This is a genomic window from Corynebacterium sp. HMSC064E07, from assembly GCF_001815745.1.
Lineage (GTDB): Bacteria > Actinomycetota > Actinomycetes > Mycobacteriales > Mycobacteriaceae > Corynebacterium > Corynebacterium jeikeium_D.
Genome location: NZ_KV821802.1, coordinates 1 through 46325 on the forward strand (window position 1 = coordinate 1; position 46325 = coordinate 46325).

Consider the following 46325-nt stretch of genomic DNA (forward strand, 5'->3'; position numbering starts at 1 on the left):
TGGCACTTGACAAAAACATAGGGACACCCCCCCCAACTGCTAGATTGTCTCCATGCAGCAGATTCCACGCTTTGACCCCTGGATTGTTCGAGGAACAATCATCGCCCCGTGCGTTCTGGCGATTGCACAGCTTCTGTGGGTAATTGCCATTTCCGACCGACTACCGGAGCAGTTAGCAACGCATTGGAGCGGTAGCGGCACTCCCAACGGTTTCATGCCGCCAATTCAAAGCACATTGATTATGGCCATCATCGTCATCGCATGTGCGCAGATCGGTTGGCTCGGTGCAAAGACCAGCACGCCGCTTGTCGTGCGCAAGCCAATTGCAATAACCAACCTCGCCCTCTGCGGCTTCTTAATCGGCATTGAATTCGCGATTATCATCCCGCAGATCGGCACGACGGACCCTACGACCGCCCGAATCGGCTGGATCTATGCAATAGCCGGCGTCATCATCGGCCTAGTAGCGGCCCTGCTCGTGACGCGCCGCCTCAAGGACTACTCCTCGCTTACCGACGCCACGGTCACCGAGCCGACATCGCCACAGTTGCCCCATCGAGAAGGAGCCCCGACTCCCATCGATGTCAGTGTGACCATCTCTAAGGGGGTCAAGGTCACCCTCGCAGTCTGGTGCGTGGTGTCTGTAGCGCTCGCAGTGTTCCTGCCAAGCCTCGGCATTGTTTTTCTGCTGTGCACGCCGCTATTCCTCATCGCATATGAAACCGGCATGACACTAGACACGGACCCGAAGACAGATTCCATTACCGTTTTTAACGGCTGTGGACCGCTGAAGATGAAACACCCCATTGAGCTTCGAACCATCAAATATGCGAAGCCGGCCACTTATAACTGGGCCGACGGTGGCGGTATTGGGCTTCGACTTGGCAATGATGGCCGCATCACCGTGGCGGCACGGTCAGGCGAGGCAGTCAAGATTGAGACCTCGGGGTCCGATTACACCATCGTCGTACCGGATGGAATGGCTGCGGCTGTCGCGGGTGAGATCAACAGCCGCATCGACGCTATGCGCCAATAGGCTATGCGCTAATAAATCAAGCGCTAACAGATCAGGAGCTAAAAGCCTGCCCTGCGCAGCGCGTCGGCCATGGAACCGCCCTGCTTCTTGTTCTGGGAACCGCGCTTGCGCCCCTTGCCGCGACCATCACCACGACCATCACGGCGACCGCCGTCACGCTTTGGCTTGGCATCCGAGGCGTCGTCGTCAAGCCTGAGCGATAGACCGATGCGGTTGCGTTCGACGTCAACGTCGAGAACCTTCACCTTGACCACCTCGCCCGAGCGGACGACCTCGTGCGGGTCGGAGACGAAACCGCGGGCCATGTTGGAGACGTGGACGAGGCCGTCCTGGTGGACTCCGACGTCGACGAAGGCGCCGAAGGCCGCGACGTTGGTGACGGTGCCCTCGAGAATCATGCCGGGCTGAAGATCGGAGACCTTCTCCACGCCTTCCTTGAAGGTGGCGGTGACGAACTCGGGACGCGGATCGCGGCCGGGCTTGTCCAGCTCGGTCAAGATGTCCTGGACGGTGGGCAGGCCGATACCTGCGGACTCGTCGACGAAGTCTGCAGCACGCACCTTGGACAGGACACGGGAGTTGCCGATGAGCTCCTGGACACTAACGCCGGTCGAAGCGGCGATGGCATCGACGACGCGGTAGGACTCCGGGTGCACGGCGGAGGCATCCAGCGGGTTGTTAGCGCCGTGGATGCGAAGGAAGCCGGCGCACTGCTCGAAGGCCTTCGGGCCAAGACGCGGAACCTTCAGCAGCTCCTTGCGGGAGGTGAAAGCGCCGTTTTCGTCTCGGTAAGCGACGATGTTGTCCGCAACAGTCGAGGACACGCCAGCAACGCGACCGAGCAGCGGCGCAGAGGCGGTGTTGACCTCCACGCCGACAGCGTTGACGGCATCCTCGACCACGGCATCGAGAGAGTGCTCGAGCTTGGTCTGGGAAACGTCGTGCTGGTACTGGCCGACACCGATGGACTTCGGATCGATTTTGACGAGCTCAGCAAGCGGGTCCTGCAGGCGGCGGGCAATCGATACGGCACCGCGGAGAGATACATCCATGTCCGGGAACTCAGCTGCTGCCAGGGACGATGCGGAGTAGACGGAAGCACCGGCCTCAGAAACCACCACAGGGGTCGGCTTTTTGCCGCCGGCCTGAGCTATCAGGTCAGCGATTTCGCGGGCCAGGGTTTCGGTCTCGCGGGAAGCGGTGCCGTTGCCGATGGCCATGAGCTCCACGCGGTGCGTGGCGCAGAGAGTGGCCAGTTGCTCCTTGGCGCCGGACCAGTCATTGCGCGGCTGGTGCGGGTAGACGATGGCAGTGTCGAGCACCTTGCCAGTGGAGTCGACAACGGCGCACTTAACACCATTGCGGTATCCCGGGTCCAGGCCGAGAGTGGCGCGCTGGCCAGCCGGTGCGGCCAGCAGCAGGTCACGCAGGTTACGGGCGAAGACATCCACGGCTTCGGCCTCGGCGCGCTCCTTCAGTCGAGTGCGGGCATCGAGGGCAGCGGACACCTCCAACTTGGTGCGCCAACCGAAACGAACGGCCTGGTCAATCCACTTGGAGGTACCGCCGTCGGGAAGCTCAAAGGCCTCACGGATCATGTGCTCGTAGGTCTCATCCTCACCCGCATCGATGTTGAGCGTCAGGATGCCCTCGGCCTCACCGCGCAGCACGGCCAACACGCGGTGGCTAGGCATGGTGTCCAGAGGTTCGTTGTGCTCGAAGTAGTCACGGTACTTCGCACCCGCAGTCTCCTTGCCCTCCACCACGGCAGCGGCGGCGGAACCGGAGGACCACACCTGCTCACGGACAGAGCCAACCAAATCAGCATCGGTAGCGAAGCGATCGACCAAGATGGCACGGGCACCGGTCAGAGCGTCCTTCGCATCCTTACCAGCTGCCTCGCCGTACTTAGTGGCCAGAGTCTCGGGGTCCGCGGCTGGGTCGGCCAGCAGCTCCTCCACCAGCGGTTCGTACCCGGCCTCACGTGCAATATCGGCCTTGGTCTTGCGCTTCTTCTTGTACGGCAGGTAGAGATCCTCCAACCGCGCCTTAGTGTCGCAGGCGAGGATGGCGGCCTTCAGGTCGTCGTTAAGCTTTCCCTGCTCTTCGATAGCGGCGAGAATCGTTTGCTTGCGATCTTCTAGTTCGCGCAGGTAGACGACGCGTTCCTCGATGAAACGCAGCTGTGTGTCATCGAGTCCGCCGGTTACTTCCTTGCGATAGCGGGCGATGAAAGGCACGGTGTTGCCTTCGTCGAGAAGCTTGATAGCGGCGGCGACGGCACTTTCGGCAACGTCCGCACCAGTGGCGGCGAGTTCTCGGGCAATTACTGATGAAATCACCCGGGCAACTTTACTATCGTGGAAGTACCAATTGGCGAACGCCCCACAGAAGGCTCGCAGTAATCACCGGAAAAGGAGCCCCATGAAGCAGAAACTCTGTGCCGAATACCTGCGCATTTCCGATGAGGAGGCAGCGCGGTTAGTTGAGGTCGCAGCACCTGCGGCGACCAGCGACGGCGGCACGGCGGGGCTTGTTACCGACGGCGCGGAGAAGATTATCCTGCAGCACTTCGTCGACGTTCCGGACGAAGATGCCCTGGACATCGACACGGACTGGGAGTCCCTGCTGCGCACGTTGACCGGCAATCCCATCGACGGCCAGGCACTCGGCGACCCGCTGGCGGAGGCCATCCTCGGTGCCGACCGCGTCTGCCGCAAGCCGCTGTCTGCAGTCATCCGCGCCGATCGCGTCGGCGACGTGCACCAGACGCTGGCAAGCATCGATCTTGCCGCCCGCATCACGGACAATGGTTCGCTTATCGACGAAGCCACTGCGACACAGCGGTACCGCGAACTCGTGGCCTTCTACGAGGAGACTAAGGCAGCGCGTAGCGCCGTGCTCGTGGCCATCTCCTAAGAACTAGCAGCGCAACTGCTAAGCCGATAACTCCGGCGATGAGGCCGCCGATAACATCGGTGAGCCAGTGCGCCCCGACCCACACGCGCGACAGTGCCACAGCGCCGATAAGCGCGATGATGGCCAGGTCGAGCAGCTTGCGGGCTGTGCGGCGCAATACGGGGATGGCAAGCTGCATCGCGGCCATGCCACTGGAGGTAACCGCTGCCACATGTGCAGAAGGAAACGCCGCATCGTGCAGGTTGACCAGTGAGAACTCCTCTCCCGGTCGGTCGCGGTCCAAAAACCACTTCATGGCATAAGTCACCGCAATTGACGAACCGAATGACGCCGGCAGTAGCAACGCCCACGCACGGAAGCGGAACCACAGGAGTGCCGCAGCAACAAGCGTGACCGGCGCGATGTAAATCGGCCGGATAATCTCGCTCAAAGCCAGCATCACACTATCGACGCGGCCATCCCGCGCCCCATGCAGGTCACTGACCCAGCCCGCAAACGACTGATCCACGCTCCCCGCCAGCTGCGTCTGAGTGAACCACGCCAGTGCACCTAGGACAGCTAGCCAACCAATGACGTGCCGAGGTCGCGCAATTCGAACACGTGCCACTAGCAGTTCTCCTCGGTTACTTCCCCAATGACTCCCTGGATTATTTCCCGGTCACGGGCGCTGAGGTCGACGTCGGCAAGCAAATCGGGACGACGTTCGGCCGTGCGGATGAGCGATTGGTCGCGCCGCCAACGGTCCACCAGCGCGTGATTGCCGCTGAGGAGAACGTCCGGCACTGTCAGTCCACGCCACTCGCGCGGCTTGGTGTAGGACGGCCCTTCGAGCAGACCGTCAGAGAAAGAGTCCTCCTCGTGGCTTTTGCGATTGCCCAACACACCCGGGATCAACCGCACGACGGACTCCGCAATCCCCAGCACCGCCACTTCCCCGCCGATCAGCACATAGTCCCCAATAGAGACCTCACGCACGCGGTAACGATTAGCGGCATCATCAATAACTCGCTGGTCGATGCCCTCGTAGCGCCCGCACGCGAACACAATGTGCTCCTCGTGTGAGAACTCCTGCGCCATCTGCTGCGTAAACGGCTCGCCCGCCGGGGTCGGGACGATCAGCAGGGGCTTCGCTGAATCTTCTTCGCTTAACGACGGCACTTCCGCTGCAGCATAGGAAGATTCCTCGACCAAGCCCAGTTTCTGATCATGGCGGACATTGTCCAAATGTGGCACCGCGGACGTGAGCGACTGCTCCGCTTTCAGCGTCGCCACCTCGTCGAGGGCGGGGCCCCAGACATCCGGCTTCATAACCATGCCGGGGCCACCGCCGTAGGGCGAGTCATCCACGGCTTGATGTACACCTGGCGCCCAGTCGCGCAGGTTGTGCACTCCGACACTCAAAATGCCCTGCTCAATTGCCTTGCCCAGCAGCGCATGACGCAGTGGCTCGAGGTACTCCGGGAAGATTGTGACTACATCGAGACGTAAGCTCACAGCTCCAACAGTCCTTCCGGCGGGGTGATGGTGACAGTAGAATTCTCAAGGTCAACTTCCGGAACGATGTCCTCTACCAGAGGGATGAGTACCTCCCGGGCCCCGTCGTCAAGCGTGACTTCAAGGAGACGATGAGCGGGCGCGCGGACGATAGAAGTGACCTCGCCTATATCGGTGCCGTTATGGACTACGCGCAGGCCTTCAAGTTCAAAGTCATAAAAGTCCTCGTCTTCGAAGACGGGCTCGGCATAAAACTTCATACCCCGATGACGCTCGGCCTCATTGCGGCCCGGAATCTCCTCGAAGCGAATCAGCAAACGCCCCTGGTGCGGGCGTGCCGTTTTCACAGTCAGCTGTTCCTCACGGCCGGCCTGTACACCCAACAGCGTGGCCCCGACTGCGAAACGCCCTTCCGGATCATCCGTTGTCGCATCGACGACGACTTCCCCGCGCACACCGTGGGGCTTGATCACTCGGCCAATAAGCACCATGTCAGCTACCGACACGCGCACACTCCCTCTCTTATAAAGGCTCTGTAAAACACCCTGCGTAAAGCAAAAAGGCGCCACCCAACACTTCGTCTTGAAGTATAAGGTAGCGCCCGGATTAGCTAAGCGGCGTACTCAGCGTCCTTATTACTCGGCGTCCTCGGAAGCCTCGGACTCAGCAGCCTCAGCCTCGGCAGCCTTTGCGGCCTCCTCAGCTTCCTTAGCAGCCTTAGCTGCTTCCTTGGCCTCGCGGCGCTTAGCGGTGATGGCCTCAGCGGACGGGCCATTGTTGGCCTCTTCCAGAGCCTTGTTGAACAGCTCGAGCTTGGTCGGCTTCGGCTCAGCAACCTTCAGAGTGCCCTCTGCACCCTCGAGGCCCTTGAACTTCTGCCAGTCGCCGGTGACCTTCAGCAGAGCCAGAACCGGCTCGGTCGGCTGTGCACCGACGCCCAGCCAGTACTGAACGCGCTCGGAGTCAATCTTGATGATCGACGGCTCTTCCTTCGGCTGGTAGATGCCCAGGTTCTCAATGACCGCACCGTTGCGACGGGTACGAGCATCAGCAACGACGACGCGGTACTGAGCAGTACGAATCTTACCCAGGCGCTGCAGCTTAATCTTGACTGCCATGAGGAGTTCCTCTTTCTTCTATGTCACTGGACAATACTTATGCATCCGAGCTCACGAGTAATTACTAACGAAGTGCCTCGGACCGGTTTTGCCCTTGGGATATTTACACTGCGCGTGACCACCGGGCGGCCGTGGCCGGATCCGATGAATTCGCAGTCGTGCCTCAGCTGAGGATTCTCATTGAGACAACTCGAGGTATGTTACCAGCAGTTTTTGGAAATTAACAAAACTGCGCACTCGAAACGCTGCATACCCACTAATGCTGAACGTCGTTGACAGTGCGGTAACGTAACATTCTATGAAAACCACCGGCACCCAATATAGGTATGACTTGGACGGACTACGGGGCATTTCGATTGCCCTCGTAGTCCTTTTCCACGTTTACGTCGGCCGCGTTTCCGGTGGTGTGGACGTATTCCTCTTGCTCTCCGGGTTTTTCTTCTTCGGCGCGCAGTACCGCAATGCCATCAATCCCCGGCAGTCCATCAATCCATGGTGGAGCATCTGGCGCACGCTGCGTCGCCTAATCCCGACACTAGTGCTGGTCCTCTTTGCGACAACCCTGTTTGTCATTTACTTCATTCCATCGCTTCGCACGATCGACATTGCCCAGCAACTCCGCGCCAGCCTGCTCTACTACCAAAATTATGAACTGGCACTCCAGGGCTCGGACTACGCAGCCGCAGAGAGCGAAACCTCCCCACTGCAGCACCTGTGGTCAATGTCGGTACAGGGCCAGTTTTATCTCGGCTCCATTTTGCTCATCTCCCTACTCGCCTGGATGACGCGCTCACCCCAGATTGTCGGCGCGGTTACCTCACCGGTGGAGGCGAAGCGCACCGACGCTACCGGCGGTAAACTCCGCCGAATCCTCACCCCTTTGCTGGCAGTTATCACTCTCGGCTCGCTTGCCTATGCCTTCTATATGCACTCCGAAAACCAGGGCTGGAACTACTACTCCACTGTCAGCCGCCTCTGGGAACTCTGCCTCGGCGCACTACTCGGACTGATTCTTGTCCGGGGCTCCATCCCCATGCCCAAGCCACTTCGAGTGCTGTTAGCCAGCATCGGCCTCGCACTGGTAGTCTCCACCGGTTTCATCTTCGACGGCGCCGCACAGTTCCCAGGCCCTTGGACCCTATGGCCCCTCGGTGGTGCTGCGCTGATTATTATCGCCGGCCCTGAGGCGGGCTGGATCTCCAAGTTCCTGGCCAGCCGCCCAATGCGCGAAGTAGGCCAGAGCGCCTACGCGCTCTACCTGTGGCACTGGCCTCTTCTCATCCTGGCCATAAACTACCTCAACCGCGATACTCCGGGGCTGAAACTTGGCACCACAGTGATCGTCGTTTCCTTTATTTTGGCCAAACTCACCAACAAGTATGTCGAGCTGCCGCTGGCTCAATCGACTCGCCGACCGACCCGGACTCAGCCCGTCGTTGGCGATGCAATCCACGCAATGAAGCATCGTCGCCCGGCTCGTCGTCTAGCGGCAGTCGGCACTGTTGTCGTCATTGCGTTGGTCGGCATGTCCAGCCTTGTCAACGTGCAACAGGTGCGCGTCGATCGCGCCTCCGCCACCAGCCTAGATCCAGAGGTCTATCCAGGTGCACTCGCGCTTACCGACGGGTACGAGGTCCCCAAGGCAGCCACAAAGCCGAATACCGATTTCATCACGGACCTTTGGCCGGAACCTGCCCTCGATGGCTGCCTTGCGACAGGCGGTGAGGACGTCGGATACTTCCCGCCGAATCGCCGTTGGCGCGATGAGACCCAGCCGTGTGTCTACGGTGATGCAGATGCTAGTGAATCGATTGTCATCGTCGGCGGCTCGCACATGGAACATTGGTTTGCCCCGATTGATGCCTACGGCAAAAACAACGGGTACCGAGTGGTGGTTCTTCTCCGACAAGGCTGTCCAGCGACCTTAGAACCGATCCACGGAGTCGGCGATATCTGCGTGGCCTGGACTTTCGAGGCTCTGCAGAAAATTGACGAGATTCAGCCAGAGATGGTTTTCACCACTGCAACCAGACCCTTGTTCCAGGCGGACCCACCGCAGCCCGGCGACTACACACCGGATGGTTACGTTTCGTTTTTCGCTGCTCTGCAAGAACGCGGAATTGATTTCTTCGCCATCCGCGATAACCCATGGGCGCTACGGGAGGACTTGGACCAATTCTCCCCCAGCGTATGCGAAGAAGCGGAAGAAGACTGCACTATCCACCGCAAAACTGCCCTAAATGCAGAAAATCCCGCTGAGGAGATTCTTGCGAACTTCCCCAACGGGCACAGTCTAGATTTCTCCGACATCTTCTGCGGTCCGACCACCTGCCGTAAAGTTATTGGCAATATCTACGTCTACCGCGACAGCAATCACATCACCGATGAACTAGCGGCCACTTTCAGTCCTGAAATGGACCGCCAGATTCAGAAGGCTCTGCGGGACTAGCTACTTCTAGTCCCCGCTACTTCTTGCCCTGTCCGAAGTCGAGATTGTTGAGGTCAAAGTCCTCCATACCTTCTGGCAGCTGATTACCCATCTGCTTCTGCAGCTTCTGCAGTTCAGCCATGCTAGGCATACCCGGCATGCCCTGCATACCTGGCATTCCAGGCATACCGGGCATTCCGCCACCGCGCATTGCCTTCGGCGGCGTTGGACCACGGTTAGCGCCCTTGCGCTTATTCTTGCCCTTGCCCTTTCGACCACGCTTGGCCTTGCGGTTCGATGGGCGACCACCGCCCATACCAAATCGGCCGGCCATCTGCGCCATCATCTTCCGCGCCTCATTGAAACGCTCGATGAGCTGGTTAACCTCTGAAACGGACACACCGGAACCGTTGGCGATACGACGACGTCGTGAAGCATTCAAAATCTTCGGATTCTCGCGCTCTTCCGGAGTCATACCGCGGATAATCGCCTCGATGCGGTCAAGCTGCTTTTCGTCGACCATTTCCGCGGCCTTGGACATTTCCGCGCCGCCGGGGAGCATCTTGAGGATGTTGCCGATTGGGCCCATCTTGCGGACCATCATCATCTGCTCGAGGAAGTCCTCGAGAGTCAGCTCGCCGGAACCAATCTTCTGGGCGGACTTGGCAGCCTGCTCATGATCGATTTCCTTGGAAGCGACCTCAACCAACGTCTTCAGGTCACCCATGCCCAGGATGCGGCTGGCCATACGGTCTGGGTGGAAGACGTCAAAGTCCTCCAACTTCTCGCCCGTGGAGGCGAACAGAATCGGCTTACCGGTGACCTCACGGATAGACAGTGCAGCGCCACCGCGCGCGTCGCCATCGAGCTTGGTCAGTACAACGCCGGTGAAGTCAACGCCGTCTCGGAAGGCCTTGGCGGTCTCTACCGCATCCTGACCAATCATGGAGTCGATGACAAACAGAACTTCATGCGGGTTGATGGCATCGCGAATGTCGCGAGCCTGCTTCATCAGAACCTCATCGATACCCAGGCGACCTGCGGTATCGATAATCACCACATCGTGGCGATGCTGGCGAGCATAAGCGAGGCCACGGAACGCGGCGTCAACTGGGTTGTCCTCGCTGGTGCCCATTTCATGGGTGGAATCGAGGCTGGTGCCCGGGAACGGTGCGAAGCACGGCACGCCTGCACGCTCAGCGACAATTTCCAGCTGCTGCACCGCACCTGGACGCTGCAGGTCACAGGCGACGAGGACCGGGGTGTGCCCCTGATCCGTGAGGTACCTGGCCAATTTACCGGCCAAGGTGGTCTTACCAGCGCCCTGCAGACCGGCCAGCATGATAACTGTTGGTGGCTGCTTCGACATATTCAGCCGTCGAGTCTCGCCACCGAGGATGTTAATCAGTTCCTCATTGACGACCTCAATAATCTGGTTTGCCGGGTTGACAGTCTGGCTGCCAATAATTTCGTTAGCGCGTTCCTTGATGCGCTTGATGAAGGTACGGACAACCTCGAGGGAGACATCGGCTTCCAGAAGAGCCAGCCGAATCTCGCGGGCGGTGGCGTTAATATCCGCCTCAGTCAGGCGGCCCTTCCCGCCCAGCCCCCGCAGGGCACCCGTCAAACGATCGGAAAGAGACTCAAACAAGTTTCCAGCTCCCCTTTTGCCTTGTTTTTTCTTAACTGTTCTACCGTACCCGCTGGATACTCCATTTGGCACATATCTACAGCTTCGCCTATCGACAACGATTGCAGCCCACCCACCCTAAATGCCCCGATTCGGGTGTAACCAATAGGAAGTAAAAAATAGCAATAGGACGAAGCTCTTTTATTCTCAAGGACGTTAGATTACTGTTCGTTATTTTAACGTGACAATTAAACGAGCCTCCAGATATGAATGCCCTACTGCATAAAGAACGTTTATCCAACCCAGTTACCACCAGCTAGGTAACAGAAAGATAACGCCAGTGGCTAGCTTTTGCTAAGGCCACCCTTAGTAAGACCCCCCCCGGAATGGTGTAAGCCAAATAGCAAACCGGCGGCATTGCAGCAGGTCAAAGCACGCCACTGCGCACCTGATGTTATTCCTATAACTACCTCCAATACCGTTCATATATCAACCAGTTTATGGTTAATCATGAACCTAGTTAACCGCAGTTGGCCTGGTTTTATTTTCCGCCGTGCACGATGAGGGATGAACGGCGAAATCATATTCATTGGTCTCTGACCGTTTGACTCCTTGAGAGGTTTTCATGAAGAAGTTCACCACGGCTATCGCCGCCGCTGCCTTCTCCGCCAGCATGATTGCAAGCGCAGGCACCGCTACTGCACAGATTCCGGACTCAATGCCGACCGAGTGCCCCGCCGGCCAGCACTTTGAAAACGTCGGAGGCACCTTCCAGTGCGTCGCAGACCAGCCTGAGCAGGATTCCACTGACGGAATTCCGGCCCCAATGCCGGACAAGTGCCCAGACGGGCAGCACTTTGAGAACGTCGGCGGAACCTTCCAGTGCGTCGCGGACCAGGAAGCTCCTAAGCCCGAAACACCGGGCGACAATGAGTCCCAGCCGGGCGACCTGGGAAACCCAGGCATTTCTGATAAGCAGTGCCCGGAGGGCGAGCACTTCGACATGAGCAAGCCAGTCCCAGGCAACCCGAACGTCTTCGGTGTCTGCGTCAAGGACGAGGCGAAGCCGGACACTGACAAACCAGGCACGGACAAGCCGGACACCGAGAAGCCAGGCAAGGACGGCAAGGACGGTAAGCCGGGCAAGGACGGCAAGGACGGTAAGGACGGTAAGGACGGTAAGCCAGGTAAGGACGGCAAGGATGTCAAGGTAAACGTTGACATCAAGATCTCTGCTGAGTGCAAGAACGAAAACAAGTGCACGAAGGAAGAGAAGAAGGCCAAGGAAAAGGCCGAGATGAAGGCTTCCGAGTCCAAGAAGACGACCTCTTCCGAGAACGTAAAGAAGGTTTCGGACTCCAAGAAGTCTGAGCAGAATACCTCTGAGTCCAAGAAGGCTTCTTCGACTCAGAGCACTGGCCTGGCAGCCACCGGCGTTGACGCCACCACCCTGGGTGGAGCCGCTCTGGTTCTCCTGGTCGGCGGTGTCGCCGCTACCCGCATCGCCCGCAAGAACCGCTAAGAAGCTTAGGGTTCTACCCCGGTAACGAAATATAAAATGCTCCTGATGCCTATTTAGCATCGGGAGCATTTTTGTGCGCCATACCTCCGAAAAGTCATAACTCCCATAGCTCGAAGCATAAACCCCACAGGCACCGATTTTTTACCGAACCTCTACGCCCCATCCGCCTTTCACCACCCGACACGATCAGGTACCACGCTTCGCTAGCGAAGACAGGAAAATCTCCTGCTGAGTAAACAGTGGCGAGTTCTAAAGATGCTCCAACCACAACGGGTGTACACACTCAGCGTTGTAAATATAAGTTCCTACTTCCCCTTGCTGGGGTTTGGACAAGTCAACAATTTCTCTTTACCCCCTCCCCAAACCCATACCACCAAAGACTGTAATTAGTTATTAGAATCAAAAGTGTGAACAGTGTTCCCCCTTAAGTCCTTTGATTGCAGGGCTTTCCTATAGACATTGTGAGGTTTCCAAATGAAGAAGCTCTCTTCGACCATGGTGGCCGCTGCCGCTTCAGCCGGCATGCTCATCGGCGTTGGCGCTGCCACCGCACAGATTCCTGACCCCGCCCCGTCGGAATGCCCCGCCGGTCAACATTTTGAAAATGTTGACGGTACTTTCCAGTGTGTAGATGACGCTGCAAACCCGGATCCAGGAGGTTCATCTAACGATGGCATCCCACCGGGCGTTGAGGACACCCAGACCTGTCCCGACGGTTCCCCGCGTGACATGAGCAAGATTGACCCGGCAACCGGAGCTTACGGCGCTTGTGGCACTTCAGATGATTCCGGCCCAACTCCGGAGCCCGATGAAGATGCCCCAGAGAATGACGGAATTCCGCCGGGAGTCGATGACACCGCAACGTGCCCCGACGGTTCCCCGCGTGATATGAGCAAGATCGACCCGGCAACCGGAGTCTACGGCTACTGTCCGACCTCCGATGACGAAACTCCGGGCGACGATGAGAACCCAGGCGATGACACTCCGGGCGACGATGAAAACCCAGGTGACGAACAGCCCGGGGAGGACGAGAATCCTGGGGAGGAAAATCCAGGCGACAAGCCCGACAACCCTAAGAATTACGGTAAGAAAACCGGGACCAAGAACACTGGTCTAGCAGTCACTGGTGTTCAGGCGACTGCCCTCGGCGGTGCCGCTCTTGCACTCCTGGTCGGTGGCGTGGCAGCTACCCGCCTCGCACGCAAGAATTCAAAGGATTCCTAGCACAACTCTCCGCTAGATTCCTAGCACCTCAACACTAAAGGCCCCGGAGCCCCGCGTATCCTCTACAGAAATCTACGCGGTGGCTCCGAGGCCTTTATTTTTGCCGGGGGCAACGGGCGACGCTGTACTCACCAATCGATGGAAAATTCACTCATCGATGTTAGTTACTATTTGCGGCCGCCGAGCAGTGCGTCTACGAAGCTCTCCGGCTCAAACGGCGCCAGGTGGTCAGCACCTTCACCAAGGCCAACCAACTTCACCGGCACACCGAGCTCGTTTTGCACCTGGAATACAATGCCGCCCTTCGCGGTACCGTCCAGCTTGGTCAGGGCAACGCCGGTGATGTCTACTACATCCCGGAACGTACGAGCTTGCAGTAGACCATTTTGGCCAACCGTCGCGTCCAAAACCAGGATGACTTCGTCAACCTGAGCCTTCTTCTCCACCACGCGCTTAATCTTGTCCAGTTGGTCCATCAGACCGACCTTGGTGTGCAGGCGGCCGGCGGTGTCGATGAGCACCACATCAGCGCCGGACTCGATACCGTGAGCAACTGCCTCAAATGCAATAGAAGCAGGATCGGCGCCTTCAGCGCCGCGAACGGTCTCCGCGCCAACGCGTCGCCCCCAGGTTTCCAGCTGGTCGGCTGCAGCAGCACGGAAGGTATCCGCTGCGCCGAGAACAACACGGTGGCCACCGGCGACCAGTACACGAGCCAGCTTGCCCGTCGTCGTGGTCTTACCTGTGCCGTTGACACCGACTACCAGAATCACTGCGGGCTTGCCCTCGTGCGGAAGTGCGCGGATGGAGCGGTCCATCTCAGGCTTGCACTCCTCAATCAACACCTCACGCAGCAGGGCGCGCACTTGCTCTTCCGTGCTCACCTTCTGGCTGGCAATACGCTCGCGCAGCTTATCGACGACACGCTGCGTCGCAGCCGCACCGAGGTCAGCCATAACCAGGATGTCTTCAACCTCTTCCCACGCGTCCTCATCAAGGTCACCCGCGCCCAAGATGCCGAGCACAGACTGGCCAATTGCATTCTGCGACCGTGACAGACGACCGCGCAGGCGGCCCAGACGTCCCTCAGCCGGGTCGATGGAGTCAATCTGCTGTTCTGCTTCTGGCTCTGGCGTCGGCTTCGGCGCAGCTTCCGGCTCCGGCTCTGGCGTCGGTTCTGGTTCGGGAGTCGGCTCCGGCTCCAGCTCCGGTTCAGGAGCAGGAACTACCTCTACCTCAGGCTCTGCTTCGGGCTCTGGTTGTGGTTCCGGCTCGGGCTCTGATTCCTCTTCCCCGGCCGTTGGCAAATCGATTGGGATTTCCCGCATTACGCGGTCATAATCCCCCTCCATTTCGGTGGGGTTATCCGGAATAACCAGTCGACCTTCTGGTTTCAGCAGTGAACCGTCCGGCTGATCGGCAGGTATATCAGCCTGCTTTTCCTCTGGCTCCGGGGCCTGCTTTTCAATCGGCTTTTCCGCCGGTTTCGGCATCGGTTTTTCAACCGGCTGCTTCTCGCGGGTATCAGTCCCACCACCGGCCGGAGCGAAGTTAAAACCACTAGTGGCCTGGTAATTTCCAGACTTCTCCTGCTGGGTGAGTTCCTTAGTATCTTCCTTCGCAAAGGAAATGCGCTGGTTCTTCCTGCGGACATAGCCCACAACAAAGAGCAGCGCGATAATAACGACAATCGCGACGACAAGGAGTATCCACTGAGTTGGAGTCATAACTCTCATTATGCAGTATCAACGACTCTTCCTCACTTACTCCGCGCTTACTCCGCTCCTGTCGACGGAGTTGCGGATGCCGGTGACATTCGCTGCGAGATTACTCGAGTCACACCATCGCCCCGCATGGTCACGCCGTAGAGCACATTCGCAACGTCCATTGTTGGCTTCTGGTGCGTAATGACAATCAGCTGACTGGTCGCGCGGAGTTCCTCGAGCAGCGCAATAAGGCGACGCAGGTTAACGTCGTCAAGCGCGGCTTCCACCTCGTCGAGTACGTAAAAGGGACTCGGGCGCGCGCGGAAAATAGCGACGAGCATTGCCAGCGCCGTCAGCGACTTCTCGCCGCCGGAGAGCAACGACAGCCGCTTAACCTTTTTGCCCGGCGGGCGGGCTTCAACCTCGATACCTGTCGTGAGCAGGTTGTCCGGCTCGGTGAGAACCAGTCGTCCGTCGCCGCCCGGGAAAAGCGTTTGAAAGACTGCGGGGAATTCTGCCTCGAAATCGTTCCACGCGTCTGTGAAGAGCTGCAGGATCGTGGCATCGACTTCCTCGACAACATCGGTGAGGTCCTGGCGGGCCTTGAGGACATCATCGAGCTGCGTGGATAGGAAAGAGTAGCGCTCCTCCATCGCCTTATACTCCTCCAGCGCCAACGGGTTGACGCGGCCGAGCACACGCAGATCCTTCTCCGCCTGTTTGAGCTGCTTCGTCACGGCTGCGCGGTCGAAGTTCTCATCAGGAGCAAAGTCCGCGAGCAGGTCATCGACAGACAGCCCCAACTGGTCGACGATGCGCTCTGCAGCCTCGGTCACGCGGACCTGCGCCTGCGCACGGGCGATGTCGCCCTGGTGCGCGGAATCCGTTAGCTGTGCCAGCTCACGTTGCGCCGCATTTGCCTCCGTCCGGGCCGCTGATAGTGCCTGCGACACTGTCTTCTTCTGCGCCTCGGCATCGTCGCGATCGGCCTCTGCCCGCGCCAACGACACGTTGACCTTCGCATGCAAATCCTCAGCCAGCTCCGCGACAACTTCTGCCAATTCGCGCTGGGCAACCTTCGCCATCTGCGCCTGCTCATGGCGGGCCTTCGCTACGCGCTCCGATGCAGCCTGGCGACGGAGCCGCTCGGCCTTGCCTCGTACACTCGACAGTCGCTCCTCTGCCGTACGCAGCGACAGACGCGCCTCTGTTTCCATGGCGCGCACAGCCGTCAGCGCCTCCGAGGCACGGTCACGTTCGCTTGTCGACGGTTCCCCCTCCTCGGGGTCACGGTCAACGCGAGCTAAGCGGTCTGCGACCTCCGCCAACTCCTTCTGGAGCTTCGTTACTCGGTCCGCGGCTTCGGCTCCGCGCTGCTCAGCGCGTTCGGCATCATGCACCACGCCGGACAGCTGCGCTGTGGCCCGAGTTCGGGCATCCGTGAGGACCTTCATACGACTCTGGTGTTCACGCAGCGCAGCACGGGCGGCCGCCGCGTCCGTGCGGCGGTCCTCTTCTTCGGCCTGTGCACCGGAGAGCACACCACCGAGGTCACTCAAACGCACCTGTGCTTCTGCTAGTTCTTCGCGAGTCTTAGCAATGTCGGCGGCGATTTCCACACCTGATGCAGTGCCACCAGCACCGCCAGCTACCCAACCAGAGCCACGCAGCACACCATCGCGGTCAACAACGCGCAGTCGAGTATCCTGGGTCACCAGCTCACGGGCGACGTGCTCGTCGTCGCAGGCCACGACGTCAACGAGCAGAGAGGTCAACGAACCCGAAAGCTCCGCGGGCACTGTCACATGATCGAGCAGCCAGGATGCCTGTGCGGGCAGAGTGATGTCCAAGCGCCAAGAGTCGGATGCATCCGCAGAATTGATAACAACGGCACTGCCCTTGCCCGTGGCCACAAGCTCGTCGATAAGCGAATCTCCACTGCCCTCGCTGACCAGTGCTTCGGCGGCCGCGCCGAGGGCGGCAGTGAGCGCTTTTTCCCAGCCAGCGTCGACATCGATGACTTCAGAGAGAACGCCGAGTTCGTGTTTTTCACGTAGCCACGCGGTGCCGTCGTTGGCAGCGGCGGTGCGGGCGGTCTCCAGAGCTTCGATGCGGGCGGACAGACCTGAGACACTGCGTTCGAGGTCGCGCTCGTCAGCGCGGAGTTCTTTCAACCGTGTAGAGGCCAGCTCTGCTTCTCGGTTGGCCTGTTCATAAGCACTCTGCAGCTCGGGACCTTCGAATTCGGCCTCGGCTAGTTCCTGCGCGGCGTTTTCCACGGCTTCGGTGGCATCGGCACGGCGTTCGTCGGCCTCATTGGTTTGCTCGGCAAGGCGTGCAGCTTCGGCTTCGGCGGCTTCCAAGCGGGTGCGCAGAGATTCTTCTGCGGAAATGAGACGAACCACGCCTTCGCGACGGTCGGCGATTGCGCGAACGGCCGCGAGGTGCTCCGCTTCGGCTTCACGGAAAGTCTCCTCGGCGTCGAAGAGCGTTTCGCGGATTTCCTCCAGTTTTTCGCGGGCCTCTGCCTCAGCCTCAGCGAGCGTGGCTTCTTCGGTGGCGGCGTCGTCGGCCCTCTGCTCCAGGAAGTCCGGGTCTGGGCCTACCCACGGAGCGACGGAGTGGTCGGCCGCGCGATCGGCGGCGATGCGGGCCGTCGCTTGGATACGCTCACCGAGTGCGGAGAGACGAAACCACAAATCTCGGGCAGCATCGGCAGCTGGAGTGATGTCCTCCAGTTCGGCTTCGAGTTCTGCAGTGCGCTCAGCGGCAATCTCGGCTCGCTCCGTGGCGGCCTCCACCTTTTCCTCAATGAGCTTGGCTTGACCAGCAATGTCATTGAGGCTGTCCTGCAAATCCACGAAGTCCGCGGCAGCCAAACGCAACTTGGCGTCGCGCAGGTCTGCCTGCACAGTCTGGGCGCGAGAGGCGGCCTCAGCCTGACGCTTCAGCGGTTTGAGCTGACGGGAAAGCTCACCTGTCAGATCCTGCAGACGGTCGAGATTGGCCTGCATCGACTGCAGCTTGCGCTGCGCCTTTTCCTTGCGACGGCGGTGTTTGAGCACGCCTGCGGCTTCTTCGATAAACGCACGACGCTCCTCTGGCCGCGATTCCAGAATCTGCGAAAGCCGACCCTGGCCGACGATGATGTGCATCTCGCGGCCAATGCCGGTGTCGCTGAGGAGCTCTTGGACATCCATGAGGCGGACGCGAGAACCGTTGATTTCGTACTCACTTGCGCCGTCGCGGTACATGCGACGCGTGACAGAGACTTCCTTATATTGAATGGGAAGTGCCCCATCGGAATTGTCGATGGTAAGAGTGACCTCCGCGCGCCCCAAAGGCTTTCGCCCGGAGGTTCCCGCGAAGATGACATCTTCCATTTTGCCGCCACGGAGGGTCTTGGCGGAATGCTCACCCATAACCCACGCGAGGGCATCGACGACATTCGACTTACCAGATCCATTCGGGCCGACAACTGCGCAGATGCCGGGCTCGAATTTCATCGTCGTCGCCGAAGCGAAGGATTTAAAGCCCTTCAGAGTCAGCGATTTCAAATACATGGGGCAATATCTTACCCGTAGTTACGGTTTGGAGCTGAATTACCCCAAGCACGCACCCTGTTACACAAGATTGTTTACACAGCGTTGTTTACACCACTGCCTGCTTGGCCGACGTGTAGGCCGACTCACCGTGCTGAGCGACGTCGATACCAGAATGTTCCTGCTCGCCGTGGATACGCCAACCGACGGTTGCCTTCAGGACTCGGGCAATGATGTACGTCAGCACGCCCGAGAACACAGCTGCGATGACAGCAATAATGATCTGGATGGCAAACAACTTCAGCCCGTCGATGCCACCGCCGGTAAGCAATCCGCGATCGTTGGCCAGCAGGCCAACACCAATCGTTCCCCACATAGCTGCAACCAGATGTAGACCAACCACATCCAGGGTGTCATCGAAGTTGAACTTGTACTTTAAGCCAACGCCCCAGCAAGCCAGCGCACCGCCGATATAGCCCAGAATGATCGAGGTCACTGGGTTCATATCTCCTGCGGCCGGAGTAATAGTCACAAGCCCTGCGATGACACCCGAAGCGGCGCCCAGCGAGGTGGGATGTCCATCACGAATACGCTCGAGTGAAATCCAGCCGAGCATACCCACGCACGCTGCCACCGTCGTATTCAGCCATGCCAGACCAGCGACACCGTCGGCCGCAAATGCCGAACCGCCGTTGAAGCCGAACCAGCCGAACCACAGCAGTGCAGCACCCAGCATGACGAGTGGCAGATTGTGCGGGCGATGCTGGCTGCCATCGATGGACTTGCGCTTACCGACGATAATCGCCAGCACCAAAGCGGCAGTACCAGCAGCAATGTGCACAACCGTACCGCCAGCGAAGTCAATTGGAGCGATCAATGCTTCACCGTCAGCGGTACCGAACAGCTTTGCCGACAGCCCCTCTGCCGAGTGGCTCAGCAGGCCACCGCCCCAGACCATGAAGGCCATTGGGAAGTACACCAGCGTCGTCCAGAAGCCGACGAAGATCAACCAGGTGGAGAACTTCACACGTTCAGCCAGCGCACCGGAAATCAGCGCCACCGAGATAGAGCAGAACGTGAGCTGGAACCCGATGTCGATGATGTTCGGGTACCCGTTCGCACCTGCGATGTAGTTGCCGTCACCATCCGTAATCGAGTTACGCAGACCGAAGAACTCGAATGGGTTGGCAAAAACACCACCGATCGACTGCGATCCGTAGGACATCGACCAGCCCCACAGCACGTAAATGGCACCGACAACGCCGACCGCACCAAAACTCATCATCATCATGTTGAGCACCGACTTCTGTCGCGACATGCCGCCATAGAACAGCGCGAGCGCCGGTGTCATCAGCAAAACCAACGAAGCCGAAATCAGCATCCACGCTGAGTTTCCCGACTGTGCAATTACTTCTTCAGGCGTCATATGTGCCTCCCCTGTCTGTCAGTAGGTAGTTATTAACTTAAACCACCCGACTTCCGTATTTACGTATTCTTTTTCTCACTTGCGTAGTTGTTCAGCGCTCTAAGACCTCTTCAGCGTCCCAATCGACTACCTCAAGACACGAAAAATCCCCCGCTAACTGCGTAAAAACAATGGCGCAGAGCGAGGGATAGAACGTTTTCGAATTTTTCGGATTCCTACACCGACATGGGGGGGGGAGGAAGGCAGTTGGCACCCCTTAACGACGGTCAAACGTGCTCAATGCACCCTTCGGTTCCTGCCATAACGGCACCACTGCCGTCACATCGCCCGGAGTATTCGGCCCCTCAAGCCAAGCGAGCAAACTCTCACAGTCTGCCCGTGGCCCTTCAGCAACAACTAACACCCGACCATCCGGATAGTTCTGGGCATAACCGACCAACCCCAACTCCAGAGCCGTCGCGCGGGTGTACCAGCGAAAACCAACACCTTGAACACGACCGTGTACCCACGCGGTGAGGCGGACGTCGTTAAGCGACATCGGACTCACGCACTGTCATCGGATCGGAACCGTCCCAGCACTCGATCTTGTCGTGGCCGCGGACGTTAGGCAGATCATCGCGGTGGAATACCGGATTAAGCCCCTTGGACTTCTGCTCAGAGTAGTTCCGCAGAAGCGCGACGGCTACGCCGCCCAGCGGCAGAATAGCGATGATATTGATAGTGGCCATAAGGGCGGAGAAGGTGTCCGCAAGCGACCAGACCAGCGGCACGGAACCGACAGCTCCGCCAATAACGCACAGGATGACCAGCACGCGCACGGTATTCAGGACAGCCTTGCTCTTAGACAGGAATGGGATATTTGCTTCGGCGTAGTAGTAGTTACCCACCAGGGAGGAGAACGCCAGGAAGAAGATGATGACCGTAACCGCGTGGATTGCCCACGTGCCCACCTGCGCCGACAGCGCGGCCTGAGTCAGCGCGGTGCCCTCTGCATCGCCGCCGAAAGTAGGGTCGGACAGCAGGATGATCACTGCGGTGATGGTACAGACGACCCAGGTGTCGAAGTAGACACCCATCGTCTGGATGAGACCCTGCTTGACCGGGTGTGACACCGACGCCGTCGCCGCCGCATTCGGAGTGGAACCCATACCGGCTTCATTGGAGAACAGACCGCGGCGAATACCCTGCATCATGGCGGTACCGACGGCAGCACCAGCAATCTCACGGATACCGAAGGCGTGCTCAAAAATCAGCTTGATCATGCCCGGCACCTCGGTGATGTTGAGAGCCAAGACAATCAGGCCGAGGATAATGTAGGCCACGGCCATAATCGGCACGACGATCTGCGTCACCGCCGAAATACGCTGCACACCACCGAAGATGATGACGCCGGCCAAGATTGCCAGCACAATGCCGACACCGAACTTAAAGATCGGCGCGTCTTGACCGGTCGACTCCGCCACAGCCGCCGTAATCGAGTTGGACTGCACCGCGTTGAACACGAAACCGTAGGTCACCGTGATAGCGATGACGAACAGCGAGGCCATCCAGCGCCAGTTCTCCCCGAGCCCCTTGGTGATGTAGTAGGCCGGGCCGCCTCGGTAAGAGTCCTTATCCCGCACCTTGTACAGCTGTGCCAGCGTAGACTCCACGAAGCTGGTTGCGCCACCAATCGCGGCGAGCAGCCACATCCAAAACACGGCGCCAGGGCCACCGGTGGTGATCGCCACCGCCACACCTGCGACGTTTCCGGTACCCACGCGTGAGGCCGCCGAAATTGTGAAGGCCTTAAAGGCCGAGATGCCCTTGACACCTTCAGAGATATCAGAGGGCTTTTCAGTGATGGCCCTGAACATCTCCGGGATGTACCGGATCTGCACCATGATGGTCCGCCAACAGAAGTACAAACCTGTACCAACTAGCAGAACAATCATGAACAGCCAGTACTTGTCATTCCAAGCATTTACCCAGTCGGTTGCTTGCTCCATGAAACTCATAAGGAAATTCTAGCGTTGACAAGTGGGACACAGATAACTCGATCTATTCCCAAATGGCAGACGGACAATTTCGCGCCCACACCTCGGGCACGGCTCCCCCGCTTGGCCATAGGCGTTCAAGCTCCGCTCAAAATAGCCACTTTCGCCGTTGACATGCACATATAACGCATCGAAGCTCGTGCCACCGGCCGCTAGCGCCCGCTCGAGTACCGATTGCCCCTCGCGCAAAAGTTTCGCTAAACGACGGACCGAAAGGTCACACGCCGGCACGCGACCATCGACCTTCGCCGCCCAAAGCATTTCGTCGGCATAGATGTTGCCGATACCCGACACAATGTTCTGGTTGAGCAATACGGCCTTGATCGGTGAACGCGACTTCATCATGCGGTGTGCAAGTGCAACCACATCGACGGTGGGCTCCAATAGATCGGGCGCGATCTTGGCTGCGGGTTCCGGAACCACGCGTCCATGGGATTCGACCATTTCACAGGCCCAGACCCAACCAAAGGTGCGCTGATCGTTGAAGTTGATTAGGTGCCGAGCGCCGTCCGGCAGGGCGATGTCGAAAGCGGCTCGGGTGTGACGGCCAGGCAGCGTATCGGGAGTGTACGGAGCTTCCACGCGCAATTGGCCGCTCATGCCCAGGTGGATGGCGATTGCGGAGTCGTCGTCAAGCGTGAGCCACATGAACTTGCCACGACGATCCGTAGCGACAACCGTCCGCCCGCGCGTACGACCGATAAACTCCGCGGCGCCACCGAGTTGGCGCCGCACGGCACGAGCGTTGTAGACGAAGGAATCGTCGATGCGGCCACCGGCGACGTAAGTGTCGAGACCGCGGCGTACGGACTCGACTTCAGGAAGCTCGGGCATTAGGCCAGTGCGGTATGCGCCTGATGCGCGGCGTGCATTTCGGCTTCCTTCTTCGTGGCGCCGGTACCGCTGCCCTTAACCACGCCGTCAACCAGCACGTCGACGTAGAAAGTTAGGTCATGGTCGGGGCCGGTGGTGCGCACGGTGTACTCGGCAGCCGGTAGTTGCTTGACCGCCAGGCGCTCCTGCAACAGCGTCTTCCAGTCACGACCGCGAGACTCAGTCGGGGCATCGTCAATCATCTGGTTAAACAGGCGAAGCACGGTCTCGCGGGCAACCTCGAAGCCATGCTGCAGGTAAATAGCACCCAGCAGCGCCTCGGTGGTGTCAGCGAGAATCGAGTGCTTATCCGCGCCACCGGTGGCCTTCTCACCGCGGCCGAGGAGAATGTGCTCTCCCAGCCCGATACTGCGGGCCAGGTCAGCCAGCGCGTACATGTTCACGACACCTGCACGCATCTTGGAAATATCCTGCTCAGCGCGGTCCGGGAAGCGACGGTAGAGTTCTTCAGCAACGCACATGCCCAGCACGGCGTCGCCCAGGAACTCTAGCCGCTCGTTATTGGTCAGCATGCCATTTTCATTCGCGAAACTGCGGTGGGTCAAAGCGAGCTTCAGGGACTCCTCTGGTAGCTCAACACCGAGTTTTTCCAGCAGCGGGGCGTGATCGACGGCCTCGAAAGCCGCCTTTCTAGCCGCCTCACCGGTTAGCCGACGCTTGCGGCTCATCCGTTATATCTCCTTTAAAGTCTTCGTCTAAGTCGTCGTCGATTACTTCTCGTCGCCGAGCGAGCCAAACTTTTCCGCCAGGCCAGCCCAACGCGGATCAATGCGCTCCTCTTCACCCGAGATGCCGTCTGGCTCCGGCACTTCTGAGTCCGACTCAGCACAGCTGGAATCGAAATCCAGACAGGTCGGATTGAAGGGCAGATTCAAGCCCGCCTCATCGATGACGGCTTGAGTGATATCCACCGTATTGTCGACGATCTGGCCAACTTCGTCCTCGAGGTCTTCTTCCTCGGCATCGTCGCCTGTGATGAAGTCCTCGTTGTTGGAAAAGACAGCCGAAATGTGGAAGCTGAGCTCCGGATTCAGCGGGGCTAGGCAGCGCACGCACTCGCCGGTGGCCTTGGCAGTCACAGTCGCGTCAACCATGACACCGCTGCCGAGGTTCGTGACAATGCCGTCAACGACAACCTCCTCGCCAGCGGCGATGCCAATCATCTCGACACCAACGCGGACAGGGCTATCGCCTACCTTGCGGAACTGCTCGGGCATGCCGCCCTGCAGACATGTCGAAACGTCCAGAACAAATGGGGATGAGTCAGTCATGATAGACCTCAGTCTACCCCGAAGATGCGCTAACGCTCGTACCGGCGGCGTTCCTGTCCCTCGGAGAAGGAAGACGGCGCGTTCTGAGCCCCTGCACCACCGCCGACGGCACCGGCTCCCGAACGCAGTACCGAGCGATTGCGACCGACATTGCGCAGGGTCTCCTGGAGAGTCTGTTCAAACTCGGCGAGCTTGGAATCGACGTAGCGGTCACACTCTTCGCGGAGGCGAGAGGAATCCGCGTGCGCGTCAGAAAGCAGACGATTCGCCTCGTCATTGGCTTCGCGGACGACCGTCGACTCAGCGACCAGGCGAGCCTGCTCCTCACGGCCTTCCGCAACGGAACGCTCGTAGGATTCGTTACCAGCGTGAATCAGGCGATCGGACTCGGCAGAAGCACGATCCACAATGCTGTCGTACTCGTGCTGAGCATCCTCGCGGAGGCGACGGGCGTCGTCCTCAGCGGCCGCGACGGTGCCAGCTGCGTGGGCATTGGCATCCTCGACGGTGTGGTTAGCGCGGGCCTCGGCCTCGTCGACAATGCGATGGGCTTCTTCATCCGCAGTCGAAATGGTGTTGTTCGCCCGGGCTTCAGCATCGTTGATAATCTCATCCCGCTGGTCCAAGACATCCTGCGCGTCATCGAGCTCAGCCGGGAAAGCATCCCTCAGCTCATCGAGCAACTCGAGAACACGCTGACGCGGAACCATACAATTGGCCGACAGTGGCACGCCGTGTGCCTCTTCTAGGATCTGGACCAGTTCATCAAGAGATTCGAAGACGCGAAACATGACTTACATGCTACTTCAGTCGGCGCTGCAGGGCGTGCAAGACAGGCTCAGGAACTAGCCCTTCCACCGAACCGCCGTAGCGAACAACTTCCTTCATCAGTGTCGACGACACATGACCGTACTTCGGATCAGCTTCCACAAAGAGAGTCTCAATGCCCGTCATGCGCCGATTCATCTGCGCCATGGGAGCCTCGTACTCGTAGTCCGCCGCCGAGCGCAGCCCCTTGACCAGGCAGGAGATGCCCTGCGCGGAGGTGTAGTCAACCAACAGCTTCGACCAGGAGTCCACCTGCACATTGTCCAAGTGCTGCGTGCACTGCCGAATGAGGTCCATGCGCTCTTCGACATTGAACATGCCCTGCTTATTCGGGTTGTGGGTAACCAGCACGGTCACCTGATCGAATTGGCGCGCGGCACGCTCAATCACATCGAGGTGACCAGAGGTCATGGGATCGTAGGAACCGGGGCAGCATGCGTGAGTCATAGAGGTCAAACCACCTTTGGCCGTCGTAAAGCGTAAAGAAGAACGTTAAGCGTTGTAGATAGCGGTGTCGAAGCGCGCCAAACCGTGAATGCGACGCTTCAGCTTCTGCTGGAGCTGTTCGTAGCCCTCGGGCCACTGCGTCTCCTCGTCATCGCGGTGACGCTCCACAGTCACGACCGCGCCCGGCGCGAGGAAGCTACGCAGCGCCTCGAGCATCTCTGTAACGGCCTCCCCCACCAACTCATAGGGCGGATCCGCGATGACGCGGTCAAAAGGCTCGCCCGGCGCGCCCGCAAGGTACGACGACACTTTCATCGGAGACAGGGCCACATCGGGATGCCCCACGGTGCGAATGTTCTTTTCAATAGCGGCAATGGCGTTCGGATCGTTTTCCACCAACACGACGGAACGCGCGCCGCGAGAAGCCGCTTCCAAACCGAGCGCACCCGAGCCAGCAAACAGGTCGAGAACGCGAGTTCCCTCTAGCCCAAAGCGTGTGGACCAGGAGGAAAAGATGGCTTCCTTCGCGCGGTCACTAGTTGGCCGAGTGGTCTCTCCCTTAGGCGCGACTAGCCTACGACCGCGTGCCTCACCTGCAATAATGCGGGTCATCTACTTCCCTTCGTGCGATGTGTTCTCGTTGCCGTTGTGCTGTGCCGTGGCGCTGTGAGTTGCTGGCGTGATTCGTGCCAGCAGCTGACCGCCTTCGACATCCACAAATTGATCTGCCGCCACCTCCGCGACCGTGCCCGGGCAGGGCGCTAAAACCGGCGCTTCTAGCTTGACGGCCTCCACGACCGCAATGACCTGACCGGTCGTCACCGAGTCTTTCTCGGCGACCTCCCAGCGGACTACTCCTGCAAAAGGTGCACAGACATTTACCATGCCCAACAGTCTACTTTGGTCTTACTAGGAGCGGTCCAAGTAGTTCGACTGCTCTTCATCGATATCGGAGATAAGCTCTCCCACAAGCCTTTCATCACTGTCGAGGAGAGCCGTGGCATCGTGTCGGGTGCGCTCGATGATCTCGCCGTCGGTGGTGAGGTCCACCAGGCCGAGGCCTGTTGCCAGTCCCGATTGGTCATCGCCGAGCAGATCGCCGAAACTACGCGTGGCCAGGTCCAACTCCGCCAGTTGAATGCCGTCGGTGGTGGCGGCAATGCGATCTAGCCGGGTGCGCTCTGGTGTCTGTGAATGCGTGTGTGTACACAGGAAGCACAGTCCACCCCGGTCACCACGGCCGACACGACCGCGCAGCTGGTGAATCTGCGAGATGCCGTAGCTCTCGGCGCGGCGAATCATCATGATCGTGGCCTCTGGTACATCCACGCCGACTTCGATAACTGTCGTGGACACCAGTACATCGAGCTGTCCTGTGGCAAAGGCCTGCATCACGCGGTCTTTGTCCTCCGGTGCCATATTGCCGTGCAACTGACTGATACGTACACCGGGAAGTTTCTTCCTCGCTCGGTCGAACACCGCCTCCACGGACTCGTCGAGGAACTGTTCCTCGTCGCGGGTAATGCGGGGACAGACAATGAAGGCGCGGTTGCCCTTGGCCACTTCTTCCCCAATGCGTTCCCAGGTTCGTGCCTCCCAGCGCGGCTTTTCCAGCGTCGGTACGACAAAAGATTGGATCTCCTGACGTCCCCGTGGCAATTCCGTCAACTGCGAAACTGCGAGGTCGCCAAAAATGGTCATCGCTACCGTGCGCGGAATCGGGGTTGCCGACATCACCAACAGATGCGGTGTCATTCCACCCCGTCCCCTGCTTCGCAGCTGATCGCGCTGGCGCACACCAAAGCGGTGCTGCTCATCGACGACCACCAGCCCGAGATCGAAGAACTCCACGCCCTCACTGAGCAGGGCATGCGTGCCGACGACAATGTCAGCCTCCCCGTTGACTGCCTCCAACAGGGTTGCCCGGCGCTCCTTCGTCGACATCGATCCCGTCAACAGTCGTACAGTCACTGCTACTCCGGCTTGCTCCAGCATCGCTGTCAGCGATCGGTAGTGCTGTTGGGCCAGGACTTCCGTCGGCGCCAGCATCGCGCACTGCCTGCTGGAATCGACTGCTTGCAGCATTCCCAGTAGGGCCACCACGGTCTTACCCGAGCCGACTTCACCTGCTAGCAGGCGGTTCATCGGGTTAGACCTCGCTATATCCTGCGCGATATCGGCTGCGACCGCGACCTGACCGTCGGTAAGCGAAAACGGCAACCCCCGGCGTAGCTCGTCGCGAAGTCCCCCGGCGACTTCCATGCAGGCCGGAGCGGTGAGACTCGCTTGAGTACGCTTGCGTGCACCAACGGCGAGCTGGAGCTCAAGCGCTTCGTCGTACTTCAGTCGGGCAAGCGCGATGTCGGGGCCCGCGATGGAGGGAAAGTGTGCGCCACGCAGTGCGGAGTCGAAATCGGTAAGTCCCTCCGGCGTGGCGGGCAATGGGTCTGGCTGCAGCGGTAACCATTCGAGGATGCGCTGCATGTACAGAGCCAGGTGAATACCCGCTACTCCTTTACGGCCACGGTAAATGGGCAGATAGGGGCGCGTGAGCAGCCGCTGCATCTCCGCAATCCCCTTGGCTGTCTTCGTCAGTGTGGCCAGCTTGCCAGTGGCTGCGCCTACCGAACCATCGGCTTTAAGCACCATGCAATCAACATTTTTCAGCTGTAGCTCATTGCGGAACTCGCTGAGCGTGCCAACAATGAGTAGACGCACACCGGGGTGCAGCATATTGCGCAGCCATTCGGCACCGAAAATCGCGGCCGGAAGAATGCGCACGCCGTCGCTGACATAGATTTTCAGTGGCTTGCGTCGGTCGGCGAAGGCGGGCGCTGGCGAAATGCTGTGCACCTCCACGACTGTGGTGATGGTGTCGCCAATGTCGGAAAATGACACATCTAAGCTCTTACCCTGCGCCACGTAGCGCTTCGGGAAATTCGTCAGCGCATCCGAGACGGTCTCCATACCAAAAGCCGTATGCAGCTTTTTTGCAGTCTTTGGCCCCACCACGATATTCAGGGGCGTGCGCGCATAATCCGAGCCGAGCCATCCGAGCATCGCGCTACTCGATTCCTACCTGCACCAGCTCATCGATGCCGGTCGCATCATAGGCTACGACCTCCACAGGCTTGTCCAGCCGCGCCCGCACTTGCGCTATGTCCACGCCCTCAGCTCCGCGCCCGAGCAGCAGAGTCACTAGTTCCCCGCCGCCAGCCAACAGGTCTGAGATGGTCTCTGTGAGCGCGTCAGTCAGGGGCTTATCGACGTCCGCAGCGACTACAGCCGTTCGCGTGCCATTGGCAGCCTCTCCCATCGCATACGCAGCAACCGCCAGCGGCAGCTCAGCCGAATGCACGGCCAAGGCAGCAAGGCCAGCCGGAATGGAGTCTGTGGACACTACCGCGAGAGTCGGATTAGCCGCAGCAGCAGCGAATTCGATATCCGCCAATTCCTGGTCGCTGACCAGCCCATTTGGCAGCAGGATAACCTCGTCCGCGCCCCTCATGGCAGTCAGTGCCTTGGTGACCACATTGTCAGCGAACTCCTGGTCGGCGATGGCTGCGCGATCTGTGGGAGTGGATGTGGGAGTCGGAGCGGGGGTCGGGCTGATAGCAATCGCCCCAGAGGAGGTGATGAGATCATTCAGCGGACCATCCGGCACTACCGCAATGAGGATGCGAGTGGAGTCAGGTGTTGTCTCCGGCTCATCGAGCACCTCGATACGGATGCGTTCCGGACGACCGAAGTCAAGTGCTGCCTCGATAACCGCGCCCGGCTCCACTGTGTGGATATGCACCATGTACTGCGCGGTCTCCGCATTACCAGCATCACCTGCGATGATGAGCGAATTGCCCAGCGGGTTCAACCGCTCTCGCAGCGCTTCCACCGCCTGGGTATCCGCCAAGGAAATCAGGTACATGACCTCCATCTCAACGGTGGCTACGTGTGGCGCGTCGACATGCAAATCGACCGGTGCGGCTGCGCGGCCGCTGACTTCGTCGGCAAGCGCGTCGAGCAGAATGACCAACCCCGCGCCGCCGGCGTCGACCACGCCCGCCTGCTGCAGTGCCGGGAGCTGGCTGGGGGTTTTCGCCAGCGCATCGCGAGCGGCATCCGCGATCGTGTCGGCGAGCTCCTCAATCGAGTCGCCCTCAAATTCCTCCGCGGCAATCGCGGCGTGCCGCAGGACTGTCAGAATCGTGCCCTCCACCGGATTGGCAATCGCTTGGGAAACATGTTGCACAGCTAGCTTTAGCGAGTGTTGTACCGACTCAACGCCAATGCCACTACCGGAGGCAGCCTCAGCCACCGCGCGAAAAACCTGCGAGAGCACAGTGCCCGAATTACCGCGGGCGCCGCGCACTGCACCGGCAGCTAGGGCCGCGGTGACTGCGCGAACATCGGAAGCGTCAGCCTTTTGCGCTTCCTCATAGGCCGAACTCAACGTCGCGAGCATATTCGACCCGGTATCGGAATCCGGTACTGGGAAGACATTGAGACTGTTGATCTCATCGCGGCGGGATTGAAGCGCGTCAATCCCCCGGGCAACCCAGCCGACAATGGCGGCAGAACCAATCTGCAAAGACATGAATTCCTATTCTAGCGTCCAGTCGATAGGGGTAGCTCCCTGACGAATCAGCGACTCATTGGCCCGGCTGAACGGACGCGACCCGAAGAACCCACGGGATGCCGACAGCGGTGACGGGTGCGGCGAACAGATGCAGTCCACGCCGGGGAGCCAACGCTGCAAACTCTGCGCGTCGCGTCCCCACAGAATGGCCACGAGAGGCTGATCACGGGCGACCAATGCTTTGATGGCATGCTCCGTGATTGCCTCCCAGCCCTTACCGCGGTGCGAGGCAGCAGCACCCGGGCGCACGGTCAGTACACGGTTGAACAGGGCCACGCCCTGCCTACTCCACGGAGTGAGGTCACCGTTGGAGGGAGTCGGGAGCCCCAGGTCGGAGGAGTACTCCTTAAAAATATTCGCCAACGACCGCGGTACCGGCTTCACATCCGGCTGGACCGAGAAGCTAAGCCCCATCGCATGCCCCGGGGTCGGGTACGGGTCCTGACCGATAATGAGCACCTTGACCTCATCGAATGGATAAGTAAAGGCGCGCAGCACATCGGTGCCCGCGGGCAGGTAACCGTAGCCGGCCGCGTTCTCCTCGCGCAGGAACTGCCCCATCCGGTGGATGTCATCGGCCACTGGCTCCAGCGCCTTCTGCCACCCTTCTTCGACCGGCAACGGATCCATGTCATGCAGCCTTTCTTCTCAAAACCTCTTCGAACTCTTAAAAGGAAACCCAACCGGCATCGCGGGCAGGAGGTTTGCCGTCGATAAGCACCGAATCGAACTTTTCCTTCGACACCGTACCGATAGCGCGGAACCCCGTCGGAGGCTCCCCCGGCGTCGAACCGATCAGTGTATGGTCCTCCCCTCCGGTGAGCACCCACTCCCACGGGTCGATGCCCAGGTATTCACCAGCGGCAATCTGCAACTCATCGGGCGCAATAGCACTGCTGTCAACTTCCAAAGTAACCCTGGAGGCCTGCGCAATAGCGCGGAGATCCACCACCAGTCCATCGGAATTGTCCGTCAGTGAACGCACACCTGTGGCTCGCGCCGTGGCACCCCTGCGATATTCAAATTCGGGCGTACAGTGTGCTGCCACCAGCTGCGCAAACTCGCTTGGAACCTTTGCCGGGCTTCCGCAGTGCTGAAGCAGCGCAAGGCCCGCAGCAGAGTAGCCGATGCGTCCCGACGCAATCACCGTATCCCCCGCGCGTGCTGCTGAGCGCAGCAGCGGCCGCCCAAGCCCACCGAGTTCGCCCATCGCACTGATGGAAATCACCAGAGAATCTCCGCTGACCATGTCACCACCGACGAGTTCCGCCGGACATTGCTTGCCTTCCTGCCACAATCCCTCGGCGATACCGGTGACCACACTCACCGGAGTATGCAACGGTGCTGAGATGGCGAAAAGCATGGCCGTTGGACGCGCACCCATCGATTCGATATCGGCGAAATTCTGTACTGCGGCCTTAGCTCCAACTTGCTGAGGTGTCGACCAGTCCAGGCGGAAGTGGCGCCCTTCCACCAACATGTCGGTGGAAGTGACAAAACGGGCGTTGGGGGTTGTCTGCGTCAAGACGGCGGCATCGTCGCCATTGCGTGCCGACGGGGCGATAGCCCGGATGGCCTCAATGACCCCAAACTCGCCAATATCGCCAATGGTCAATTCAGTCACAGTGTCGAGTCACATTCCTAATAGTCGATGGTTAACCGTTAATAGCGGAACCCGTCTCGGTATTGCCCCCAACCAATTGGAGTTGGTACCGGACAACGTAGAATCAGGCCCATGGTAGACGCACCCCCATCGGGAGAAACAGTTCAGTCCAAGGGTAGCCGGACACGCGCGGGCATCGCACTCGCTATCGCCATTATCGCTATCCTCGGCATTATTTTTGCCGCAAAGATTTACCAGGATAATCAGGCGACAAAGCCAGTCGCGATTTCCAATCCGGAGCTTCCCGCCAATGACTCGCCCGAGTGTGCGGAACTGCTCGACCGACTGCCAGATCGCGCCGCAGGTCTGGTTCGCGCCGACATTGCAGAGCCGGCTCCAGAAGGCGCCGCTGTGTACCGAAACTTGGAACAAGACCGCATCACGCTGCGCTGTGGCGCGAACGTACCTAGCCAGTACAACGAACTGGCTAAGACCGAAGAGGTCAAGGGCATTTCGTGGCTGCGCGTGGTCGACAGTACCGACGAGTCTTTGGCGACTTGGTTCACCGTCGGGCGCGAACCGGTTGTTGCGATTACCGCCGAAGGAAATGCAGAGGCGGAGGATGCCCTGAGTGACCTCGCCGAGGCGCTGCGCCCGGACTCCGAGTACAAGAACAAGCCGGAGCGCGGCGGCGTCCCACTGGTAGAACTGGCAGCTCCGGAAGCTGATAAGCGCTGCAGCGGCTTGGAGGCTGCCCTCCCCCGCGAGCTTGGCAACCGTCACCGTCTGAGCGCAGAGGAAATGCCGGCTGACATGCCGAAGGACATGGTCATTTGGGGCGGCACCCCAGCAGATCCGGTGGTGCTGCGCTGTGGTGTCGACGAGCCGGCTGGCTATAGCACCACCACGCAGCAGCTGACGCAGGTTGGCGACATTGTCTGGTTCAACGAACCAACGCTTTCCTCCGGTACCTCCGCCACCTGGTACGCCATGGGCCGGGAGCGCTTCGTCGCCGTTGAAATGCCGATGTCGGAGGCCAGCTCACTAATGCCGGTGCTCTCCTCGGTCATCGCGGACAACCTGGAGAACATCTCGCCGAGCGAAGAAAAGTAAGAACCAACTTCTATCGACGAGCTACCAGCGCCCGCTCAATCAGGGCGCTGAGCAGCTCCTCGTAGGCAACACCGGAAGCCGCAAACATCTGCGGGTACATCGAAATCGGGGTAAAGCCCGGCATGGTGTTGACCTCATTGATAATCGGGCCATTATCCGTGACAAAAAAGTCCACGCGAGTCAGCCCATCAGAGCCTAGTGCCCTGAACGCCCGACGAGCATCCGTGTCCAGTGCCTTCAAAACATCCTCCGGCAGCTCAGCCGGGATCTGCGCCGAGACGACATCATCCAAGTACTTGGTCTCAAAACCGTAGAAGCCCTCGTCGGAGTCCTCCGTGCCACGCAGCAGGGACGGGACAGAGACCTGAAGGCTGCCGTCAGCGCGCTGCAGCACGCCAATCTCCACCTCGGCGCCGTCTACACCGGCCTCTACAATGACCTTCCAGTCGTGCTCTCGGGCCAGCTCTACCGCCGCATCCAGATTCGCCCAATCATCCACGCGGGAAATGCCAATCGACGATCCACCACGGGCAGGTTTAACGAACACCGGCAGGCCAAGGGTCTCCTTGTCCTCGTCGGAAAGCGACTCGCCAACATGCAAAACAACCTGCTTGCCAATAGGAAGCCCCGCTGCCTGCAAGAGATTCTTCGTGCGTTCCTTATCCATTCCCGCAGCGGAAGCGAGCACGCCCGGGCCGACATAAGCAATGCCGGAAAGCTCAAAGAGCCCCTGAATCGTGCCGTCCTCGCCGTGCGGACCGTGGAGGACCGGGAAGATAACGTCGACGGTGTCGAAAACCTCGCCGGCGCGATCACCGGTGACGAAGCGGAATTCACCGCGGCGTGACGGCGAGGTGCTCAGCGCAACCTCCTCGCCCGGGATGACCTCAGGCATCGTACGCCCCTGCGTGCGCAGCGTATCCGTCTCACGCGTCCCGACGGTCCAGACACCATCCTTGGTAATACCAATGGGAACCACTCGGAAGCGGTCCTCATCCAGGTGATCCATAATTGCGCCGGCCGAGACACAGGAGACGCTGTGCTCAGGGCTTGCGCCACCGTAGATGACGGCGACGGAAATGCGATCTGCAGACGAGCTATTCGACGAAGTCATGGTGACTTAGTTTAGCCCCGACCTCGTTGAAGTGGTTACTCCGACTTGCGGCTTCGCCCCATCAGCTTGCGAATTGTCTCATCGACCTTCGCGCCTTCGTGGCAGACGGCGTAAACGGCCTCAGTAATTGGCATTTCCACGCCATTGCGACGAGCGAGGTCACGGACCGAGATTGAAGAAATCACACCCTCAGCCACCTGACCGCGCGTAGCGTGCTGCGCCTGCTCCATCGTGTCACCGCGACCGAGACGGTCACCGAAGGTGCGGTTACGCGACAGCGGCGAGGAACAAGTGGCCACCAAGTCACCGAGGCCCGCCAATCCCGCGAAAGTCTTATCTTCTGCACCAACCGCGTCGCCCAGACGCGTGATTTCCGCCAAGCCACGGGTGATAATGGTTGCCAGCGTGTTCTCACCCAATCCTTGACCAGCGGCCATACCGCAGGCCAACGCAATGACGTTCTTGCAGGCACCGCCGATTTCGCAGCCGATCACATCGGTGTTGGTGTACGGGCGGAAGTAATTAGTGGCAACTGCCGCCTGAATCATCTTGGCGTTGTTCTCATCGGCGCAAGCAATCACCGTTGCCGCTGGCTGCTCCATCGCAACTTCGCGGGCGAGGTTCGGGCCGGACAGCACCGCAATACGCTCTGCTGGCAGGTCTGTGACCTCCGCAATGACCTCACTCATGCGCAGATGTGTCTCGCGCTCCACACCCTTGGCCAGGCTGAGCAGAATCGTCTCCGGCCCGATGAAGTCCTTCCAGACCTTGAGGTTGTCACGCAGAGTCTGCGAGGGCACGCCCAGCACCACCACATCCGCGCCCTTCAGCGCGGCCTCTGCATCCGAGGTGGCTTCGATGTTGCGCGGCAGCCCCAGACCAGGCAGGTAGTCGTGGTTTTCGCGGCTGATCTGAATACGCTGTGCCTGCTCCGCACGTCGCGACCACAGCCGTACAGGATTGCCCGCATCAGCAAAAACCTTGGCGAGCGTCGTGCCCCACGAGCCCGCACCCATCACTGAAACCTGCACCATCGCCGCGACCTTCCTCCGTTAGTCTCTAATCTCCAACAAGTCTAGCGAGACGTTCTCACACTGCGATACTAAACTAGGTCGGCGACAAAGGATTGAAAGGGAATTCACGATGATGCACGAAGAGGACAAGGACCTCAAGGGCGATACCTCCGTGACCGGTCGCCTGCGCCAGATTCCAACGAAGCCAGGTCAGGATGTCACCAAGCCGACCTTCGCGGCCGGCGCGGTTCTATGGCGCGGCGATGTCCACAACCCTGAAATCTGCGTGATTCACCGTCCCTCCTACGACGACTGGTCGCTGCCGAAAGGCAAGCTCGACGCCGGCGAGAACCTCATTGCCACCGCCGTCCGCGAAATCTGGGAAGAGACCGGTTACCGCATCCGTCTGGGCAAGCTCGTCGGCAACGTCTCTTACCCTGTCGCCGGACGCACGAAGCTGGTCTGGTACTGGACCGCTGAGGTTCTCGACGGCGAATTCGAGCAGAACTCCGAGGTCAACGAGCTTCGTTGGGTCTCCTGGGACGAAGCCGAGGAGCTGCTGTCCTACGACCTCGACCGCGACGTGCTGGTCAAGGCCCGCAAGCGCATGAACAAGGAACCGGACACCCGTCTCATTCTGGTTCGCCATGGGCGTGCGCACCGTCGCACCAACTGGAACGGCAATGATGCACTGCGGCCACTGGATAAGAAGGGACGTCGTCAAGCGGAACTGCTCGTCTCTGCCCTGGAAGGCTTCCGCCCCGAGCGGATCTACTCCGCCGAGCCCGTGCGTTGCCAGGACACCGTCGCGCCACTCGCCGCAGAGCTGGGAATGCAGGTCACAGTCGACGAACGGCTTGGCGACGAGCACTGGATTGCCAACCAGGTTGAGTCCAAGAAGGCATTCGAAGACATTGTCGCGCTAGGCGGAGTCAGCGTCATCTGCTCTCAGGGCATCACCATCCCAGACCTGCTTGCCGCCTGGTCCGCTGAGGGCACCTTGCCCTTCGACGAGGAAATCCTGTGCAAGAAGGGCTCTGCCTGGGTGCTGGGCTTCAACGACGGTGTGATGACCACGGCTGATTACTACGCCTCGGCGCTGCCGGTGAAGTAGTTTGTGAGGATTTTGACCTACAGCGTCTTAGGCTTGTGGGCCGGACGACTCTCCTCGTAGGCCACAATGTCCGCTTCGTTGCGCAGGGTCAGGGAGACGTCGTCAAGCCCTTCCATCAGACGCCAGCGGGTGTAGTCGTCGACCTCGAACGGGAAGACCTGCTCACCGGCCTCGACGGTGCGGGTCTCCAGGTTGACGGTGAGCTCCATGCCAGGGTTAGCCTCCAGCAGCTTCCACAGCAGCTCGACATCGGACTGCTGCATCTGTGCGGCGAGCAGCCCCGCCTTGCCGGCATTGCCACGGAAGATATCGGCGAAGCGGGAGGAGATGACGACGCGGAAACCGTAGTCCATCAGGGCCCACACGGCGTGCTCGCGGGAAGAACCGGTACCGAAGTCCGGCCCTGCTACGAGGACGGAGCCCTTTGCGTATTCCGGACGGTTGAGCACGAAGTCGGACTCGTTGTTGCGCCAGTTGCTGAACAGGCCATCCTCGAATCCGGTGCGGGTGACGCGCTTTAGGTAGACAGCCGGGATGATCTGGTCAGTGTCGACGTTGGATCGCTGCAGGGGAACGCCGACGCCGGTGTGAGTATCAAACTTTTCCATAGTGAAAGGTCCTTAGAAGTTCTGCTTGGGTCTGTTGTACAAAGATCGGCAGTGAGAGTCAGTTAGAGATCAGCCGGTGCTGCGAAGTGACCGGCGACGGCAGTGGCTGCGGCGACAGCCGGGCTGACCAGGTGGGTACGACCACCCTTGCCCTGACGGCCCTCGAAGTTGCGGTTGGAGGTCGAAGCGCAACGCTGGCCCGGGGTCAGCTGATCCGGGTTCATGCCCAGGCACATGGAGCAGCCCGGCATACGCCATTCGGCGCCTGCCTCTTCGAAGATCTTGCCCAGTCCCTCTTCCTCAGCCTGCGCACGGACCTTTGCGGAGCCCGGCACGATGAGCATCTGGACGCCGTCGGCAACCTTGCGGTCCTTCAGCACGTCGGCGACGGCGCGCATGTCCTCGATGCGGCCGTTGGTGCAGGAACCTACGAAGACCACGTCGACCTTGACGTCGCGCATCGGGGTGCCCGGCTTCAGATCCATGTACTCCAGTGCGCGTTCGGCCGCGATGCGGTCGGAGTCCTCAGCGATGAACTCCGGATCTGGCACGGTCTCCCCCAGCGGCACGCCCTGGCCAGGGTTAGTACCCCAGGTAACGAATGGAGTCAGCGCGGAACCGTCGATTTCAACGACCTTGTCGAACTTCGCGTCCTCGTCAGTAACCAGGGACTTCCAGTATTCGACTGCCTCGTCCCACTGCTCGCCCTGCGGCGCGTGCGGGCGGTCCTTCAGGTATTCGAAGGTGGTCTCGTCCGGAGCAATCATGCCGGCACGGGCACCGGCTTCGATGGACATGTTGCAAATGGTCATGCGGGCTTCCATCGACAGCTTCTCGATGGCCTCGCCGCGGTACTCAATAACGTGGCCCTGACCACCGCCGGTGCCAATCTTGGCGATAATCGCCAGAATCAAATCCTTGGCGGTAACACCATCCTGCAGTTCGCCGGTGACGTTGACCGCCATGGTCTTGAAAGGCTTCAGCGGCAGGGTCTGGGTAGCCAGAACGTGCTCAACCTCCGAGGTACCGATACCGAAGGCCATAGCACCGAAAGCACCGTGGGTTGCGGTATGCGAGTCACCACAGACGACGGTGGTGCCCGGCTGAGTCAGGCCCAGCTGTGGGCCGACGACGTGCACGATACCCTGTTCGCGGTCGCCCATCGGATGCAGGCGGATACCGAACTCCTCGGCGTTCTTGCGCAGTGTGGCAATCTGGGTACGAGAGGTCGGCTCCTCAATCAGATTGATTTTGCCGCCGGCGACAGTGGTCGGAACGTTGTGGTCCTCGGTTGCGATGGTCAAATCCGGGCGGCGTACCTTGCGCCCTGCCAGACGGAGGCCATCAAAAGCCTGCGGCGAGGTAACCTCGTGGACGAGGTGCAGATCGATATAAATCAGATCTGGTTCGCCGTTGTCGCCTTGCTTGACTACGTGGTCATGCCAGACTTTCTCGGCCAGAGTCTTCGGGCTGGTGTCCGTGGTGCGCATAGTGGGTGAGCCGCCTTCCGGATATATCTCTTTTATCTCAAGGAATGAGATGTTAATATCATGGCATGGGACAGATTAGCACATCCGAGACGCCAGCTCTAAGTGGCATTAAGGTTCTCGACCGTTCGGTACTCATTCTCAAGTCTGTTGCAGAAACTCCACGCACCCTCGCCGAGCTCTGTGACGACACCGGCCTGCCCCGCGCCACCGCCCATCGGCTGGCCACGGCGTTGGAAGTACACCGCCTTGTCACCCGCACTCCGGACGGCCGCTGGACGACGGGCCCCGGCCTCACCGAGATCACGCCTGTCACAACCGACCTGCTTGCCGACGCCGCAGCGCACATCCTGCCGAAGCTAGTAGAGGTAACCGGAGAGTCCGTGCAGCTCTACCGTCTCACCGGCGATACCCGCACCTGTATTGCCTCCATGGAGCCCGCCACCGGACTGCGCAACACCGTGCCAGTTGGCTCTCGCATGCCGCTAACCGCCGGCTCCGCCGCACGTGTTCTCCTGGCCTTTGGCCCGGCCAACCTCGCTGAGCGAATGCTTCCCGACGCCGACTTCAACCAACAGGACCTCGACGACTGCCGACGTCTCGGCTGGTCCGAGTCCATGGGTGAGCGCGACCCCGCACTTGCCTCCGTCTCCGCCCCGGTTTTCGACAGCAACCAGCGCATGATTGCAGTCCTATCCGTCTCCGGCCCCGTGGAGCGCATGACTCCGTCGCCCTACGAATGCTGGGGCGCAAAGGTTCTCGCCGCCGCTGAGGAGATGAGCTCCCGACTGTAATGCCCGCTTACCGTCACCTTGTCCTTCTTCTGTCCATGTTCGCGGCGGTCGGTTCGTCCGTCGTTCACATGGGTGTGCCTTTTCTCATCCCATCCCTACAGGAAAACGGCTTAAGCCTCTCCGCCGCCGGCCTCGTCGCAGCAATGCCGGCGGCCGGTATTGTCTTCACGCTCATCGCCTGGGGCTGGTTTGTCGACCGCTATGGCGAACGCGCAGCTCTGTTCGCCGGCCTGACCTCTACTGCCTTAACGACGGGGCTTGCGGCGCTAGCTTCGTCGTCAAGCCCGGCTCTGCTCGGGGCCACGCTCTTTCTCGCCGGGTGTGCGGCGGCGAGCGTGAATTCGGCATCCGGCCGCGTGGTGTCGGGCTGGTACCCACCGCATCAGCGCGGCACTGCGATGGGCATTCGCCAAATGGCTCAGCCCCTCGGCGCTGCACTATCAGCGGTAACCCTGCACCCTCTCGCGCAGAATTACAGCATCGGAGTCGCACTCGCGATGCCCGCAATCCTGTGCGCCGTGCTGGCGTTGCTTGTACTGATAGGCGTGAAGAATCCCCCTCGCCCTGATGCCTCGAACCCCACCGTCACGGCCAGCCCCTACCGGGACGGCAAGTACCTCGTGCGCATCCACATCGCCTCGGCGCTGCTGTCCTGGCCGCAGTCGATGATGGGTGCCTACATTCTGGTGTGGTTGCTGTCTGTGGGGTACTCCGATGGCACGGCGGGCACAATTGTGATGGTCTCGCAGCTGCTCGGTGCCGGATCGCGAGCACTGATGGGTGTGGTCTCTGACCGAGTGCGATCTCGCATCCGCCCCTACCGCTGGGTCTCGGGTGCGACCTTTGTTTTGGCTGTCGCAATGATGATTGCCAGCTGGGCTGATTGGCGCACGCTTGGAACTTTGCTGGTCTGCGCACTGGCCGTTGCTGTGGTCAGCCCGAATGGACTCGCCTTCACCGCAGTTGCTGAATACGCAGGCCCCTTCTGGTCCGGACGCGCTATGGGTACGCAGAACACGTTCCAGAACATTATCTACGCTGCAACGCCTCCGGTTTCGGGTGCGATTGTGGCCGCTGCGGGCTTCCCCGCGCTGTTTGCCGTCACGGCTCTGTTCCCCGCCGCCGCGCTGGGTATTGCGCCACGAGAAGACCAGAACCGCAACGGGCGGGTGCGGGTCGAGCTTGACTAGCTAGCTCCGCGCCCACCAAACAAATCGAGCCACGCACGCGCACCAGTGCACAGCCAGCAAACACAGCAGCCCAGCGCTAACCACGTATAGCCACTGCACGCCGGTAGTGTCACCCAGGCTGTGCGTACCAAGACTCAGAGTGCCCACGGGGAAGGTTGCACCCCACCAACCAGGGCTATAGCCGGCCCAACGGATTACGGCGCGGGTGAATCGTCGTAAAGCAATGACGGCGAGGAAGACACCGACGATGAGCACAGCGGTGCCGTAAGCAACAGCGAAGGTTCGGTTGAAAAGCAGCTGCGCAGCAGCCGTGGACTGACCGACCAGCCCGAGCGGAATCCAGGCAGTACCGGCGATGGAATCGGGGATGCGCATGGTGCCAGAGAACAGCGCGACGTAGCAGCGTACGAAAACCGGCAGAACCGTAATCAGCGCCATCCAAAAGAGTATTTGTGCGCAGACGTGATAGAACGTGCCGTAGTCAACGCTCAGCTGCGCGCCACTTGTCGCCGCCACCATCGGGGCGACTAGCGCGAGGCCCCACTGAAAAGCTGGTTCGCCTTCGAATCCTCGCAGCTGACGAAGGCTGACGTAGATAGCCAGCGGCGCACCAATCCACCAGGACACCAGCTGCCACGATGAGTTACTAGATAGCGCAGTCGCAGCACTACCGAGAGCCATGATGCCCATCGAGAGCATGCCCCACGGTGCCATCAACTTCGAGTGGAAAGGCGGGTTTCGAAGACGCAACCAGCCAACCACTATGAAACCGAGAATGCCTACTGCCACGATGAGAAGCAGCTCCGGAACCATCGGCACGTCATGAATGTGCGCAAGCGTAGCGAAGATGGACGTACCCATCAGAGATCCTGCCCACGCGGGCCCGGCGGGCGCAAGCACATCACTGCGAGGAGAGTCGGTCATGCCCATACCGTATTTGCGCTTGCTGCAGTCACAGATATCACGAAACTCTGTGAGGGGTACCATAGATGCATGTACCCCTCCGCTGTAGCCGAGCTCGATGCACTTCTCACCGTCGCCCGTGCGGGGTCGATCTCGAAGGCTGCGCGTGAGCTCGGCACCAACCAGCAGACCATGTCCGCACGCATCGCACGGGCGGAGAAAGCGCTGGGAATCACCGTCTTCGAACGCTCCCCCTACGGCGTCTCGCCTACGGAAAAAGGGCAAGTGCTTATCGACGCCCTCCCAGACCTCCTCGCCGCCTGCCACAGGTTTTCGGGCATTGCCGCCAGCTTGCGTTCCGACGATGTTCCCCGCCACCTCACCCTTGCGGTGTCCAATACTGTCGCTGAGCTCTACTACCCCGGCTGGGCCGCCGAGTTCCACCGGCAACATCCCGCAGTCAAACTGTCGATGGTGCAGGCAAACTCCCGGGAGGTCCGGCAACTAGTAGCCGACAGTGCGGTGGACTTTGGTCTGGTAGAGGGCGAGGCTGGTCGGCACGACCTCGAAGAGCAGATCATCGGCACCGATGAGCTGGTCCTCGCCGTGCCGACGGGGCACCCGTGGACTGAGCGGGCCGAGATATCCATCGAGGAACTGCGCACTACCCCGCTGGTTATTCGCGAACCCGGTTCCGGCAGTAGACAGGTCGTGGAAGATGCACTGGGGAATCTCGCCGAACCCGCGGGAGAATTCGGATCCCTGTCAGCACAGCGTGCTGGCATGATTGCGCTGGCAGCGCCAACAATCATCGCCCGCGGCGCAATTCGCGATCAGGTAACGCTCGGGCGCATCGTCATCGTCCCCACCCGCACCCGTTTTACTCGCAATCTCAGCGTGGTTATGCGTCGTGGCAGTGAAGCTAGTGGGGACATTTCGGAATTTATCCGCATTGCTAGTCCTATACTTAGCAAGCATGAGCAATCCCAATGATGAACTCTTTTCCTCCGACCGCTACGATGCCGGTATCCAGATCCGCCGCGAGGTAATGGGCGACGAATTCGTCGATGCCGCCCTCTCTCGCAACGCCGGCTCCGATGGAGAGACCCTGCAGAAGCACATCACCGCCACAGTCTGGGGTTCTGTCTGGAGCCGCGAAGGACTGGCCAAGCGTGATCGCTCCCTGCTCAACATTGGAATGCTCGTCGCTCTGCGCGCCACCGAAGAGCTGCGCGGCCACATCAAGGGTGCCCTCGCCAACGGCCTGACCCGCACCGAGATCACCGAAGCCATCGTCCACGCTTCTGGTTACTGCGGCGCACCAGCTGCACTGTCCGCGATGAAGGTCGCGCAGGAAGTGCTCGTCGCTGAGCTTGGCCCGCTTGACGACGACGATCAGTAGGCAGCCCACGGGCTATCAGGCCCTGGCCTCCGCGTTAGTACATCAGTGATGCGGCGCAGCAGCCACGACAGTGGCAGGGCGATGGCAGTGGTGACAATTGCCACTGCCAACATCGAGCCCTGGAAGGTCTGATAACCCATCAAGCTCATTACCCAGTCCATGACCAACACGTGGACGAGGAAGAACTCGTAGGAGACCTCCCCCAACCACATCAAGGCTGGATGACGAAGCCCCCCTTACCTCCGTGCCCAGCGCAATCGGGGCCACGAATGCGCCTGCGGACAAGCCATACAGCGTGGTCTTCCACAACGCCTGGTCGACATCATCCGGCACCAAGGTTGCTGGCCCCACGTGAGTGGTTGTGGATAGGAAAAACAGGACTAGCGCTATCAGCCAGCTGGCCGCCAAATTGACGCGCCAGCCAACTTTTCGCCCGTAAGCCAGCAGCATTCCGATGGCGAACCAGTCGAAATACGCCATCGGCCACAGCCGTGCCACTACCGGCAGCAGCCCTTCCTGATGCGACAGCACAGTCCAGACCGGGCCAATAAGGCCAAAACCAATAATGATGGCCAACGTTGGACCAGGCCGCAGCCGCCCCTTTGTGATCGTCCAGATGCCAAGCCCCACCAGCGGCAATACCAAGTAGAAGCCGACTTCCACCACCATCGACCACATCTGCGGCAAGCCCGGGTGAATCCAGCCGAATTGGAGCGTCTGGGTAAACGACATCGTGCGCAACCAGCCCTGTAGCCCTCCACCAGATGGTGGTGGCTCGTCTGCAGTGTGAATCAGAAAGGCCGCAGTGACCACAATCCAGTAGGCCGGCAGGACTCTCTTCGCACGGCTGGTGAAATACTTCCGCAAGTCCGGTCGGTTCGCGGGGACGTCGTCAGGCGAACCGAGCCAGCGCCCTGTGAGCAGAACCGCACTGAGCACGAAGAAGATGGTGACGCCAATTTCGAATCGACCGTTGAGGCGCCCCCACCAATCGCCGGTGTAATTGCCCGTCCAAAACGCGGCATGCGTGAGCAGGACGCCGAACGCGCCGATGGCTCGGATGCTGGTCAGCTCCGGAACGTAGGTGGACTTGGCCGAATTCATGCCAATATTTTAGGAGCGCAAAGTACTTCCCCGTGTTATTTCGGCAAAAGTGGAATCTACATAATTTCTTCTACATATTCTCGACGGTGCTCAAAATGTACTGAGCAGATTCACGCAACCGCTCCAGCTCCCAGCTGTTTAGCTGTGGCGGCATACGGCGAATGATTCCACCTCGGCCAATCACCGCAGGCATCGACAGCGAGACATCCGGCAACCCGTATTCACCATCCAAGCGTGTACACACCGGGTGGACGCTGTTTTGATCCAGCATCACCGCACGGGCAATTTCCAAAGCGGAGCGTGCAACACCGGCATTAGTCCAGCCCTTGGCATTGAGAACATCGTAAGCTGCCCCGACCACGGCATCTTGAATTTCTTGCGGTGAAGGCAGCGGCGTGCCATGCCATTTTTCCAGTTCTGCCCACCTCACACCTTGAACATTGAGTGTGGACAAAATTGGGACAGCCGTAAGCCCGTGCTCACCCATCATGTAGCCAGTGACTGACTTCGGGTCGATGCCGAGCTGCTTGGCCACCACCCAGCGCAGTCGAGCCGAGTCCAGCATGGTGCCGGTACCAAAGAGCTTTTCCGCGGGGTAGTCGAACTCGGTATGTGCCAAGTGCACCACCGCATCGAGTGGATTAGTAATAAAGAGGACGATCGCATCGCGCGTATGCTTCACGATTCCCGGCATGACATCGCGAACCACCTCCCCGCTGAGCTTGGCCAATCCGGCACGGTCCGGACGGGAATCCGGGTCGTCCGGGTCCGGGAGAATGGACGCACCAGCAGCGACGATAATCATATCTGCGTCAGCACAATCGCTGTAGTCGCCAGCATGCACATTGACATAGTCCGTGCCGGGAACACCAGTGGACTGGGATTGGTCCAGAGCCTCGCCATGCGCGACGCCTGGTGCTGCGTCAATAGTGGCAATCTCAGCGAACAGCCCGGATTCCATGGCATATGTCAGAACATACGAACCGACGTGACCGAGACCAATACAAACGAGTTTTGAATGTTTCATAGTTTCGATACTAGGACTGTGGAAATCCAGTGCCGCGGTGGAGGGGTGAGCAGCAAGACAAGAGCCTCCACTCGATTACGAGTGAAGGCTCTTGTCTCTATATATCTTTGTACCCCGTACGGGATTTGAACCCGTGTTACCGCCGTGAGAGGGCGGCGTCCTAGGCCGCTAGACGAACGGGGCTTAGAACTTTCATCCGCGCGCTGCGGACTTGTTAAACAATACACTAGACGTGGATAGTAACTGCAAATCACCAGGTCAAAGCACTAAATTCCAAGTGTTTCCGCATTTTCTGCCAATGCGTTTTTAAGCTCCGCTTCATCCATTCTTCGCAAAGTCGCAACTTCGGCGACAGTGTCCCGCAACGCGGCGATGACCTCGGCAGAGACCGCCTCCGCCGCATCACCGCTTCCGGGCTCGCGCGGAAGGTCAGTTTCCAGCAAAAGCCTATCGACGGGCACCTGCGACACATAGGCCCGTCCGCGTTTGGTCCGCAACATGAGCGGATTGACGGAGATGTAGCCACCGGCTCGGATAAGCCTGGTCAGCTCATCGTTGGTGCCACCGAAACGGTGAAAGATGGGCACGAGATTCTCACCGGGCACCATGCCCGCGTCGGTGTTCAAGCGTGGTTCCAGCAGATCAAGCACCGTATCGGCGCTGCGGACTGTGTGAATGGACAGGATATGCGGCTGGCTCGAAGCTTGGACAGCATCGAGGATGCCGGTGAGGACATGGATTTGAGTCTCGGCGGGAACGTCGTCAAGCCTGCGGGGCGCGAAGTCCAAGCCAATCTCACCGACGAAACGGGTGTGTGGAAGGGCCTCGCGAAATATCTCAAGCTCGCGCTCGTAGTTGCCGTCGATATACCACGGGTGATAGCCGACTGCGGCCATGGGGAGATTTTCGCGCTCTAGCTCGACAAATCCGGAGGGGCGGACTGTCTGCGCGATGATCTCCACGCCTTCCTGCGCAATATCGGCTTTGAAGCACTCGCGCGAAGCCGGTGGCAGGAAATCGTAGTGAAAGTGGGTATCGATGAGCCGCATCATTTTTCCGTTGGTGGCTGGTTTTCGTCGGCCGGACCGCCGATGCGCGGGGCCAGCGGGGTTTCCTCGAACCCGAGCAGACGGCGAATGACCTTTCCGGCCAGCATCTGCCCCATGATTGGCGGTATGTAGCTCATGGTACCGAGGGTTTCCGCCTTGGTACCGCTGCCCTTGTCCGCAATTCTCACTGGCTCTTCGGATGAGTACAGCACCTCAAGACCGCGAATGCGTCGGCGGATACACACCTGACGGACGACCTTCGCCAGCGGACAGACCTTTGTCTTATTGATTTTCGAGAAGGTCAGCCGAGCTGGGTCGAGCTTATTTCCGCCGCCCATAGCGGAAATGAGGTGGACACGATTTTCCGCGCACCACTGCGCGATCTCAATCTTGCCGGTGACATCGTCGATAGCGTCGATGATGTAATCCGGACGCGGGAACTGCTCGAAGGTCTCCGCCAGGTTTTCGCGTGTGAGAAAAATCTGGCGGGCATAGGTCGTACAATCCGGGTTGATATCGGCAACCATCGCCTCCATGACCTCGGCTTTGACCCGGCCAATCGTGGAGACAAAAGCCAGCGCCTGACGGTTGAGATTGCTCGGCTCCACGACATCACCGGGTTAAGTGACAAAAAGTGTGTCTGATTTTCA

At 59.8% G+C, this 46325-nt stretch carries 42 protein-coding genes and 1 tRNA gene; 11 read left to right on the forward strand and 32 right to left on the reverse strand.

The genetic code is table 11. The features are described from left to right. Positions 1-52 precede the first annotated feature (52 nt). Positions 53-1036 (forward strand): DUF1648 domain-containing protein, encoded by a 984-nt coding sequence (locus tag HMPREF3053_RS01365; protein WP_048735516.1) that lies wholly within the window; start codon positions 53-55, stop codon positions 1034-1036. 38 nt (positions 1037-1074) lie between these two features. Here HMPREF3053_RS01365 and HMPREF3053_RS01370 read toward each other — a convergent pair whose 3' ends face one another. Beyond that, on the reverse strand, positions 1075-3378 hold the full coding sequence (locus tag HMPREF3053_RS01370) for a Tex family protein (protein ID WP_070767137.1): 2304 nt from the start codon (positions 3376-3378) through the stop codon (positions 1075-1077). Positions 3379-3460: 82 nt separating this feature from the next. Here HMPREF3053_RS01370 and HMPREF3053_RS01375 point away from each other — a divergent pair, with 82 nt between their 5' ends. Beyond that, positions 3461-3955 (forward strand): DUF1877 family protein, encoded by a 495-nt coding sequence (locus HMPREF3053_RS01375; RefSeq protein WP_049171521.1) that lies wholly within the window; start codon positions 3461-3463, stop codon positions 3953-3955. Here HMPREF3053_RS01375 and HMPREF3053_RS01380 read toward each other — a convergent pair. The 4 genes from HMPREF3053_RS01380 to rpsP all read right to left on the reverse strand — a co-directional run bounded on the left by HMPREF3053_RS01380 (position 3915) and on the right by rpsP (position 6567). Beyond that, positions 3915-4562 (reverse strand): phosphatase PAP2 family protein, encoded by a 648-nt coding sequence (locus HMPREF3053_RS01380; RefSeq protein WP_069358772.1) that lies wholly within the window; start codon positions 4560-4562, stop codon positions 3915-3917. The genes HMPREF3053_RS01375 and HMPREF3053_RS01380 overlap by 41 nt on opposite strands. Further along, positions 4562-5449, reverse strand: coding sequence for a tRNA (guanosine(37)-N1)-methyltransferase TrmD (trmD, locus tag HMPREF3053_RS01385; RefSeq protein ID WP_070767138.1), 888 nt, complete (start codon positions 5447-5449; stop codon positions 4562-4564). The genes HMPREF3053_RS01380 and trmD overlap by 1 nt, the downstream gene beginning before the upstream one ends. After that, positions 5446-5940 (reverse strand): ribosome maturation factor RimM, encoded by a 495-nt coding sequence (gene rimM / locus HMPREF3053_RS01390; RefSeq protein ID WP_049171609.1) that lies wholly within the window; start codon positions 5938-5940, stop codon positions 5446-5448. The genes trmD and rimM overlap by 4 nt, the downstream gene beginning before the upstream one ends. A 144-nt stretch (positions 5941-6084) precedes the next feature. Further along, entirely contained in the window at positions 6085-6567 is a 483-nt protein-coding gene (rpsP, locus tag HMPREF3053_RS01395; RefSeq protein ID WP_038628648.1) for a 30S ribosomal protein S16, read from the reverse strand. 298 nt (positions 6568-6865) lie between these two features. Between rpsP and HMPREF3053_RS01400 the strand changes: the two genes are divergently transcribed. Further along, complete coding sequence (locus tag HMPREF3053_RS01400) at positions 6866-9016, forward strand: acyltransferase family protein (RefSeq protein ID WP_070549645.1); 2151 nt, start codon at positions 6866-6868, stop codon at positions 9014-9016. 16 nt (positions 9017-9032) lie between these two features. On the opposite strand, the gene ffh is transcribed toward HMPREF3053_RS01400, so the two are convergent. Then, the gene (gene ffh / locus HMPREF3053_RS01405) at positions 9033-10646 is read right to left on the reverse strand and encodes a signal recognition particle protein (protein WP_048735500.1); all 1614 of its coding nucleotides are present in this window, start codon (positions 10644-10646) and stop codon (positions 9033-9035) included. A gap of 604 nt (positions 10647-11250) precedes the next feature. Here ffh and HMPREF3053_RS01410 point away from each other — a divergent pair. Both HMPREF3053_RS01410 and HMPREF3053_RS01415 read left to right on the forward strand, forming a co-directional pair. Beyond that, entirely contained in the window at positions 11251-12147 is an 897-nt protein-coding gene (locus HMPREF3053_RS01410) for a hypothetical protein (RefSeq protein ID WP_070767139.1), read from the forward strand. A gap of 474 nt (positions 12148-12621) precedes the next feature. Then, positions 12622-13371, forward strand: a complete 750-nt coding sequence (locus HMPREF3053_RS01415; protein WP_070767140.1) for an intestinal mucin — start codon at positions 12622-12624, stop codon at positions 13369-13371. Positions 13372-13538: 167 nt separating this feature from the next. Here the strand turns inward: HMPREF3053_RS01415 and ftsY are convergent, their stop codons facing one another. The 16 genes from ftsY to HMPREF3053_RS01495 form a co-directional block, all read right to left on the reverse strand. Further along, complete coding sequence (gene ftsY / locus HMPREF3053_RS01420; RefSeq protein WP_070767141.1) at positions 13539-15098, reverse strand: signal recognition particle-docking protein FtsY; 1560 nt, start codon at positions 15096-15098, stop codon at positions 13539-13541. A gap of 47 nt (positions 15099-15145) precedes the next feature. Continuing rightward, positions 15146-18640: a chromosome segregation protein SMC gene (gene smc / locus HMPREF3053_RS01425; RefSeq protein WP_070767142.1), complete on the reverse strand. Its 3495-nt coding sequence runs from the start codon at positions 18638-18640 to the stop codon at positions 15146-15148. Positions 18641-18728: 88 nt separating this feature from the next. Beyond that, complete coding sequence (locus tag HMPREF3053_RS01430) at positions 18729-20045, reverse strand: ammonium transporter (protein WP_049171543.1); 1317 nt, start codon at positions 20043-20045, stop codon at positions 18729-18731. A 256-nt stretch (positions 20046-20301) separates the two neighbouring features. Continuing rightward, positions 20302-20583, reverse strand: coding sequence for an acylphosphatase (locus tag HMPREF3053_RS01435; RefSeq protein ID WP_069358780.1), 282 nt, complete (start codon positions 20581-20583; stop codon positions 20302-20304). Then, positions 20573-22033, reverse strand: coding sequence for an alanine/glycine:cation symporter family protein (locus HMPREF3053_RS01440; RefSeq protein WP_070767148.1), 1461 nt, complete (start codon positions 22031-22033; stop codon positions 20573-20575). Before HMPREF3053_RS01440 ends, HMPREF3053_RS01435 begins: the two co-directional genes overlap by 11 nt. A gap of 18 nt (positions 22034-22051) precedes the next feature. Continuing rightward, complete coding sequence (mutM, locus tag HMPREF3053_RS01445) at positions 22052-22915, reverse strand: bifunctional DNA-formamidopyrimidine glycosylase/DNA-(apurinic or apyrimidinic site) lyase (RefSeq protein ID WP_070767143.1); 864 nt, start codon at positions 22913-22915, stop codon at positions 22052-22054. Continuing rightward, positions 22915-23643, reverse strand: coding sequence for a ribonuclease III (gene rnc / locus HMPREF3053_RS01450; RefSeq protein ID WP_049194014.1), 729 nt, complete (start codon positions 23641-23643; stop codon positions 22915-22917). Before rnc ends, mutM begins: the two co-directional genes overlap by 1 nt. A gap of 42 nt (positions 23644-23685) precedes the next feature. After that, positions 23686-24246, reverse strand: a complete 561-nt coding sequence (locus tag HMPREF3053_RS01455) for a YceD family protein (RefSeq protein ID WP_048735478.1) — start codon at positions 24244-24246, stop codon at positions 23686-23688. Positions 24247-24275: 29 nt separating this feature from the next. Continuing rightward, the gene (locus tag HMPREF3053_RS01460) at positions 24276-25037 is read right to left on the reverse strand and encodes an SPFH domain-containing protein (RefSeq protein WP_016422541.1); all 762 of its coding nucleotides are present in this window, start codon (positions 25035-25037) and stop codon (positions 24276-24278) included. 10 nt (positions 25038-25047) lie between these two features. Continuing rightward, entirely contained in the window at positions 25048-25521 is a 474-nt protein-coding gene (coaD, locus tag HMPREF3053_RS01465) for a pantetheine-phosphate adenylyltransferase (RefSeq protein ID WP_049189535.1), read from the reverse strand. 45 nt (positions 25522-25566) lie between these two features. Beyond that, on the reverse strand, positions 25567-26133 hold the full coding sequence (gene rsmD, locus HMPREF3053_RS01470) for a 16S rRNA (guanine(966)-N(2))-methyltransferase RsmD (RefSeq protein WP_049189536.1): 567 nt from the start codon (positions 26131-26133) through the stop codon (positions 25567-25569). Further along, entirely contained in the window at positions 26134-26406 is a 273-nt protein-coding gene (locus HMPREF3053_RS01475) for an acyl-CoA carboxylase biotin carboxyl carrier protein subunit (RefSeq protein WP_070439653.1), read from the reverse strand. A gap of 24 nt (positions 26407-26430) precedes the next feature. Then, the gene (locus tag HMPREF3053_RS01480; RefSeq protein WP_070767144.1) at positions 26431-28581 is read right to left on the reverse strand and encodes an ATP-dependent DNA helicase RecG; all 2151 of its coding nucleotides are present in this window, start codon (positions 28579-28581) and stop codon (positions 26431-26433) included. Positions 28582-28585: 4 nt separating this feature from the next. Then, complete coding sequence (locus HMPREF3053_RS01485) at positions 28586-30112, reverse strand: DAK2 domain-containing protein (RefSeq protein ID WP_048735464.1); 1527 nt, start codon at positions 30110-30112, stop codon at positions 28586-28588. Between the two features lie 6 nt (positions 30113-30118). Further along, complete coding sequence (locus HMPREF3053_RS01490) at positions 30119-30784, reverse strand: uracil-DNA glycosylase (protein WP_048735462.1); 666 nt, start codon at positions 30782-30784, stop codon at positions 30119-30121. Positions 30785-30821: 37 nt separating this feature from the next. Beyond that, entirely contained in the window at positions 30822-31778 is a 957-nt protein-coding gene (locus tag HMPREF3053_RS01495) for a thiamine-phosphate kinase (RefSeq protein WP_049171566.1), read from the reverse strand. 111 nt (positions 31779-31889) lie between these two features. Between HMPREF3053_RS01495 and HMPREF3053_RS01500 the strand changes: the two genes are divergently transcribed. Beyond that, positions 31890-32870, forward strand: coding sequence for a DUF3515 domain-containing protein (locus tag HMPREF3053_RS01500; protein WP_070429308.1), 981 nt, complete (start codon positions 31890-31892; stop codon positions 32868-32870). Positions 32871-32880: 10 nt separating this feature from the next. Here the strand turns inward: HMPREF3053_RS01500 and HMPREF3053_RS01505 are convergent, their stop codons facing one another. After that, positions 32881-33984: a D-alanine--D-alanine ligase family protein gene (locus tag HMPREF3053_RS01505; protein ID WP_049171570.1), complete on the reverse strand. Its 1104-nt coding sequence runs from the start codon at positions 33982-33984 to the stop codon at positions 32881-32883. A gap of 35 nt (positions 33985-34019) precedes the next feature. Then, complete coding sequence (locus tag HMPREF3053_RS01510; protein WP_016422532.1) at positions 34020-35018, reverse strand: NAD(P)H-dependent glycerol-3-phosphate dehydrogenase; 999 nt, start codon at positions 35016-35018, stop codon at positions 34020-34022. A gap of 112 nt (positions 35019-35130) precedes the next feature. Between HMPREF3053_RS01510 and HMPREF3053_RS01515 the strand changes: the two genes are divergently transcribed. Next, positions 35131-36111 (forward strand): NUDIX hydrolase, encoded by a 981-nt coding sequence (locus tag HMPREF3053_RS01515; protein ID WP_210400035.1) that lies wholly within the window; start codon positions 35131-35133, stop codon positions 36109-36111. Positions 36112-36128: 17 nt separating this feature from the next. Here HMPREF3053_RS01515 and leuD read toward each other — a convergent pair whose 3' ends face one another. Together leuD and leuC are read right to left on the reverse strand one after the other, a co-directional pair. After that, positions 36129-36719 carry a 3-isopropylmalate dehydratase small subunit gene (gene leuD, locus HMPREF3053_RS01520; protein WP_049189541.1) on the reverse strand — a complete coding sequence of 197 codons (591 nt, stop codon included), beginning with the start codon at positions 36717-36719 and terminating at the stop codon, positions 36129-36131. A 62-nt stretch (positions 36720-36781) separates the two neighbouring features. Further along, complete coding sequence (gene leuC, locus HMPREF3053_RS01525) at positions 36782-38209, reverse strand: 3-isopropylmalate dehydratase large subunit (RefSeq protein ID WP_049189542.1); 1428 nt, start codon at positions 38207-38209, stop codon at positions 36782-36784. Positions 38210-38274: 65 nt separating this feature from the next. On the opposite strand from leuC, the gene HMPREF3053_RS01530 reads away from it, so the two are divergent. Further along, positions 38275-39000 carry an IclR family transcriptional regulator gene (locus HMPREF3053_RS01530; RefSeq protein WP_070767146.1) on the forward strand — a complete coding sequence of 242 codons (726 nt, stop codon included), beginning with the start codon at positions 38275-38277 and terminating at the stop codon, positions 38998-39000. Next, positions 39000-40190 (forward strand): MFS transporter, encoded by a 1191-nt coding sequence (locus HMPREF3053_RS01535; protein WP_049189543.1) that lies wholly within the window; start codon positions 39000-39002, stop codon positions 40188-40190. The genes HMPREF3053_RS01530 and HMPREF3053_RS01535 overlap by 1 nt, the downstream gene beginning before the upstream one ends. Here the strand turns inward: HMPREF3053_RS01535 and HMPREF3053_RS01540 are convergent, their stop codons facing one another. Beyond that, on the reverse strand, positions 40191-41114 hold the full coding sequence (locus tag HMPREF3053_RS01540) for a TDT family transporter (RefSeq protein ID WP_070767149.1): 924 nt from the start codon (positions 41112-41114) through the stop codon (positions 40191-40193). It lies immediately after the preceding gene. 69 nt (positions 41115-41183) lie between these two features. Here HMPREF3053_RS01540 and HMPREF3053_RS01545 point away from each other — a divergent pair, with 69 nt between their 5' ends. Together HMPREF3053_RS01545 and HMPREF3053_RS01550 are read left to right on the forward strand one after the other, a co-directional pair. Continuing rightward, the gene (locus tag HMPREF3053_RS01545) at positions 41184-42086 is read left to right on the forward strand and encodes a LysR family transcriptional regulator (protein ID WP_070767147.1); all 903 of its coding nucleotides are present in this window, start codon (positions 41184-41186) and stop codon (positions 42084-42086) included. Next, complete coding sequence (locus HMPREF3053_RS01550; RefSeq protein ID WP_070549654.1) at positions 42070-42495, forward strand: carboxymuconolactone decarboxylase family protein; 426 nt, start codon at positions 42070-42072, stop codon at positions 42493-42495. Before HMPREF3053_RS01545 ends, HMPREF3053_RS01550 begins: the two co-directional genes overlap by 17 nt. A gap of 42 nt (positions 42496-42537) precedes the next feature. On the opposite strand, the gene HMPREF3053_RS01555 is transcribed toward HMPREF3053_RS01550, so the two are convergent. The 5 genes from HMPREF3053_RS01555 to HMPREF3053_RS01575 form a co-directional block, all read right to left on the reverse strand. Then, positions 42538-43599 (reverse strand): acyltransferase family protein, encoded by a 1062-nt coding sequence (locus tag HMPREF3053_RS01555; RefSeq protein ID WP_246816307.1) that lies wholly within the window; start codon positions 43597-43599, stop codon positions 42538-42540. A 70-nt stretch (positions 43600-43669) separates the two neighbouring features. Next, positions 43670-44626: a lactate/malate family dehydrogenase gene (locus tag HMPREF3053_RS01560; RefSeq protein WP_048735408.1), complete on the reverse strand. Its 957-nt coding sequence runs from the start codon at positions 44624-44626 to the stop codon at positions 43670-43672. 110 nt (positions 44627-44736) lie between these two features. Continuing rightward, positions 44737-44809: transfer RNA gene (locus HMPREF3053_RS01565), tRNA-Glu, on the reverse strand. Between the two features lie 83 nt (positions 44810-44892). After that, positions 44893-45678, reverse strand: a complete 786-nt coding sequence (locus tag HMPREF3053_RS01570) for a TatD family hydrolase (RefSeq protein ID WP_246816309.1) — start codon at positions 45676-45678, stop codon at positions 44893-44895. Next, positions 45675-46283, reverse strand: coding sequence for a tRNA threonylcarbamoyladenosine dehydratase (locus HMPREF3053_RS01575; RefSeq protein ID WP_246819355.1), 609 nt, complete (start codon positions 46281-46283; stop codon positions 45675-45677). Before HMPREF3053_RS01575 ends, HMPREF3053_RS01570 begins: the two co-directional genes overlap by 4 nt. Positions 46284-46325: the final 42 nt, after the last annotated feature.

Excerpts from the sequence above, each read along its gene's own strand:
- HMPREF3053_RS01440 (WP_070767148.1), bottom strand. The coding sequence starts at position 22,033 with ATGGAGCAAGCAACCGACTGGGTAAATGCTTGGAATGACAAGTACTGG.
- HMPREF3053_RS01500 (WP_070429308.1), top strand. The coding sequence starts at position 31,890 with ATGGTAGACGCACCCCCATCGGGAGAAACAGTTCAGTCCAAGGGTAGC.
- leuC (WP_049189542.1), bottom strand. The coding sequence starts at position 38,209 with ATGCGCACCACGGACACCAGCCCGAAGACTCTGGCCGAGAAAGTCTGG.
- HMPREF3053_RS01510 (WP_016422532.1), bottom strand. The coding sequence starts at position 35,018 with ATGGTGCAGGTTTCAGTGATGGGTGCGGGCTCGTGGGGCACGACGCTC.
- HMPREF3053_RS01485 (WP_048735464.1), bottom strand. The coding sequence starts at position 30,112 with ATGTCTTTGCAGATTGGTTCTGCCGCCATTGTCGGCTGGGTTGCCCGG.
- smc (WP_070767142.1), bottom strand. The coding sequence starts at position 18,640 with ATGTATTTGAAATCGCTGACTCTGAAGGGCTTTAAATCCTTCGCTTCG.
- HMPREF3053_RS01570 (WP_246816309.1), bottom strand. The coding sequence starts at position 45,678 with ATGATGCGGCTCATCGATACCCACTTTCACTACGATTTCCTGCCACCG.
- HMPREF3053_RS01540 (WP_070767149.1), bottom strand. The coding sequence starts at position 41,114 with ATGACCGACTCTCCTCGCAGTGATGTGCTTGCGCCCGCCGGGCCCGCG.
- coaD (WP_049189535.1), bottom strand. The coding sequence starts at position 25,521 with ATGACTCACGCATGCTGCCCCGGTTCCTACGATCCCATGACCTCTGGT.
- rpsP (WP_038628648.1), bottom strand. The coding sequence starts at position 6,567 with ATGGCAGTCAAGATTAAGCTGCAGCGCCTGGGTAAGATTCGTACTGCT.
- HMPREF3053_RS01530 (WP_070767146.1), top strand. The coding sequence starts at position 38,275 with ATGGGACAGATTAGCACATCCGAGACGCCAGCTCTAAGTGGCATTAAG.
- HMPREF3053_RS01460 (WP_016422541.1), bottom strand. The coding sequence starts at position 25,037 with ATGTTTCGCGTCTTCGAATCTCTTGATGAACTGGTCCAGATCCTAGAA.
- rnc (WP_049194014.1), bottom strand. The coding sequence starts at position 23,643 with ATGAGCCGCAAGCGTCGGCTAACCGGTGAGGCGGCTAGAAAGGCGGCT.
- HMPREF3053_RS01475 (WP_070439653.1), bottom strand. The coding sequence starts at position 26,406 with ATGGTAAATGTCTGTGCACCTTTTGCAGGAGTAGTCCGCTGGGAGGTC.
- HMPREF3053_RS01545 (WP_070767147.1), top strand. The coding sequence starts at position 41,184 with ATGTACCCCTCCGCTGTAGCCGAGCTCGATGCACTTCTCACCGTCGCC.
- ftsY (WP_070767141.1), bottom strand. The coding sequence starts at position 15,098 with ATGACTCCAACTCAGTGGATACTCCTTGTCGTCGCGATTGTCGTTATT.
- HMPREF3053_RS01480 (WP_070767144.1), bottom strand. The coding sequence starts at position 28,581 with ATGCTCGGATGGCTCGGCTCGGATTATGCGCGCACGCCCCTGAATATC.
- HMPREF3053_RS01550 (WP_070549654.1), top strand. The coding sequence starts at position 42,070 with ATGAGCAATCCCAATGATGAACTCTTTTCCTCCGACCGCTACGATGCC.
- HMPREF3053_RS01365 (WP_048735516.1), top strand. The coding sequence starts at position 53 with ATGCAGCAGATTCCACGCTTTGACCCCTGGATTGTTCGAGGAACAATC.
- HMPREF3053_RS01505 (WP_049171570.1), bottom strand. The coding sequence starts at position 33,984 with ATGACTTCGTCGAATAGCTCGTCTGCAGATCGCATTTCCGTCGCCGTC.
- HMPREF3053_RS01375 (WP_049171521.1), top strand. The coding sequence starts at position 3,461 with ATGAAGCAGAAACTCTGTGCCGAATACCTGCGCATTTCCGATGAGGAG.
- leuD (WP_049189541.1), bottom strand. The coding sequence starts at position 36,719 with ATGGAAAAGTTTGATACTCACACCGGCGTCGGCGTTCCCCTGCAGCGA.
- HMPREF3053_RS01455 (WP_048735478.1), bottom strand. The coding sequence starts at position 24,246 with ATGACTGACTCATCCCCATTTGTTCTGGACGTTTCGACATGTCTGCAG.
- HMPREF3053_RS01535 (WP_049189543.1), top strand. The coding sequence starts at position 39,000 with ATGCCCGCTTACCGTCACCTTGTCCTTCTTCTGTCCATGTTCGCGGCG.
- rsmD (WP_049189536.1), bottom strand. The coding sequence starts at position 26,133 with ATGACCCGCATTATTGCAGGTGAGGCACGCGGTCGTAGGCTAGTCGCG.
- HMPREF3053_RS01410 (WP_070767139.1), top strand. The coding sequence starts at position 11,251 with ATGAAGAAGTTCACCACGGCTATCGCCGCCGCTGCCTTCTCCGCCAGC.
- HMPREF3053_RS01435 (WP_069358780.1), bottom strand. The coding sequence starts at position 20,583 with ATGTCGCTTAACGACGTCCGCCTCACCGCGTGGGTACACGGTCGTGTT.
- HMPREF3053_RS01555 (WP_246816307.1), bottom strand. The coding sequence starts at position 43,599 with ATGAATTCGGCCAAGTCCACCTACGTTCCGGAGCTGACCAGCATCCGA.
- HMPREF3053_RS01430 (WP_049171543.1), bottom strand. The coding sequence starts at position 20,045 with ATGACGCCTGAAGAAGTAATTGCACAGTCGGGAAACTCAGCGTGGATG.
- HMPREF3053_RS01560 (WP_048735408.1), bottom strand. The coding sequence starts at position 44,626 with ATGAAACATTCAAAACTCGTTTGTATTGGTCTCGGTCACGTCGGTTCG.
- HMPREF3053_RS01400 (WP_070549645.1), top strand. The coding sequence starts at position 6,866 with ATGAAAACCACCGGCACCCAATATAGGTATGACTTGGACGGACTACGG.
- HMPREF3053_RS01490 (WP_048735462.1), bottom strand. The coding sequence starts at position 30,784 with ATGGATCCGTTGCCGGTCGAAGAAGGGTGGCAGAAGGCGCTGGAGCCA.
- rimM (WP_049171609.1), bottom strand. The coding sequence starts at position 5,940 with ATGGTGCTTATTGGCCGAGTGATCAAGCCCCACGGTGTGCGCGGGGAA.
- HMPREF3053_RS01515 (WP_210400035.1), top strand. The coding sequence starts at position 35,131 with ATGCACGAAGAGGACAAGGACCTCAAGGGCGATACCTCCGTGACCGGT.
- mutM (WP_070767143.1), bottom strand. The coding sequence starts at position 22,915 with ATGCCCGAGCTTCCTGAAGTCGAGTCCGTACGCCGCGGTCTCGACACT.
- HMPREF3053_RS01415 (WP_070767140.1), top strand. The coding sequence starts at position 12,622 with ATGAAGAAGCTCTCTTCGACCATGGTGGCCGCTGCCGCTTCAGCCGGC.